This window comes from Stenotrophomonas sp. LC732 (assembly GCF_052446685.1).
GTDB lineage: Bacteria > Pseudomonadota > Gammaproteobacteria > Xanthomonadales > Xanthomonadaceae > Stenotrophomonas > Stenotrophomonas muris.
The window spans coordinates 2,342,838-2,400,289 of sequence record NZ_CP199214.1; the positions used below are offsets into that span (position 1 = coordinate 2,342,838).

The 57,452-nt window shown below is 68.4% G+C and carries 46 protein-coding genes (1 of these 46 only partly in view); 10 read left to right on the forward strand and 36 right to left on the reverse strand.

Annotated elements, in window-relative coordinates; all coding sequences use genetic code 11:
• On the reverse strand, nt 1–417 hold the full coding sequence (locus tag ACT6SE_RS11285) for a host attachment family protein (RefSeq protein ID WP_014647339.1): 417 nt from the start codon (nt 415–417) through the stop codon (nt 1–3).
• Nucleotides 418–986: 569 nt separating this feature from the next.
• Here ACT6SE_RS11285 and proP point away from each other — a divergent pair.
• Nucleotides 987–2,477, forward strand: a complete 1,491-nt coding sequence (gene proP, locus ACT6SE_RS11290) for a glycine betaine/L-proline transporter ProP (protein ID WP_046430926.1) — start codon at nt 987–989, stop codon at nt 2,475–2,477.
• Nucleotides 2,478–2,549: 72 nt separating this feature from the next.
• Here the strand turns inward: proP and ACT6SE_RS11295 are convergent, their stop codons facing one another.
• The 10 genes from ACT6SE_RS11295 to ACT6SE_RS11340 form a co-directional block, all read right to left on the reverse strand.
• Entirely contained in the window at nt 2,550–3,179 is a 630-nt protein-coding gene (locus ACT6SE_RS11295; protein ID WP_014647342.1) for a hypothetical protein, read from the reverse strand.
• A 3-nt stretch (nt 3,180–3,182) separates the two neighbouring features.
• On the reverse strand, nt 3,183–3,524 hold the full coding sequence (locus tag ACT6SE_RS11300; RefSeq protein WP_014037381.1) for a type II toxin-antitoxin system prevent-host-death family antitoxin: 342 nt from the start codon (nt 3,522–3,524) through the stop codon (nt 3,183–3,185).
• A 70-nt stretch (nt 3,525–3,594) separates the two neighbouring features.
• Nucleotides 3,595–5,181 (reverse strand): sensor histidine kinase, encoded by a 1,587-nt coding sequence (locus ACT6SE_RS11305; RefSeq protein WP_046430927.1) that lies wholly within the window; start codon nt 5,179–5,181, stop codon nt 3,595–3,597.
• A 9-nt stretch (nt 5,182–5,190) separates the two neighbouring features.
• Complete coding sequence (locus tag ACT6SE_RS11310; protein WP_014647345.1) at nt 5,191–5,595, reverse strand: response regulator; 405 nt, start codon at nt 5,593–5,595, stop codon at nt 5,191–5,193.
• A gap of 136 nt (nt 5,596–5,731) precedes the next feature.
• Entirely contained in the window at nt 5,732–7,186 is a 1,455-nt protein-coding gene (locus ACT6SE_RS11315) for a porin family protein (protein WP_046430928.1), read from the reverse strand.
• An 89-nt stretch (nt 7,187–7,275) separates the two neighbouring features.
• Nucleotides 7,276–8,040, reverse strand: coding sequence for a Slam-dependent surface lipoprotein (locus ACT6SE_RS11320; protein WP_014647346.1), 765 nt, complete (start codon nt 8,038–8,040; stop codon nt 7,276–7,278).
• 52 nt (nt 8,041–8,092) lie between these two features.
• Nucleotides 8,093–11,209: a TonB-dependent receptor gene (locus ACT6SE_RS11325; RefSeq protein ID WP_049420486.1), complete on the reverse strand. Its 3,117-nt coding sequence runs from the start codon at nt 11,207–11,209 to the stop codon at nt 8,093–8,095.
• 184 nt (nt 11,210–11,393) lie between these two features.
• Entirely contained in the window at nt 11,394–12,350 is a 957-nt protein-coding gene (locus ACT6SE_RS11330) for a FecR family protein (protein WP_046430938.1), read from the reverse strand.
• An 82-nt stretch (nt 12,351–12,432) separates the two neighbouring features.
• Complete coding sequence (locus ACT6SE_RS11335; protein ID WP_014647349.1) at nt 12,433–12,936, reverse strand: RNA polymerase sigma factor; 504 nt, start codon at nt 12,934–12,936, stop codon at nt 12,433–12,435.
• Nucleotides 12,937–13,066: 130 nt separating this feature from the next.
• Nucleotides 13,067–13,993 carry a LysR family transcriptional regulator gene (locus tag ACT6SE_RS11340; RefSeq protein ID WP_032962583.1) on the reverse strand — a complete coding sequence of 309 codons (927 nt, stop codon included), beginning with the start codon at nt 13,991–13,993 and terminating at the stop codon, nt 13,067–13,069.
• A 149-nt stretch (nt 13,994–14,142) separates the two neighbouring features.
• Between ACT6SE_RS11340 and ACT6SE_RS11345 the strand changes: the two genes are divergently transcribed.
• From ACT6SE_RS11345 to ACT6SE_RS11355, 3 genes are all read left to right on the forward strand, one after another.
• Nucleotides 14,143–15,009, forward strand: coding sequence for a pirin family protein (locus tag ACT6SE_RS11345; protein WP_014647351.1), 867 nt, complete (start codon nt 14,143–14,145; stop codon nt 15,007–15,009).
• A 71-nt stretch (nt 15,010–15,080) separates the two neighbouring features.
• Nucleotides 15,081–15,761 carry an isochorismatase family protein gene (locus tag ACT6SE_RS11350; RefSeq protein ID WP_049420084.1) on the forward strand — a complete coding sequence of 227 codons (681 nt, stop codon included), beginning with the start codon at nt 15,081–15,083 and terminating at the stop codon, nt 15,759–15,761.
• A 61-nt stretch (nt 15,762–15,822) separates the two neighbouring features.
• Entirely contained in the window at nt 15,823–16,221 is a 399-nt protein-coding gene (locus ACT6SE_RS11355; RefSeq protein ID WP_046430945.1) for an OsmC family protein, read from the forward strand.
• An 8-nt stretch (nt 16,222–16,229) separates the two neighbouring features.
• Here ACT6SE_RS11355 and ACT6SE_RS11360 read toward each other — a convergent pair whose 3' ends face one another.
• From ACT6SE_RS11360 to ACT6SE_RS11385, 6 genes are all read right to left on the reverse strand, one after another.
• The gene (locus tag ACT6SE_RS11360) at nt 16,230–16,559 is read right to left on the reverse strand and encodes a hypothetical protein (RefSeq protein WP_005409871.1); all 330 of its coding nucleotides are present in this window, start codon (nt 16,557–16,559) and stop codon (nt 16,230–16,232) included.
• A gap of 97 nt (nt 16,560–16,656) precedes the next feature.
• Nucleotides 16,657–18,402, reverse strand: coding sequence for a putative porin (locus ACT6SE_RS11365; RefSeq protein WP_046430947.1), 1,746 nt, complete (start codon nt 18,400–18,402; stop codon nt 16,657–16,659).
• A 42-nt stretch (nt 18,403–18,444) separates the two neighbouring features.
• Nucleotides 18,445–19,110, reverse strand: coding sequence for a TonB C-terminal domain-containing protein (locus ACT6SE_RS11370; protein ID WP_049420085.1), 666 nt, complete (start codon nt 19,108–19,110; stop codon nt 18,445–18,447).
• A gap of 39 nt (nt 19,111–19,149) precedes the next feature.
• Complete coding sequence (locus ACT6SE_RS11375; protein WP_005409874.1) at nt 19,150–19,563, reverse strand: ExbD/TolR family protein; 414 nt, start codon at nt 19,561–19,563, stop codon at nt 19,150–19,152.
• Nucleotides 19,564–19,573: 10 nt separating this feature from the next.
• Nucleotides 19,574–21,358, reverse strand: a complete 1,785-nt coding sequence (locus ACT6SE_RS11380) for a DUF2341 domain-containing protein (protein ID WP_046430955.1) — start codon at nt 21,356–21,358, stop codon at nt 19,574–19,576.
• Nucleotides 21,359–21,396: 38 nt separating this feature from the next.
• Nucleotides 21,397–23,013: a ShlB/FhaC/HecB family hemolysin secretion/activation protein gene (locus tag ACT6SE_RS11385; RefSeq protein ID WP_046430957.1), complete on the reverse strand. Its 1,617-nt coding sequence runs from the start codon at nt 23,011–23,013 to the stop codon at nt 21,397–21,399.
• A gap of 201 nt (nt 23,014–23,214) precedes the next feature.
• Here ACT6SE_RS11385 and ACT6SE_RS11390 point away from each other — a divergent pair, with 201 nt between their 5' ends.
• A complete protein-coding gene (locus ACT6SE_RS11390) occupies nt 23,215–23,550 on the forward strand; it encodes a hypothetical protein (RefSeq protein WP_014647358.1) in 336 nt (111 codons plus the stop codon).
• Between the two features lie 90 nt (nt 23,551–23,640).
• Here ACT6SE_RS11390 and ACT6SE_RS11395 read toward each other — a convergent pair whose 3' ends face one another.
• Nucleotides 23,641–24,117 carry a general secretion pathway protein gene (locus ACT6SE_RS11395; protein ID WP_014647359.1) on the reverse strand — a complete coding sequence of 159 codons (477 nt, stop codon included), beginning with the start codon at nt 24,115–24,117 and terminating at the stop codon, nt 23,641–23,643.
• Nucleotides 24,118–24,220: 103 nt separating this feature from the next.
• Between ACT6SE_RS11395 and gspH the strand changes: the two genes are divergently transcribed.
• From gspH to ACT6SE_RS11410, 3 genes are read left to right on the forward strand one after another with little or no spacing between them, the layout of a single operon-like run.
• On the forward strand, nt 24,221–24,667 hold the full coding sequence (gene gspH, locus ACT6SE_RS11400) for a type II secretion system minor pseudopilin GspH (RefSeq protein WP_046430958.1): 447 nt from the start codon (nt 24,221–24,223) through the stop codon (nt 24,665–24,667).
• Nucleotides 24,668–24,675: 8 nt separating this feature from the next.
• Nucleotides 24,676–25,026 (forward strand): type II secretion system minor pseudopilin GspI, encoded by a 351-nt coding sequence (gspI, locus tag ACT6SE_RS11405; RefSeq protein WP_153643303.1) that lies wholly within the window; start codon nt 24,676–24,678, stop codon nt 25,024–25,026.
• Nucleotides 25,023–25,637: a prepilin-type N-terminal cleavage/methylation domain-containing protein gene (locus ACT6SE_RS11410; RefSeq protein ID WP_046430961.1), complete on the forward strand. Its 615-nt coding sequence runs from the start codon at nt 25,023–25,025 to the stop codon at nt 25,635–25,637. The genes gspI and ACT6SE_RS11410 overlap by 4 nt, the downstream gene beginning before the upstream one ends.
• Before the next feature lie 332 nt (nt 25,638–25,969).
• Here the strand turns inward: ACT6SE_RS11410 and ACT6SE_RS11415 are convergent, their stop codons facing one another.
• From ACT6SE_RS11415 to ACT6SE_RS11485, 15 genes are all read right to left on the reverse strand, one after another.
• Nucleotides 25,970–38,353, reverse strand: coding sequence for a filamentous haemagglutinin family protein (locus ACT6SE_RS11415; RefSeq protein WP_444811159.1), 12,384 nt, complete (start codon nt 38,351–38,353; stop codon nt 25,970–25,972).
• Between the two features lie 199 nt (nt 38,354–38,552).
• Nucleotides 38,553–39,728, reverse strand: a complete 1,176-nt coding sequence (locus ACT6SE_RS11420) for a substrate-binding domain-containing protein (RefSeq protein ID WP_014647364.1) — start codon at nt 39,726–39,728, stop codon at nt 38,553–38,555.
• A gap of 311 nt (nt 39,729–40,039) precedes the next feature.
• Nucleotides 40,040–41,239, reverse strand: a complete 1,200-nt coding sequence (gspF, locus tag ACT6SE_RS11425) for a type II secretion system inner membrane protein GspF (RefSeq protein ID WP_046430964.1) — start codon at nt 41,237–41,239, stop codon at nt 40,040–40,042.
• Nucleotides 41,240–41,246: 7 nt separating this feature from the next.
• Nucleotides 41,247–42,680: a type II secretion system ATPase GspE gene (gene gspE, locus ACT6SE_RS11430; RefSeq protein ID WP_080342757.1), complete on the reverse strand. Its 1,434-nt coding sequence runs from the start codon at nt 42,678–42,680 to the stop codon at nt 41,247–41,249.
• Nucleotides 42,677–45,058, reverse strand: coding sequence for a type II secretion system secretin GspD (gene gspD / locus ACT6SE_RS11435; RefSeq protein WP_088375455.1), 2,382 nt, complete (start codon nt 45,056–45,058; stop codon nt 42,677–42,679). Before gspD ends, gspE begins: the two co-directional genes overlap by 4 nt.
• Entirely contained in the window at nt 45,055–45,582 is a 528-nt protein-coding gene (gspM, locus tag ACT6SE_RS11440) for a type II secretion system protein GspM (protein ID WP_046430968.1), read from the reverse strand. Before gspM ends, gspD begins: the two co-directional genes overlap by 4 nt.
• Nucleotides 45,579–46,742, reverse strand: a complete 1,164-nt coding sequence (gene gspL / locus ACT6SE_RS11445) for a type II secretion system protein GspL (protein ID WP_046430969.1) — start codon at nt 46,740–46,742, stop codon at nt 45,579–45,581. Before gspL ends, gspM begins: the two co-directional genes overlap by 4 nt.
• Nucleotides 46,739–47,644 carry a type II secretion system minor pseudopilin GspK gene (gene gspK, locus ACT6SE_RS11450; RefSeq protein WP_041863511.1) on the reverse strand — a complete coding sequence of 302 codons (906 nt, stop codon included), beginning with the start codon at nt 47,642–47,644 and terminating at the stop codon, nt 46,739–46,741. Before gspK ends, gspL begins: the two co-directional genes overlap by 4 nt.
• 9 nt (nt 47,645–47,653) lie before the next feature.
• The gene (gspG, locus tag ACT6SE_RS11455; RefSeq protein ID WP_046430971.1) at nt 47,654–48,091 is read right to left on the reverse strand and encodes a type II secretion system major pseudopilin GspG; all 438 of its coding nucleotides are present in this window, start codon (nt 48,089–48,091) and stop codon (nt 47,654–47,656) included.
• A gap of 57 nt (nt 48,092–48,148) precedes the next feature.
• Nucleotides 48,149–48,730, reverse strand: coding sequence for a hypothetical protein (locus ACT6SE_RS11460; protein ID WP_046430973.1), 582 nt, complete (start codon nt 48,728–48,730; stop codon nt 48,149–48,151).
• Nucleotides 48,731–48,850: 120 nt separating this feature from the next.
• On the reverse strand, nt 48,851–49,402 hold the full coding sequence (locus tag ACT6SE_RS11465; RefSeq protein WP_046430975.1) for a hypothetical protein: 552 nt from the start codon (nt 49,400–49,402) through the stop codon (nt 48,851–48,853).
• Nucleotides 49,403–49,460: 58 nt separating this feature from the next.
• Nucleotides 49,461–50,441, reverse strand: a complete 981-nt coding sequence (locus ACT6SE_RS11470) for a FecR family protein (protein WP_046430977.1) — start codon at nt 50,439–50,441, stop codon at nt 49,461–49,463.
• Nucleotides 50,442–50,510: 69 nt separating this feature from the next.
• The gene (locus ACT6SE_RS11475; protein ID WP_444811160.1) at nt 50,511–51,041 is read right to left on the reverse strand and encodes an RNA polymerase sigma factor; all 531 of its coding nucleotides are present in this window, start codon (nt 51,039–51,041) and stop codon (nt 50,511–50,513) included.
• Between the two features lie 16 nt (nt 51,042–51,057).
• On the reverse strand, nt 51,058–51,738 hold the full coding sequence (locus tag ACT6SE_RS11480) for a TonB-dependent receptor (protein ID WP_046430979.1): 681 nt from the start codon (nt 51,736–51,738) through the stop codon (nt 51,058–51,060).
• Nucleotides 51,739–52,276: 538 nt separating this feature from the next.
• A complete protein-coding gene (locus ACT6SE_RS11485; RefSeq protein ID WP_005413654.1) occupies nt 52,277–52,741 on the reverse strand; it encodes an Lrp/AsnC family transcriptional regulator in 465 nt (154 codons plus the stop codon).
• Between the two features lie 127 nt (nt 52,742–52,868).
• Here ACT6SE_RS11485 and ACT6SE_RS11490 point away from each other — a divergent pair, with 127 nt between their 5' ends.
• Entirely contained in the window at nt 52,869–53,600 is a 732-nt protein-coding gene (locus tag ACT6SE_RS11490; RefSeq protein ID WP_046430980.1) for an AzlC family ABC transporter permease, read from the forward strand.
• Complete coding sequence (locus ACT6SE_RS11495) at nt 53,597–53,911, forward strand: AzlD family protein (protein ID WP_014647378.1); 315 nt, start codon at nt 53,597–53,599, stop codon at nt 53,909–53,911. Before ACT6SE_RS11490 ends, ACT6SE_RS11495 begins: the two co-directional genes overlap by 4 nt.
• Before the next feature lie 68 nt (nt 53,912–53,979).
• Here the strand turns inward: ACT6SE_RS11495 and glgX are convergent, their stop codons facing one another.
• The 3 genes in view from glgX to treY are tightly spaced (each overlapping or abutting the next) and all read right to left on the reverse strand, a layout consistent with a single transcriptional unit that may run on beyond the window.
• On the reverse strand, nt 53,980–56,100 hold the full coding sequence (gene glgX, locus ACT6SE_RS11500) for a glycogen debranching protein GlgX (protein ID WP_014647379.1): 2,121 nt from the start codon (nt 56,098–56,100) through the stop codon (nt 53,980–53,982).
• Nucleotides 56,087–56,257 (reverse strand): DUF2934 domain-containing protein, encoded by a 171-nt coding sequence (locus ACT6SE_RS11505; protein WP_014647380.1) that lies wholly within the window; start codon nt 56,255–56,257, stop codon nt 56,087–56,089. Before ACT6SE_RS11505 ends, glgX begins: the two co-directional genes overlap by 14 nt.
• Nucleotides 56,226–57,452 carry the end of a malto-oligosyltrehalose synthase gene (gene treY / locus ACT6SE_RS11510; protein ID WP_046430986.1) on the reverse strand. Its footprint extends 1,347 nt past the window's final position, so 1,227 of the gene's 2,574 nt are visible here — the last part of the coding sequence; its start codon lies off the right edge, out of view — the gene reads right to left on this strand; its stop codon occupies nt 56,226–56,228. The genes ACT6SE_RS11505 and treY overlap by 32 nt, the downstream gene beginning before the upstream one ends.

Sequence of the window (57,452 nt, forward strand, 5' to 3'; positions counted from 1 at the left end):
TTACGCCGCCAGCGCTTTCTGGATATCCGCCAGCGGGGCGTTGGTCAGGTCCTTGGCGATATCGCCCAGCAGACGCGCCTGGACCTCCTTGTGCAGCAGCGGGCGGATACGGCCCAGCGTGGTCGGGTCTGCCACCAGCACCAGGTGTGCATAGCGGTTGTTGAGCGCATCTTCGTTCAACTGCTCCGCCACCTGCTTGGCGAACGTCGCCTCGTTGAGCTGCGCAATGGACATGTCCTTCGGCACCGCGCCGGCCGGGCCCTGACCAGAGACGCCCTGCTCGCTGATGTCCTGCAGGCGCAGCTCACCTTCCTGCTTCAACGCCAGCTGATGTTCGCTGCCGACGTTGGTGAACACGCGGGCCGAACCGCCATCGGCGACGATGATCAACGTGCCTTCGGGAATGCGACGGGTCATGCGATGCTCCTTCTCGATTGCGTCCAGCGCTACCGTAGACAGCGTCGCGTGAGCGCTGCGGCCAGAGTTCGTTCAACACTTGTCATTGCATGCCGCGCGGATGAACAGGCGCGATGGAACACAGCGTGCAGATCAGTGCGCTTCGCTGCATGCTCACGCCGATGCCGCTATGATGAACGAATGATCGACACGACCCACTACGTGACGGGCGCACCTGTTACGTGGGAAGCACTGCCGACCGGCGCTTCGCTTGCCACGATGGCTCCCGCCCTGCCGTTCCACCGCCTCGCGCTGGATCCTGGCGGATGACGCCCGCAGGCCCTCGGCCTGCACTCCCCACGCTGCTGTGACCGCCGGCCGCTGATTGCGCGACCGCTGTGATCCCGTTGCTGCGTTTCCGCCGTTGCGGCGGTGCTTTGCCGTGCGCATGGCGTCGTGCCTGCACACATTCCCCGGCCCCCACGCCACTCACCGATGCCCCTGCGCCACCTGCGCCTGCATCGCCGTTTCCGATTTCCGGGACCTACCTCACCGCTCATTTCCCCTCTTCTGCCTACAAGGGAGCCCCCATGCAGGACACCCCCGATGCACATGCCCATTTCGGCTGGTTCAAACGCCGCCGCCACCTGAAGGTCGATGAGATCACCGTCGTCGACAAGCCCATGCTCAAGCGCGCCGTCGGCGCGGCCGCACTCGGCAATGCCATGGAGTGGTTCGACTTCGGTGTCTACGGCTATCTGGCCGTCACCATCGGCCAGGTGTTCTTCCCCTCCAGCAACCCCACCGCCCAGGTGATCGCTGCGTTCGCCACCTTCACCGTGGCGTTCCTGGTGCGGCCACTGGGCGGCCTGGTATTCGGCCCCCTGGGTGATCGCTACGGCCGCCAGAAAGTGCTGGCGTTCACCATGATCCTGATGGCGCTGGGCACGTTTGCCATCGGCCTGATTCCCGCCTACGAGCGCATCGGCATCTGGGCACCGGTGCTGTTGCTGCTGGCGCGCGTGGTGCAGGGCTTCTCCACCGGCGGCGAATACGGGGGCGCGGCCACCTTCATCGCCGAGTATTCCACCGACCGCAACCGCGGCCTGATGGGCAGCTGGCTGGAGTTCGGCACGCTGGGCGGCTACATCGCCGGCGCCGGCACCGTCACCGCGCTGCACATGCTGCTGAGCAGCGAGCAGATGCTGGACTGGGGGTGGCGCATTCCGTTCCTGGTGGCCGGCCCGCTGGGCCTGCTCGGCCTGTACATGCGCATGAAGCTGGAGGAAACCCCGGCGTTCCGCGCCTTCGCCGAGGAAGCCGAGAAGCGTGAGCACGAGCGGCCGGGGCTGGGCGCGCTGTTCCAGGTGCATGGCCGCCAGCTGCTGGTGTGCATGGGCCTGGTGCTGGTGTTCAACGTGACCGATTACATGCTGCTGACCTACATGCCCAGCTACCTCAGCGTCACGATGGGCTATGCCGAGAGCAAGGGCCTGCTGCTGATCATCATCGTGATGCTGGTGATGATGCCGCTGAACATCGTCGGCGGGTTGTTCAGTGACCGGCTGGGCCGGCGCCCGATGATCATCGGTGCGTGCATCGCGCTGCTGGTGCTGGCCATTCCGTGCCTGCTGCTGGTCGGTAGCGGCAACGACGGGCTGATCTTCCTCGGCCTGATGCTGCTGGGGCTGGCGCTGGTGTGCTTCACCAGCTCGATGCCGTCCACGCTGCCGGCGCTGTTCTACACCCCGGTGCGCTACAGCGCGCTGTCGATCGCCTTCAATGTGTCGGTGTCGCTGTTCGGTGGCACCACGCCGCTGGTGACCGCGTGGCTGGTGGAGCGTACCGGCGACCCGCTGGTGCCGGCCTATTACCTGATGGGCGCGGCGGTGATCGGCCTGGTAACCATGCTGTTCGTGAAGGAAACCGCCGGCCTGCCGCTGCGCGGTTCACCGCCAGCGGTTGGCAGCGACAAGGAAGCAGCCGCGCTGTTGAAGAGCGATGTGCCGGTGACGGTGGACCCGACCTTGCCGCCGCTGCCGGACGTTGCCGAGCCCGAGCAGGCGAAGCCGGCGTTGTAGAGCCGAGCCCGTGCTCGGCTGACTTCCAGGGGATCAGCCGAGCATGGGTTCGACTCCGCACCCCGTGCGGCATCAATCACCCGGGGTGTCCAATTCCATCGCGCGCATCACGATGGGCTTGGCCCAGCCCGGCGTGTGCAACAGGTCGGCCACTGCGACCGGGTAATGCAGCTGGCCTGCAGCCATGGCCAATACCGGCAGCGGCACCACGCAGCCGTCGGCATCGGCCGGCGCGCTGTTGTCGTAGACATGCAGCTCGGCCAGGTGCGGCAGCAGCTCCAGCAGATTTGCGCGCGCCGAATCGAAACGCGCGTGGATCTTCTCCACCGGAATATCGTGGCCACCGGCGGCCACCCGCGCGGCCACACGGGCGACGTGCAGCCCGACATCGGCCAGCCCACAGAACCAGATCGCCACCTGGTGCCGCTCGCAGGCCTCACGCAGCAGACGCGGAATGGTGTTGCCACCGAGCGTGGTCTCGAAGGCGAAGTCGGTGCCATCGGCCATGGCCTGGCGCAGGCGGCGGGTGCCTTCCTGCCAGGCCTCGGCATTGGCGTCCGGCAGCGGCCAGCCGGCGTCGACCAGGCGGCGGGTGAACGAGTCCGGGTTGAACCAGCTCAGCCCTTCGGCGTCCAGCCAGGTGCCCAGCAGCGAACTCTTGCCGGCGCCATTGACACCGGCCAACGCCAGGATGCGTCCCATCGATCAGAGCGGACGGCCAAGGGTGACCTTGCGGCCGCGCCGGATCGGCTGGCCCAGCACCTTGCCCAGCCCTTCCCCGCGCTGCAGCCCGGCCAGGGTCTGGTCGAACTCGCTGCGCAGGCGCTGCAGTTCTTCGTTGCGCTCACCGGCATCACCGCCGGCGGCCTTGGCCAGCAGTTCCTGGTAGGTGCGGATGTCCACGATCACCGCTTCCGGGTGGTTGTGGTTGGTGATGACCAGCGCCTGCTTTTCGCGCACGGTGCGCATCAGGCTCGGCCAGCCCCGGGTCTTCACCGACGAGGCCGGGGCCTTCTCGAGGCCAGGCAGATCCAGCGGCAGGGTCATGGCACGGCTCCAGGCGGGGTGGATGAGCGACACTATACCCAATTTGGCCAAATTGGGGATAAATCCCCTTTTACCGCAGGGGCGCGGTGTCCGGAGCGTCGGTCTGCAGCAGGCTGTCGCGTTCGCGCAGCGGGAAGCGGATCCACGCATCCAGCCCCTGTGGGCCAAAGTGCAGCTCGCCGCTGCCAGCCAGCTCGTAGGGCACGCGCTGCTCGATCAGCGCCCGACCCAGGCCGCGCTGGCGTGGCATTTCCCATCCCTCCACGTCGGCATGGCGCTCGCACCAGTGCAGGCCCAGCCACGGTTCTGCGTCCTGCACCTGCAGATGCCAGGACACCTCGATCCGCCCCGCCTCGCGCGCGGCCGCGCCGTAGCGCAGCGCGTTGCTCGCCAGCTCATGGATGGCCAACGACAGCACCTCGGCCGCTTTCGGTGGCAGCAGCACGTCCTCACCGTGCAGTTCGCACAGGCCCGTGCCCGGCATCTGCGCTGACACTTCCTCTTCGATCATCCCGCGCAGGCAGACCCCGGCATTGCCGCCCCGGGTCAGCAGGCTCTGCGTGCGCGCCAGCGACATCAAACGCCCGCACAGCCGCTCGGCGTACTCGTCCACGCTGGCCACGGTGCTGCGCGTCCGCCAGGCAAGGGCATGGATGGTGGACATGATGTTGCGGACCCGGTGCTGCAGTTCGGCCAGCAGCACCGCCTGGCGCTCGGTGGCGCGCTTGAGGTCGTCGATATCCACCGCAATGGCGAACACCCCGGTCACCTCGCCGTCTGCATCGCGCAGCGGCGCAGCGGCGACGCGTGTCCAGCGGGCGCGCCCGTCGTCATGGATGAACTGGAACTCCAGGCCAGGGACCACCGTCTCCCCCCGCAGGGCGCGGGCGATGGCGAAATCATGGGGCTCGATGCGCGAGCCGTCGGGGTGCCATCCCTGCCAGCGGTAGTGGTTGGGACGATCGGTGGACGGCACCTTGCCGGTGGGCAGATAGGTCCGCATCCGGTCGTTGGACAGTTGCAGTCGGCCTTCGGCATCGACAATGCAGACGCCCACCGGCAGCACCTTGAATGCCAGCGCCAGGCGCCGGTCGCTCTCACGGCGCTTCTGCTCCTCGCGCTCGCGGGCCGCCTGCGCGACATGCGCGGCGGTCGTTTCGAACATGGTGACAAGCACGCCGTTGATGCGCCCTTCCTCACCGCGGATGGGGCTGTAGGTGATGGTGAACCAGACATCCTCCAGCCGCCCCCGCCGCGCCAGCGGATAGAGCTTGTCCTCGTAGGTGATGGTCTCGCCCTGCCACACCCGCTGGTAGATCGGGCCGTTGATGTGCCAGACCTCAGGCCAGCACTCGCGGGTGGGCTGGCCAAGCCCGCCCGGATGCTTGTCGGCGAGGATCTCGGCATAGCCATCGTTGTAGAGCTGCACCAGCTGCTCGCCCCACAGCACGATCATCGGGAAGCCGTGGGCCAGCATCAGGTCGACAGTGGCGCGCAGGTGCGGCGGCCATCGCTCGATCGCACCCAGTGGCGTGCCTGACCAGTCGTGGCGGGCAATACGGGCGGCCATGCCGTCATGGCGCGCATGCGCCTGCAGCGGCGGCGGCATGCCTGCCGGGCGCTCAACGGCCGGGAGACCCTGGATGCGGTGTGACATGCCGCGCAATCAGGCGATGCCCGCAGCAGCCTGCGGGCCTGCCACCAGCCGTGCCAGCTGCTGCACCAGTGCCTCGATGTGATAGGGCTTGGTACAGCGGGGCGCGCCAGCGAAGCGGCTGGGCAGATTGTCATCGTAGCCGGAGGTCAACATGAACGGCGTGCCGGCGTCCGCCAAGCGGTCGGCCAAGGGGTAGACCAGTTCACCCCCCAGGTTGATGTCCAGCAGGGCGACATCGATGGGGTTCTCATCGACCAGACGCCCCAGCGCCTGCAGGTCACCGGCCGGTCCCACCACCTGCGCGCCCTTCAGTTCCAGATAGTCCACCAGGAACATCGCGATGGCGAATTCATCTTCCGCCACCAGCACCCGCAGCCCTTTCAGGCCCTCTGGCTTGTTGCCCGCTTCCAGCACGACCCGCGCTCCTCGATACACGCGGCGCACCTCTGCCGCAACGCCTGCAGGATGCGCGAAACGGGCTACAAGGGCGCGTGATGATCGATGAAGATCGCCGCCACGGCCCGTTCACCCGGGCATTGCAGCGGCGCGTTCAGAACGCCCGCTCCCATTTCAGGCTGAGCAGGCTGCGGTCGTGGCTGTACAGCCAGCCGACGTTGCTGTCGATGCGGGCGTAGCGCAGGCCCAGGCTGGGCACCAGCCCGGCCACCGCCAGCCGCTCGCTGCGCACGATGGCGATCAGGTTCTGTTCGTCGTCCTGCCTGCGCGCCTCCAGCAATGGACTCCAGGCGTCGTAGTCGCGGCGGCGCAGCGACACGAACACCGTGGCCGTGGTGCCGCTCCACTGCCGCGCCGCGCCCAGCCGCAAGCCGCGCTGGCGGTAGCCGTTGGCCGGGTCGGCAGCGCTGCTGCCGGTGACATCCAGCCCGGCGAAGACCGTCCAGCGCGGATTGAGCGCACGGAACCAGGTGGCATACACCGATACCAGCTCGCCGTCATAATTGCTGGCCAGGCCCTGCTGGCGATACCGCTGGCGCTTCCAGTCGGCCTCCAGCTTGAGCAGGCTGCGCGCATCCAGGGCGTACTGCCATTCGCCGTGCACGCCACTGCCGCCCTGCAGCGCACGGTTGCCCAGGCCCTGGACGTCATAGCTGGGGGCAAGCAGCACGGTCTGCCGCGCACTGCGCCAGCTGTAACCTGCCTGCACATTGGCATTGAGCTCGTTGTAGGCACGGTGCCCGCGCCATGCCTGACCGAAGGCGAGACCGCGCACGTACAGCCCATGATGCCCGTCGAGGACCCAGCGCCGTTCCAGGCTGGCGTCGTAGTCGAGGCCCCCTGCGCGCTGGGCGTCGGGCAGTTTCCGTTCGATGAGGCAGGCGTCGCCTACGCCGAACAGGCAGGTGCGGCTGGCCGAGCTGCGGTTGATGTTGTCACTCCATGCGGGGCCGGCGGACAGCGCGCCTTTCCAGCGCTGGCGCGCCTGCAGGGCACCCAGGTACCCGTCCACGCGCGCGCGGACGCCGGCCGTGGCCGGATCATCAGCATTGATGCCTGCAGCGATGGCCGTGAACAGCGCGACCGCATCGCGATCACGCTGGTCTTCCGCATAGACACGTGCCAGCTCGAGTCGGGCCGGCAGGAACTCCGGCTGCGCCGCCAGCAGCGCTTCGTACTCCTTCGCCGCGCGACGATGGTCGCCGGCCACGCGGGCCAACGCCCCCTGCGCGTAATGGCGCAGCAGCGGGTCATGCCCCGGCAGTTCGATGTACTCCTCGAGGAACGCCGCGGCGGCCCGCCATTGCTGATGCTGCAGTGACAGGTAGAGGGCCTGGCCGAGATCGTCGACGCTGCGCTCCACGCGCAGCGTCCTGCCGTCGATGGTGATGGTCGGCCGCTCCGACTCGGCCTGTTGCAGGCGCTGCCGGTCCTGCTGCTGGTGGCGCAGTTCGCTGCCCTGTTCAAGCACGCGGCGCAGATCGTCCTGCTGGGCGCGCACATCAGCGGCCGCCAACAGCAGTACGACAAGGAAGGTGGAATGGCGCATGGTCGATCCGTGGTGGTGCATGCAGCGGCCGAAGCAGGGACTGGCGGATCGCGGCTTGTCCCTGCCCTGCCCCGTCAGGGGCGTGGCGATCAGTTCTTGCTGCCGCCGAAGGCGGTGTCGTACTGGCTGTTGCCGGCGAACGTGGCGATACCGGCGAGCGTGGCCGCGTTGGCGCCGAAGAACTGGCCCTGGCTGTTGCCGGTGACCGAGCCGTTGGCCACGGCGGTGCCGGCGAAGGATGCATCGGCGCTGTTGATGTTGGCGCTGATCGCCAGGGTCTGGCCACCACCGGTCAGGCCGCCGGTCAGCTTGCCAGTGCCGAAGTTCGCCGCGAAGGTACCGCTGAGCAGGTTGCTGCCATTGAACCGGTTCAGGCCGGCCACCGCGTAGGTGGCGGTACCGCTGGGCAGGGTGGTGCCGGCGCGGTCACCAGCGAAGTACACCTGGCGGTTGTTGAAGCCACCTGCAGCGCCGTCCTTGGACCATTCGCCGAACCACACATCGCCACTGCCCACCTTGACGAAGTTGAAGTGGCCCATGCCGGAATGGCTGCCCGGCGTACCGGTGATCGGCATGGCCAGGGTACGGACGGTAACGCCGTTGACGGTGGTCGGGGCCGAGTAGGCCGCCAGCCCCTGGAAGTCGACCGGCTTGCCGTTGGAGACGGTGCCGACGCCGATGCCGGCCTTGCCTGCGCTGTGCGGGCCGCCGTTGACTTCGGAGGCACCGACCTTGACGTACAGCTGCGAATCGGTGGCCGGGCTGGCCGCACCGACGATGTCGGCGGCCTGGGCGGCACCGGCCAGGGCGAAGGTGGCGGCCATGGCCAGTACGGAACGGGAGATCATCTTCATGGAACTACTCCTTGGGTTGAGGGAACAACGGGTACAACAACGAGACAGGTCATCAGAAGCGTGCAGTGACACCGAGCTTCAGCGTGCGCCCCGGCGCCGGCAGCGTGGAGCGCGTGGCCGGGTCGACGTAGTAGCGGTTGCCGAGGTTGGTGCCGACCAGCTCGACGCTGGCGTGGTCATTGAAGCGCCAGCGCGCGTAGGCATCGACGGTGGTGATGTTTCCCCAGGTGAACGGCACGTTCTGCCAGATCAGGCCACCGCTGCCGGCGTACAGTCGGTCACGGTAGGCCTGCAGGTCCGGGTTCTGGTGGCGTTGGTAATGCACGATGCGGCTGCCCAGCTCCAGGCGCTCATCGAACAGCCGGGTGCCCAGCGACACGTTCACCGACAACCGGGGAATGGCCTGGGTCAGCAGGTAGCCACTGACGAAGCCGTCCTGCACGCAGTTGGGCACCTTGCCGGCCAGCGCATCGAGCTGCACCGCCATGCTTTCGTCGCAGACCTTGTTTTCCAGCGTACGGGTGATGCCCAGGTCGGTGAAGAAGCGCCGGTTGTCGAACCGCGCCTGCAACTCCAGGCCGCGGATGCGCTGCTTGTCCAGGTTGTCGAACAGGAAATTGCCGTCGCGCTCGATCACGTTGCGGGTCTTGTGCACGTAGTAGGCCAGCTTCACGTCGGCATCGGCGGTGTTGCCGAACAGTGCGGACAGGTTGTGCACATAGCCCACTTCGTAGTTGTAGGCGTGCTCGGGCTTGAGCGGGTACAGCGGGTTCAGGCTGCTGGAGAACGCGATGGTGCTCTCGAACATGCTGGGGAAACGCACCGCCTCGCTGTAACGCACATAGGCGCGCGCATTGGGCGAGAAATGCGCGGTGGCCGAGAAGGTCGGCAGCCAGGCATGGTCGCGCCTGCGCTCGTTGCGGCCGGCCACCGTCTGCGGCCGCCCGCTCTGGATGCTGCACAGGATCTGCGCGCCCTGCACCGGCAACAGCCCGGGAATGGCCGCCACCTGACCATTCAGGCACGGGTTGCTGGCACGGCTGTAGTTGCCGTCCGCATCCGGCAGCCACGGAATGCTGTGCTCCACCGCCACCGGCGTCTCGTACCTGCTGAGCAGGCCCTTCAGCAGATCATCGACGATGAAGCCCATGCCGATGCTGTCCCAGAACGCGCGCTGCGCCTCGATGGCGTCGATCTCGCCCTGCAGGCTGGCCGGGCGTTCGGGCAGTTCGTTGACCCGGTAGCGGGCCTCCTTGGGGAACACAGAGGTGGTCATCAGCTCCGGGTGTTCCTGCAGGAAATCATCGAAGGCCCAATAGCGCGCGTAGCGCACGCCGGCGCTCAGGGAGAGGAAATCCACCGGCCGCCAGTCCAGCACCAGGTAGCCCTCGCCTTCCTGGCGGCGCCCGGCGCGCGGGTACATGCGCCAGCCATCGCTGACACCAAAGTACGGGTCCGCCGAGCGCAGTTTCTCGAACTGCCAGTTGCCGCCCACCGTCAGGTCCAGGGTGGAATGCAACGCGAAGCGGTTGCTCAGGGTCAGGCCGGTGCGGTCGTTGCGGGCATTGGCCAGCGCGGTATTGCGCAGGATCGGGCTGCTGCCGGGGTTCCAGTCGGGGTTGCTGGCAAAATTGGGGAAGCCGCCAGCGGTGTAGGTATCGCTGGTGGTTTCGGTGCGCCACAGGTTGGCACGCAGGTCCAGCCAGCGGCTGCCGGCAGGCTGCCAGTGGTATTCCAGGTTCCAGGCATCGGCATCGACGCGGCTGAGCGGCCACTGGATGCGACCGTAGTCGGGCGCGGACAGGATGCGCGAGGGCATGATCTCGCCGTAGTGGGAGAGCGTACGCCGCCAGGTGGCGCGCAGCTGCTGGTCATCGTTGATCTGCCAGGTCGCCTTCAGCAGCCACGATTCCTGCTCGCTGGAGGTGTTGGGCACCTCGTCGCCGGGCTTGAAGTAGCGCGCCAGCGTGGTGATGTAGTCCAGGCCCTTGTACTCGAACTGCTCGCGCGGGTCCTGGTCGTAGTACGCCGTGCCCTGGGTGCCGGAGAAGTAGTTGCCGCGCTTGCGCCAGGCATACGCGGCCATCAGGTCCACGTGTTCGCCGCGCAGGCCCAGCGCCAGCCGCCAGGCCTGGTCCTCGCCGGCGAACACATTGGCTTCCGAACCGCGCGACTTCACCGGCACCAGCAGCGTGCTGTCGGCATACGGTGCCGAGGGCGAGCCCTGCGGGAACCCGGGCACCGTGCGGTAGTCCTCGCCGGTATGCAGCCGCGGCAGGCGTGGCGCCACCGCATTGCTGCTGCCTTCGATCTTCAGCTCCCCGCCGAAGCGCTCACCCGCTTCCACGATGTCATCGACGTCGATGGTCTTGATCACCAGCGCGCCACCGATCCCGCTGTGCACATCGCGCACCAGCCCCGGCCCCTTGATGACCTGGATGCCACCTATCAGGTTGGGATCGATGTAGTTGCGGTTGCTGACGCCGTTGTAGCCGCGCCAGACCGTAAGTGCCTGCTCGCCGCCGTCGATGCTGACCGGCACCCGCCCCGGCCCCTGGATGCCGCGGATGTTGATGTCCAGCGCGCCACTGTTGCGCGCATCGCCGCTGAACACACCGACCAGATCCTTGACCACGTCGGCCGGATTGGAGCCGCGGTAGCGCTCCACCCGGTCGCGCCCCGAATACGCCGTGGCCATGTCCAGCGCGAACACATCATCGTAGCCGCGCCGATCGCGGGCCTCGCCCCCTTCCGACTGCAGGCGACCGGCCACGTCCAGTGTCTCGGTCACCCGCCCCCCTTCCCCTTCACCCGCCTCCGCTGCGGTACGCAGGCTCCAGGTGCCGTCCATGCCACGCTGCGCGCGCACGCCGCTGCCACGCAGCAGCAGCTGCAGGGCCTGCATCTGGCTGTACTCGCCGCTCACCGCGCTGGAGCGACGGCCTTCCACCAGGTCACTGCGGAACACCACCTGCACATCGGCCTGGCGGCCAAAGGCACGCACGGCGTCGGCCAGGGGTTGTTCCGGAATGGCGTACTGGCGCAGCGGCGCGACGACCGCCGGTTGCGCCTGCCCGGCCGGCACCCAGGCCAACTGCAGCAATGCGGTGGAAACAGCCAGGGCCAGAGCGGTGGCGCGACGATGACAGGCGGATGCCGTGGACGGCATGGACAGGAACTCCTCAAGCGGGGCGGGACCACGGACACGTCCGGTGCCCGGTGGTGTGTCTGGCTTGAGAAGAAACGCTGTTTCGCTCTGGCTATACCTCTATAGACAGCGGGCTGCGACGACTGCCCACGGTTTTTTCATGTTTTTTTTCATGCGACCGGTTCGTCCATGTTCCGAGGGTGCTTCACCACAGCAGCAACGCACCACCGGGCAAGCGCTGCACGCGCAGTCCCGCCTGCGCGGCCACGGCGACGATGGCCGTGTCCGGTTGCTGCAGGTGGAACAGGCCACTGACCCGTACGCGTGCGCCCTGCCCGCCCAGTACCCAGACCGGGCCACGACGGTAGCGCGCCAGGTCGGCGATGGCCTGCGCGGCCGGCCGATCATCGATCACTACCTCGCCACGCCGCCACGGCGCCATGCTCTCCGGATCTTCCAGCTGCACCGGCTGCAGCCAGTGCCCGTCACGGAACGCGCGTGCCTGTCCGGCATGCAGGCGCTGCACGCTGCCATCGCCCGGGCGCACATCGACCACACCCGCGCTGACCTGGGTGGTGACCGTGGTATCCAGCATCGACACGCTGAAGGCAGTGCCGATGTCACGGACCAGGCCGCCCGCTGCCTCGACCTGGAACGGGCGAGCCTCGTGCGCTACCTGGAACCAGGCCTGGCCGCGCAGCAGGCGCAGGTGGCGCTGCCGGTCATCGAACGAAAGTGCCAGCGCGGTGCCGGCATCGAGTACCGCCGTGCTGCCATCGGCCAGCTGCACCACTCGTGGCGCATCGCTGCTGCGCACATCACTGCGCGCCAGCAGCAACGCATGCGGAGCGGCCGCGACCATCAGCACCACGGCCGCAGCCGATGCCAGCAGCCACGGCAGGCGACGGCGCGGTGCGATCGGACGCAGCCCCTGGCGGTCGGCGGTCAGCTCGGGCAGCGCGGCCAGCACCTCGGGCCCAGCAGCGTCCAACCGCTGCCAGAAGGCCTGCTGCTGGCGCCAGGCCAGCGCATGGCGCGGATCGGACTGCAGCCAGCGCTGCAGGGTGCGTTGCTGGCGTTCCGGCAACGGGCCTGCACTGCACCGTATCACCCAGCGCAACGCCTGCCTGGCCTGACGCGGCGAGGGTTCGGACGTGGTCATGGTTGTGGCCTGCCGCACCGCGAATGGGTGCGCTTTCCTGTTGTGACAACGGCGGGCACGATCTGCCCACGGCAATCGCCGCTCATCGGCCCATTCCCCGCTGCTGTTGCTGGATCAGCAGCGCTGCGCGCAGCACATGCTTGCCGACCAGGCTCTTGGAGATCCCCAGGCGCGCGGCAATCTCGCGTTCGCTCAGGCCCAGGTAGCGGTTGAGCACGAAGCACTCGCGTACCTGGGCCGGCAGGGCCAGGATGGTCTGGGTGATCTCGCGCAGCTGCGCCTGGTCCAGCGCCTGCGCCTCGCCGTCGTGGCCTGCCTCGGCCATGCCGGTGGCGTACTCGGCCATCGCGCGCCGCTCGCGGGCGTCGGCCTGGCTGCGGTTGAGCGCGTGGTGGTAGGCCATCCGGTACAGATAACCGCGCGGCTCCAGGATCGGTGGATCGCCGGGCACGCTGCTGGCCTTCAGGTAGAGGTTCTGCAGGGTGTCCTCGGTGCTGGCCGGGTCGAGGTAGCGCGCGACGAAGCGGGACAACGCACGGCGCTCGCGGATCAGCAGCTCGACCAGCGCCAGGGCATTGGGAGACATAGGTGCCAAGGCCGGACCGGGGAATGATGGGCGTGATGGCGACGGTCCGGACGTGGATTGTGGGCTGCGGGGCCGCAGGCGGCAAGCCGCGCCACGAAAGCATCATCGACGCATGGCGTGGATGGAGGATCTACGGTTCCTCCAGCGCCTCGAAGCGTTCGGCGAGGTAGTCGATCAGCGCACGCACCGCAGGCAACAGGCCGCGTCGCGACGGGAACACCGCGTGCACGATGCCGTGCTTGGGCACCCACTCCGGCAGTACCGGCACCAGCGCGCCACTGGCCAGCTCGTCGCTGATCATCATCCGCGGCAGCATCAGCAGGCCCACCCCGGCCACCGCGGCGGTGCGCAACGCGATCATGTCATCGCTGACCAGCCGCGGGCGATGGTGCACGCTGGCCAGCACATCGCCCGGCCCGGTGTATTCCCAGGCATGCTGCTGGCTGGGCGATGCCAGATCCACGGTCGGCATCATCGCCAGGTCGGCCGGCACCTGCGGCGTGCCCAGCCGCTGCAGCAGCGCCGGGCTGGCACTGGTGCACCAGACCCGGCGCGCCAGCACGCGTACCACCAGGTCACTGTCCTCCAGCGGCGGCGGCCGCACGCGGATCGCCACGTCCACACCCTCGCCCACCACATCGACGCGCCGGTTGGTGGCGTCCAGCTGCACCGTCACCTGCGGGTGCAGGGCCAGGAAATCGGCCAGCATAGTGCCAATGCGCGCGTGCAGGATCGCGATCGGGCACGCCAGGCGGATGGTGCCGCGCGGCTCGGCACGTGACATCGCAATGGCTTCCTCGGCCGCTTCGGCTTCGACCAGCATGGCCTTGCAGTGGCGGTAGTAGTCCTGGCCGACCTCGGTGACCGAGAAACGCCGGGTCGAACGCTGGATCAGGCGCACGCCCAACCGTTCCTCCAGCAGCGCGACGCGCCGGCTCAGTTTCGACTTCGGCATCGCCAGCGCCCGGCCGGCCTGCGAGAAGCCGCCATGCTCGACCACCATGGCGAAGTAGAACAGGTCGTTGAGGTCACAACGGCGGATATCTGCGATGAACACGGGGCGATCTCCTGCGGCCACGGCCTGCAGACATTGTTCACCAGATAGGACTATGACGGCAAATATTGGCGTCTACCGGCCTTATTGTCACGGCGATATCGTCTTCGCAACGAAGAACAGCGGCCGGCAGCCCCGGCCAGGAGATCGCCATGAAGCGTGTCACCGGTACCTACAGCGCCCCGCGCCCGCACTGGGTGGGCGACGGATTCCCCGCCCGCTCGATGTTTTCCTACAACACCCACGGCCAGCACCTCAGCCCGTTCCTGCTGCTGGATTATGCCGGCCCGTACACCTTCGCCCCCAGCAATACGCCGCGTGGCGTCGGCCAGCATCCGCATCGCGGATTCGAGACCGTCACCATCGTCTATGAGGGTGAGGTCGCCCACCGCGATTCGACCGGGGCCGGCGGCACCATCGGCCCGGGTGACGTGCAGTGGATGACGGCTGCCTCCGGCATCCTCCACGAGGAATTCCACACGCCGGAATTCAGCAGGCGCGGCGGCACGCTGGACATGGTCCAGCTGTGGGTGAACCTGCCGGCGCGCGACAAGATGGGCGCACCGGGCTACCAGACCCTGCTCGACGCAGAGATTCCCTCGGTGGATCTGCCCGATGGCGCCGGCCGCGTGCGGGTCATCGCCGGCCGCTTCCACGGTCATGCCGGCCCGGCGCGCACCCACACGCCGATGGATGTCTGGGACATCCGCCTGCAGCAGGGCCACCACACCGACCTGCCGGTGGCCGAGGGCCGCACGCTGGCGCTTGTGGTGCTGAAGGGCACGGTGCGGATCAACGGCGGCCAGCCGGTCGGCGAAGCGCAGCTGGTCACCTTCGACCGCAGCGGCGAGGACGTGTTCGTCGACGCCGACAGCGACGCCACCGTACTGCTGCTCAGCGGTGAGCCGATCGACGAGCCGGTGGTGGGCTATGGCCCGTTCGTGATGAACAGCCAGGCCGAGATCGCGCAGGCGGTCAACGATTTCAACAGCGGCCGCTTCGGCCAGATCGCCCACTGATCGTTTCAAGCGGCGGGCGATGGCCCGCCGCACCCTCCGGGCCATCGCCCGCTTTTTCCAGGAGACTGACCATGAGTACCCCCGCCAACTTCAACGGTGCCCGCCCGGTGATCGATCCGGACAACGCCACGATGCTGCTGATCGACCATCAGAGCGGCCTGTTCCAGACCATCGGTGACATGCCGTTCACCCGCGTGCGCGCCCACGCCACCGCGCTGGCCAGGATGGCCACGCTGGCAAAGATGCCGGTGATCACCACTGCCTCTGTTCCGCAGGGCCCGAACGGCCCGCTGATCCCGGAGATCCACGACGCAGCCCCGCATGCCCGGTACGTGGCGCGCAAGGGCGAGATCAACGCATGGGACAATCCGGAATTCGTTGCCGCAGTGAAGGCCACCGGCCGCACGCAGCTGATCATTGCCGGCACCATCACCAGCGTGTGCATGGCCTTCCCGTCCATTGCCGCCGTTGCCGATGGCTATCAGGTGTTCGCGGTCATCGATGCCTCGGGCACCTATTCGAAGATGGCCGAGGAGATCACCCTGGCCCGGGTGGTGCAGGCCGGCGTGGTGCCGATGGACACCGCCGCGGTGGCCTCGGAGATCCAGCGCAGCTGGAACCGCGACGATGCCCAGCAATGGGCCGAGGTCTACACGAAGATCTTCCCGAACTACCAGCTGCTGATCGAAAGCTACCTGAAGGCGCAGGACGTGCAGAAGAACCACGAGCCGCTGGATTCGCAGCGCAGCTGAGCGCGCAAGACGGTACAGTCCAACGCGTCGGGCACCGCTCGACGCTACAGAGGAGATCCCCATGGCCTACGCACGCATTGTTTCGACCGCCGACAATTTCCTGCACCACATCAGCAATGGCAGCTTCGATGTGGATGCGGACGAGCCTGCCTCGTTGGGCGGCCAGGGCAAGGGCTTCGCGCCGTTCGACCTGTACCTGGCCTCGCTGGCGGCGTGCACCGCCATCACCCTGCGCATGTACGCGCAGCGCAAGGGCTGGGACCTGGGCGAGTTCCATGCCGAGCTGCGCTCGGAACGTGATGAGGACGGACGCCTCCACGTGCACCGCGTGCTGCATGCCAGTGCCGAGCTGAGCGATGCGCAGTGGCAGCGATTGCTGGAGGTGGTGGAAAAGACCCCGGTGACCCTGGTGATGCGCGAAGGTGCACGCATCACCAGTGAGCGTGGGGCGGCGGCGTAACAGAAGGCTCAGCGCCGTGAATGCAGCACCGTGCGCTGGCGCATCGCGTTGAATTCCTGCTCCACCTGCTGGATGTCTTCGGCCTGGAACCCGGCGGCATCCAGCAGCTGGTCGGCGGCCGCGGCCGCCAGCGGATCATCGTCACGCTGGCGCCAGCAGCGCGCCGGCAGGAAGTAGCCCACTTCGCTGCGCCCGCGCATGATCACCACCGGCCGGCCCGCGTACAGCAGGAACTCGGCCAGGTGCTGGCGCAGGCCCTCCACGGAAACATAGGCCGGTCCAACACCCAGCATCTGGCTGGACGGTTCGGGACTCTCGAACAGCTTGCGACGGCTCATCCACTCCTCCTTTTGAACAACGCGTGGTCTCCTTTCCCTAGACGGGCGCATCGCTGCGCCCCCGCCACGCACTACGTGATCCGCATCACGCCGTCACTCAGAAGCCGGTATTGAACTCCAGCTGGAACACGTCGATCGACAGCGGCGCACCGGACACTTCCTTGGCCGCCATCCACTTGCCGCTGATCCAGCTGCGCGCATCCAGCGCGTAGGCACCGCCCACGTAGTAGCCGCGGGCGTTGGTGCCGCCGAGGTGGAAGTTCGGATCGTTGTAGGCATCCGGCAGCGCATCGGCCTCGATGTGCTTGTAGCCCAGCAGCGCCTGCCACTGGCCCTTCTCCTTCAGCTCGGTGGCACCGAAGGTGGCCTGCAGCATCCATGCCGTGTCGCCGCTGCGGAAGGTGTCGATGCTGGCGGCACCACCGGCACCGTAGTTGTTGACGATGCCGTTGCTGGCGCGACTGAACATCGCCTGCTTGTCGTAGGCCAGGTTGCGGATGTAGTCGCCTTCAAGGCGCAGGCCGACGTCCTGGGCCAGCTGCGTATCCCAGCGCAGGTTCAGCGTGGCCAGGCGGAATGCCGAGGCCAGGCCGACATACTGCGGGGTGGGCGTATTGGCCGGATCCAGCGGATTGCGCGCGATGTCGCGGATCAGCATCAGGGTGTTGCCCTTCTGCATGAACGCCGGACGCGACCAGTCGGTGTCGCAGCCCACCGCGCCCGCATACAGCGCGCACGGCGAGGACAGGCGGCCGCTGATGTTCTTGAAGTCGTAGTAGCCCAGTGCCGCGCGCAGCGCGTTGTCGTCATTGAAGCGCCAGTTCACGCCCACCTGCGCCCCGGACAGCCACTTGTTCTCGTTCGGGGTCTTGACCCGGCTCTGGCTGGGCGCGCTGTCAGAGGTGTATTCCAGCGGTACCACCGCCAGGTTGCCGAACAGGCCGAGGTCGCCGCCGTCGAAGTCGTACTTCAGGTTGGCGGCCAGGCCATCGAAGTTGAGGTCGTTGGAGAACAGCGTGTCGCTGGTCCAGAACGGATTGCCGAAGCGGCCGCCGCGCACCGTCACCCAGTCGGCCGGGCTGTAGGCCAGCCATGCCTGGTCCAGCCATACATCCTTCTTGCTCAGGCCGCCACCCAGCTGCTCGGTGGTCGACACCGGGCCATTGCTGCTGCCGCTGGCCAGGCGCACACCGGCCGTGGTGTGCTGGCCGATGGTCGCCTCGATGCCCAGGCGGGCGCGGATGCGCCACAGGTTGCGGCGGTCCTGGCGGGTGTTCAGCAGCGGTGGCAGCTGCAGGTTGGTGTTGGTGTTGGTGTCGAAGCCGTTGCCGGAATTGATCGACGACCAGTTGCTCACGATGTCGCTGTTGCGTTCGGAGAAGAAGCGCGATTCGCTGCGCACGCGCATGTCACCGGTGACCTTGATGCGCTTGGTCCACTCAGCCACTTCGTTCGGTGCCGCCCAGCCCTCGGACCTGGCCTGCGCCATCACGTCCTGGCGTACTTCGTCACGGATGCCGTCGCGCACGCTCTGCGGCACGTAGGGTACACGCACGTCGCCGGCTTCCAGGGCGACACCGCCACTGGCGGCCGAGGTCGCGGTGGCTGTACTGCGCTGGGCGGCCGCTGCTTCGGCCTCGGCCTGCACCAGCAATGCCTGGCCGTCTTCTGGTTTCAGTGCGCCGCTGGCGATCAGGCCCTTGATCAGCTTGACCATGGTCGTTTCGGCGGCCATCGCACCGGCCGGGGCGGCCAGGCTGAGCAGCACGGCGCAGCACAGCAGCGCCCGTCGGGCCGGCCGCGGGCGGCGGGAATCGGTTCGTGCGCGGACGTGGTCGTTCATCACGGTTCTCATCGAAAGAAGGGAAATCACGGAGGTCGGGAATCAGGCCCCGGGCCGGCGGCCCTGGATCAGGACGCGGGCGGGGAAATCAAGCGACGGTGGGGGTGCCTGGTCGACCTTGCCGATGCGATGCAGTGCATCGAGCACGGCCGCGTCGGCCTCCTCGTTGCCACTGCCACGCACCAGCTCGACCTTTTCCAGGCGGCCATCGCTGGCCAGCCACACATTCACCTGCAGCTGGAACGCCAGGCGCTTGACCTTGTCGTCGCGCGAGATTGCCTGCTGCACCAGGTAGCCGAGGTAGCGCCCATAGGCGGCATTGCCGGCACCGCCGCGACCGACGCCGGACGAACCGCCACCATTGCCGGACTGGATGCCGAAGTTGTCACCGCCGGCCTGCGCATCGGCGTTCATCGTCACCGGATCGGCATTGTCCGGTGCCGGCGTCGGCTCTTCGGCCGGCGTCGGCTGCTCCAGCGGCTCCGGTTCGGGCATCGTCTCCTCCGGCAGCGTTTCTGGCTCCGGCGGCTTTTCCGGCGGCGGCGGGGGTGGCGGAGGCGCTGGCGGCAGCGCCAGCATCGGCGGCTGCACCACCGGCCGACGGGTGCTGGCGGTGTCCTTGAACAGCATCCACCACACGGCGATGCCGAGCACCAGCAACGCGGCCAGCACCAGCGCGACAGTCACCAGCAGCTGGCGACCGCGCATGCCGGGCTCCGGCCGAGGGGGTTGATGGGCCGTCATGCCTCAGCCCTGCGCCTTGCCGGTGACCAGGCCGACCTGGGCGAGCTCCAGGCGCCGCAGCAGGTCCAGCACCTCGACCACGCGGGCGTACTGCACCTGCGCGTCACCGCGCACGATCACCGGGAAATCCGGCGTGGTCGCGCGCTCGGTGCGCAGGCGGTCTTCCAGCTCCGCCATCGTCACCGGGTAGGCATCCAGAAACACCTGGCCACTGGGGTCGATGGTGATCGCCTTGGTCTTCGGCTTCTCCAGCGCGACGCTGTTGCTGGCCTTCGGCAGGTTGACCTCGATGCCGGGGATGGAAGCGTTGCTGGTCAGGATGAAGATCACCAGCACCACCAGCAGCACATCGACGAAGGGCGTCACGTTGATGCCCTTCTCGCGCTTCTTGATGCCGAACTTCGCCTTCTGGCCCATGGCGCGCCCCTCAGCCCTGGACCGCGGCCGGGCCGCGCCCGTCCTGCTCTTCAGCCAGGCGCGCGGCGAACTCGTCGATGAACACCGCCATGTCCGCGCCGATCGCTTCGGCACGCGCGCCCAGGTAGTTGTAGCCGAACAGCGCCGGGATCGCGACGCCGAGGCCCGCGGCGGTACACAGCAGCGCTGCGGCCATGCCCGGTGCCACCGAGTTGATGTCCACCGCGCCGGCCATCGCCGCAACCACGAACACCAGCATGATGCCGATCACGGTGCCGAACAGGCCCACGTAGGGCGCGCCTTCGATGGTGGTCGACAGCCAATTCATGCGCCGCGCCATCGCTTCCTGCTCGCGCACCATCACTGCATCCATCGAGGCGCGGATCGCCGCGATGGTGGCACCACTGAGGTAACCGCTGTTGCCATCGCGCTGGTGGCGTTGCTGCATTTCATCGATGGCCACCTGGTAGATGCGCCACAACGAGCCATCGTGCATGGCGGTCGGCGCCTTGCCCTGGCGGTCCATGTCGGACAGGGTGCGCAGCGGTACGCCGGACAGCTTGCCGAAGCTCTCGGTGAACACGGCATTGGCCTTGCTGGTACGGCCGAAGTGGCGGCTCTTGGCGATCATGATCGCCCACGACAGCAGCATCATCAGGCCGAGGATGGCGACCACCACCCAGGCATCGAACGGCATCGCCTTGAGGATGAAGGCGAAGTGGCTCTGCCCGGCGGACTGCTCGTCGGCGCCGTAGCTGACCAGGCGCGAGTCGGCGCCCTGAGCGGTGGCGTCGGCCAGCAGCAGCGCGGCCGGGCGTGCCACCCGCGAAATGCGCAACTCGTCCAGGGCACCTTCGAAGTTGGCCAGCGGCTGCGCGGCGCCCGGCGCATCGGCGCCGACCACCGGCGCGGTGGCCAGCGCCGGCAGCGCACCGCTCAGCTGGGCAGCTACGCGCCCATTGAGGTACAGCTGCAACGCGCCCTTCTCTGCCGTCAGTGCAACATGCGCCCACTGCCCTTCCGGAATCGGTTGCGCCGGCGTGCTGCGCTGGCCATTGAGCTGCACGAACGGCACGCGGTTCTCGATGCCCAGCACCAGTTCGGAAGCACCATCACGGCGGGCGTAGATTGCTTGAGCCGCATTGTTGCTGCCCGGCTTGATCCAGGCCGAAACGGTGAGCGGCGCGCCCGCTTCCTGCGCCAGCGACGCGCTGGCCGGCAGCGGCAGCGGGCCGGCGCCCAGCTGCACGCCGCGGCCGATCACCGCGCCTTCCGACGGCGGCACCACCGCACCGGCATTGTTGCCATAGGCGGTGGTGTCGCGTGCCGGCGCATTGGCCTCGGCAAAGTGATAGACCAGCGTGTAGTCCGGATCGAACACCTGCTGGCCGTTGCCGCTGGCCGGGGCTTTTTCATTGCCGTAGTGCATCCAGATGGTCTGCGGCGCGGCGGCACTGACCGCCGGCAGGTCCACCCAGACCAGGGCCAGGCCCAGCGTGGGATCGAACTGCTCGATCTGGTGGGCCAGCACGGTACGGCCATCACCCGAGACGAAGCGAAGGTCGTTGCCCGCATCCTGGGTGCCGTCGAAGCCGAAGTTGCCGGTATGCAGCCGCAGCAGCAGTGGCGTGCGGCCCGGGTCACCGGCCAGGCCCGCGCCCTGCGGGCCGGCGTCGACGGTGATCGGCTTGCGGTATTTCCATTCGGCCTGCCACCAATTGGCATCGGCCGCAGCCGCAGGCAACGCAACCAGCGCGGCCAGCAGCAGCAACACTCGGGAAAGCAAACGGTCCATGCGAAGGGTCTCCGGAGAACGCATGTTCAAGGGAAGGGTCAGTAGCTGGTGCTGATGTTGAAATGCAGGCGCGGGTCGTCCTTGCGCGTGACCGGGCCATCGGCATAAGGCCAGGCGTAGTCCAGGCGCAGTTGCAGGTGTTCACCCAGGCGCAGCTGCGCGCCCAGGCCGACCGAGGCCAGGTTGTACTTGTCACGCTGCTCGGGCAGCGGCTGGCGCAGGCGCAGGTAGGCCGCGTCGGCAAAGCTGTAGACACGCAGATCGGTGCCGCTCCACAGCGACCACGCCGGGGTGCGCCATTCCAGGCTGGCCAGGCCGCCGTAGTCTCCGATCGCCTCGGCCGACAGGTAGCCACGCACGGTGTACATGCCGCCAGCAGCGAACTGCTCGGCCGACACCAATGGCGCATCGGTTACCTGCAGCGAGCCACGCGCATACCACTGCCAGTCGCTGCTGAAGGTGTGGGTGTTGGCCACGTCGGCCTTGAAGGCCACGAAGCTCGGGTCAGCCCAGTAGCGCTTCTGCCCGAACGCGGTGGCGTCGCTGCCGTAACCGAACAGGCGGCGGGTACCGGCCACCAGCTGGGTGTTGATGCTCAGCTGATCCTGCTCGCCCTGGCGCACGCCGACGAAGGCCAGGGTGATCGGCGCATACTTCAACGGTGTCTTCAGGCTGTCCTTGCCCATCTGCGTGTCTTCCTCGGTGTCCTTGAAATCCACACCGAGGATGAGCTGGCGCCACCACTGGCTGCTGCCGGCAAGGCGGTAGTTAAGCTTGAGGCCGATCGAATGGCCGTTGCCGATCACGTTGGTGCCGGTGCCGGTACCGACCTGCCCGCCTGCATTCAACACGCGGCTGTCGGATTTGTAGCCGGAGGCTTCCAGGCTCCACGGCGTGCCTTCGAACGGCATCGTGTACGAGGCCGAGAACACCTTGGCCTGCTTTGTATCTTCCGGCGCCAAGTACACGCCGATGTTGGCGCTGTGCCCGCGCTTCCACAGGTTGTCGTAGGCCAGCGACGCACTCAGGCGCAGTTTCTCGGTGTCGGCACTGTGGTCGTTGTTGAGTGACGCGCTGGCACGCCACGGCGACTTCTCCCCGACCTGCAGGTCCACATCCATCGTGCCCGGTACCTGGCCTTCGCGCACCAGCGGCATCACCTGGCGACGCCCGCCTTCGTTCAGTGCAGTCAGTTCCTTCTGCGCCTGGTCGAAGTCCGGCACCTTGCCCTCGGCCAGTGCCGGTACGCGATCGCGTATGCGGTCAGGCGATTCGTGGCGGGTGCCGACCACGCGCAGCTGGCCGATCGGCGTCTGCTGCACCTTCAGCAGCACCACGCCGCCACTGACCTGCTGCTCGGGGAGTTCGACGTAGACCGACTGGTAGCCCGCCTGCTGGTACAGCGCGTGGACCGCATCGCGCGCCTTCTCGACATCGGCCAGGGTCCTGCCCGGGCCGAGGAACGGCTCTACCGCCCGTTCGATCTGACGCGGATCGAGCACGGTGTTGCCGCGCACGATGTATTCATTGATGTTCACGCTGGGCGCAGGCGCTGCCTCCTGCGCGAACAATGGCAGCGGCATCGCGGCCAGCGCCAGCACCAGCGGATGCAGGCGCAACGGAAAGCGGACGGCTCGGCACGGAACAGGAGTCATCGAAGGCATCGCGTCGTATCGGAGGGAGTGGCCAGGGAGCGGCGCGTGGGTCTACCAACAGGACGTGCACGTCGCGTCAAAACCGCCACCAGTTTTGTGACAGCACTGTCATCTTGTGACAGCGCCAGAGCACTCGCCGGCGTAGACTGCCCTCGCCACACGTCTTCATTGCAGAGCGTCGGTTGTTGCAGGAGATTCGAGATGAGTGAGCCATTGAAGGCGGGCCTTCGCCCTGCCCTCGCCCTTGCCTTGTTGCTGGCGTTGCCATCGGCCTGGGCCGGAGAGGCGAAGAAGCAGGACGGTGCTGCGCCGTGCATCGAAGTACAGGTCAACGGCGAGCGCATCCCCGCGTGGGAATGCCTGCAACGCAGGCTGGCGCCGGCGCCGAAATCGGCGAAGTCAGCGGCGCTGCCGGATGCCGAACGCCTGATGCGGCAGCCCGGCAACCAGCTGATGCAGTACAACCTGGAAGGCACGCGGCAACGCATGGGCGATGCCTTCGGGCGGTCCGTGGTACCGCAGCGTCCGGCGCGATGAACCCATGCAACTGCAGAGCCGAGCCCACGCCCGGCTGCGCCTGCACACCGTTCAACAGCCATGCAGAGGCAGCCGAGCGCGGGCTCGGCTCTACCGAGCGCCGCCCTGCGGAGCGGCCGGCACGATGCCATCGTTCGGCACCGGTGGCAGCGCGGGCACCGGCAGGCTGCGCGATTGCCCAGCCTGGTTCAGTTCCACCGCGTTGGCGCTGATGCTGGCCAGCACCGTACAGGGCCCCAGCCGCTGGCCGGGCGCGTAAGCCTCCGGCGGGCGTCCATCCACCGACAACAGGGCCAGGGGCGCGTGGTCACCCGCCATCACACCCAGCACGACCACCTCGGTCTGCACCGCACCGGGCGAGAGCAGCCGCACCAGCGGCAGACTGGCCACCGCATCGAACAGCGGCCGGGCCGGCGCATCGGCATGCGCTTCGCTGGCCGCCGCCGCAGGCGCCACCGCAGACAGGGTGACGCTCCAATAGGCCACCACCGCCAGCAGCAGGGTGGCCGCCAGCAGGGTCAACATCCGATTGCGATCCCAGCGCCTGCCATCCATGTTCCGCACCATCGCCACGTTCGTGTCCGCCCACGCTAGCAGCCGCCGCTGACGCTTTTGTTTCATCATACGGGCCTACGCTGGCAGGCATCGACCTGGACAGGAGGCAACGTCGATGCAGCACGTGCCGCGTGGTTTCACCCTGCTGGAACTGATGGTGGTGCTGGTGATCATCGGCATCTGCACGGCGGGCATCGGCCTGGGCCTGGGCGGCCTGCTCGACCCCGCGCGCCAGCTGCGGCAGGAGGCCGAACGACTGGCGCAGCGCCTGCAGGTGGCGCGCGACGAGGCCCGCATCGATGGCCGCCCCCTGCGCTGGCAGGCCGACGCCGCCGGCTACCGGTTCAGCAGGCGCGAAGGCACCCGCTGGGTGGACGTGCAACGCGACGACCTGCTGCGCCCACAGTCATGGCAACCGGCCGGCATCGTGGTGCAGCCGGCCACCCCGGTTGAACTGAGCCCGGAGTGGATCGGCGTGGCATGGGAACTGACGTTGTCGTTGCAGGGCCGCCAGCTGCGTCTTCGTGACGATGGCAGCGGACAGTTGCAGGTCGTGCAGTGAAGCGGAACATGCGCGGATTCACCTTGATCGAAGTGCTGATCGCACTGGCGATCGTTTCGATTGCGCTGGCTGCGGTCATGCGCTCGGTCGCGGTGGCCACCGACGATCAGTCACGCCTGCGCGACCGTCGCCTGGCGCTGCTGTGCGCGCAGGACCGCTGGCAGGAGCTGCGCCTGGCCGGGCAGCCGCCGCAGGATGCACGACTGCGCTGCGTGCAGGGGCGAAGCAGTTTCCTGGTGCTGCAGCATATCGGCACGGGGAGTGACGGACAGCCGCAACTGGAACTCAGCGTGGCTGCCGAAGATGCACCGCGGCAGTCGCTGGCGCGGATGCAGCTGCCGTGGACCGCGGCGCAATGAAGCGTACCGCAGCAGGCTTCACCCTTATCGAGGTGATGATCGCGATCACCATCATGGGCGTGCTGGCGCTGATCTGCTGGCGAGCGCTCGACAGCGTGGCCAGCAGCGACCAGCGCCTGCGCCGGGCCGATGCCGAGACCACGACGGCACTGCGCGTGCTGCAGCAGTTCCAGCGCGATATCGAGATGCGTGCCGACGATGCGCTGATGAACGGCGCGGTGCGCCCGGCGGATCGTCCGCAGCGACTGTTGCCGCCTTCGCTGGTGAGCGAACGGCACCCGGATGGCAGCTTTGCGCTGGAAATCACCCGCAGCGTCGACAGTGATGGGCTGCGCTGGCAGCGGGTGCGCTGGTGGCGGCAAGGCAACACGCTGTGGCGCGCCAGCGGTACGGCGACGGACCGCTATCCCCTGCCCGCGCCGGTTCCTTCGGAAGGCATTGCAGTGGCAAAGGATGTGCAGCGGTTCGAGGTGCGCGCCTGGCAGCCCGGGGCCGGCTGGGCGATGCTGCCGAGCGAGGGCGAGGTGCTGCCGGCCACCGGGCTGGAACTGCGGCTGGGCCTTCGTGACGGGCGTGGACCGCTGGGCTACCGGCGCGTGCTGGAGCTTTAGGATTCCTCCCAGGCAAAGCACCCACGCATGGCGTGGATCTACTGCCGAGCGGCTTCTACTGCCCGGCCTGCCCTGGTGGGTGCCGACCGTTGGTCGGCACTGAGGCTGGCCCAGCCATCCACGCATGCCGTGGACCTACTGCCGAGCCCGCCGCCGGGTGCTCTCCTGCACCCGGCGGCGCCGTGTCGGTGGTCCTCACCGCTGATGGCCGCTTCCGTTCCGTGGCGGCTGGCCCGATGCTGTTCGTTCTTTCGGCCCGGTCGCATCCACGCATGGCGTGGATCTACTGCCGACCTTGGTGGGCAGCAACGTGTGCCGACCAAGGACGGCACCTATCGGCGCTGCGTGCCCTCGTCGCGACTTGCCTGCGGGAACTGGAAGGCACTGTTGGCGTCATAACCGCTGTTGGCAGTGTTGCCACGCGCCGGCGGATTGATGGCGCTGGTACCACTGCCGAAGCCCAGAATCTGCACGCTGATCACCGACGGCTGGTTGCGCCGTGCCTCGTCCTGGCTCTTGCGCATCACATCCTGTGCCGCCTGGCTGGCGCTGTTGGCTGCCGCACTGGCCGAGGCCAGCGCATTGACGTTCACCGATGCCAGCACCGGCAGGCCCTTGCTCTCGCCCTGCACCTGGATGTTGGCCGCGTTGAGCACCTGCAGTGCGGCCAGGTTGATGCTGCCCGAGACGCGGATACCGGCCTCGCCCGCATCGATGGTGCCAAGCGGTGCGATCAGGTCGACGTCGCCCGGCGGTACTTCGGCAATGGGGTTCAACGTCGCGATGCCGGCACCGCTGGCCGGGGCCTGCGGCGACAGGATCACATTGCCCCAGCCGTCATAGACGCGACGCGGTGGCGTGTACAGCAGCGTCGTCTGCGAACCACGACCGGCATTGATGTCACCCTGCTCCGACCAGGCCAGGATGTCGCCGCCGAAGGTGGTCATCACCCGCGACAGGCCCAGCAGCACGCTGTCCTGGCTGAACAGCCGGATATCGCCTTGCCCCTGGGTGACAAGGCCGGCGCTGGCAGGTGGCACCACGCCCTGCACACCGATCACGATCTGCCCACCCGGTGCCATCAGCTCGATGTTGCCGCCCGCCTCGGTACGCACGCCGGAACCACCGTACATCACGATATCGCCGGTACGGCCGATCGTCGCACCGGCCGCATTCCTGTCCGGCATCAGCGTGGCGATGGCTTCGCGCCCACGCAGGTAGGAGCCGAAGCGGGGCCCTTCTGCATCGGTATATTCCCGTCCACCTTCGCGCAACTCGGCGTAATAGACCTGGCGCAGGAAGATGCGCTGCTGTTCCTGCGGCAGCGCATCGAACGCCGCCAGCGCCCCGTCGCCGTCGGCCGCCACGCCGAAGCGCTGCTGCAGCCACTGCTTCAGCTCCTGGTTGTAGACCTTGACTGCCTTGCCCGGCTGCGATGCAAGCGATTGCGCGGGATCGGCAAGGTTGGCAGGGTGCAGATAACGGGCACGCAGGGCCGCGAAGTCGATCTGCTGGTTGCCGGCCGTCAGCGCGATGCTGGCGCCGGGACGGGTGTCGCCCTGCACGATGCCACCGAGGCTGGCGATGCTGCCCGCATCCTCCTGGCGCAGCTGGCGGCCGGCACTGATCTCGACGTTGCCAGGGCCGGCAATGGTCGCATTCAGATGCACGATGTCGCGGCCCGCCGTCGCCACCGTGATGTCGCTGGGTGCGGTGTTCAACGCGGTCATCGACACCCCGAGGATGTCCCGGCCTGCCCGCAGTTGCACGGCGCCGGCGGCCTCGAACCAGTTCAGCTGCGTGCGCTGCCCCGCGTTGACATTCAGCGTGCGCTGGGCGCCGGTGGCCAGACCCATGATGTCGCCCTGCACCGCGTAGAAGCGGCTCGGCGCCAGTGCCGCAGACACAGTGGACAGCGGCGTATTCGGACCGAATGCGAACAGTGGAAGCGACCCCGCCGGCGATGCCGTGTTGCCGTCGACGGACAGGTTGTGCCGCGAGCGGGTCACATTGCCTGCGGAATCCCCCTGCTCGGCCATGAATGCCGGGTCGAAGGGTCCCGGCAGGCGCGCGTCACTGGCCGAGCGCGCGATCTGGGTCGCGCCAGGCTGGGCGAAGATGCCTCCGCCGGCCAGGACGTCCAGCCGTCCTGTCGCCGAGGGTGCCAGCAGAATCACATCCTGCGTCCCCGGCGTGGTGCTGATCCGGTCCAGCTTGATGTCACCCTGCGCAGCAATGGCGCTGAAGCGCGAAGGATAGAGCCAGTAATTCAGCAGATCATCGCCGCCACGCACAACAAGCTGGACCTGCTCCCGCCACAGATTGCTGCCCGTCACGTTTTCCGGCCCGGCGAGGCCTGGCGCGAGGTCACCACCGGCACTGAACAGATCCACGGCCGTGTTGGCGGTCCACAGGGAAAACCACGTACTGCCTGCAGCGCGCGCGCCGTCATCCTGCAGCACCGCGCTGTAGTTGGCCAGCGGAACCCGGCCGGCATCGGCGACGCCGCCGAGCACCACATCGCCCCGCGCCTGCAGCTGCGCGGCGGCGTCGCCCAGCACCAGCACCGGCCCGCCCATCGCGCGGGCGGCGTCAGGCGCAAACAGGTCTGCCGCCCGCTGCTTACCCAGCGTCGCGTAGCTTTCCAGGGTGACGCCCATTGCACCGATGCGCCCCGCATCGAGCTGCAGGCTCCCACGCAGGTTGCTGAAGGTACCGTTGAGGTCGAGATTCTGTCCCGCCCTGGAGGGGTTGAGGCTGGAGATCGTCGCCTGCAGGTTCGGATTCAGCGCGCCACCGATACGCAGCTGCAGGTCGCCGCCGCCGGTCAGGTGCAGCTGGCCATCGCTGACCCGGCCGGTCGATCCCACCGCAGCAATGATCGCACCCGAGCGCGGTGCGATCGTCGAGACCAACGCGTCACCTATCGCATCGCGCACGCCGGCGTCACGCCCGGCCTCCAGCGTCAGGTTGCCCCCGCCCAATGTGCCGAAGCCGGTGAAACCAACCATCCGTGGAGAGGCGCCAGCGGCAGCGGACACGTTGGTGTAGGCGCCAAAGTTCACCCACCAGCTGGTCGGCACCGGCTCCACCCCAGTGGTGCCGCCGGTACCCTGCCGCCACAGCCAGTTGCCGACCGCGGCACTGGAGTACAGCGCCCAGTCGCGATCGCTGCTGCCCGACTCTGCGCGCGCGGTCCAGGCGTCGCCGACGATATCGCGCCCGGCTTCGACGCGCAGGTTGCCACCATGATCCGGATACCAGGCCTGGTAGCCTGCCATCGCGGCGTCATAGCTGCCCGGCACCAGGTTCGGTCCCAGCACTGCGGTGTTCCAAGGGGCCGCTGCACGGGGCGAATTGAAGGCAGCGTCGCGGCCCCCACCCAGCGCGGCGGGAGTGCCGGCGGTGTAGACGCCAAAGCCTGACTTCATCACGACGTCACCGGCCGCGAGCAGTTCCATGTCACCCTTGCCGGTGCGCAGTACGCTCCACGCCGGCGTGCCTGCGCGCTTGCCGTAAGTGGTCACTTCGGTCTGCGTGCCGCCGCCGGCGCAGTAGGTGGGCGCGGTGCTGCAGAACTCGTCTTCGGTCATGCCAAACATCGCGGCGAAGTCCTTCGCAGGAGTGCCTGCGTAGGACTCGTCGCCCCAGTAATCCAGCGAGCCCTGCGCGGCCACCTGGCGGGGTGCCGGGCCGCAGTAGTCGGCCGACATCGCGCAGAACTCGTCTTCGGTGAAGCCGAACATGTCGGCCAGCTCCGCGATCGGACGGCCTGCATAGGAGGTGTCGCCGATCCAGTCCAACGATGCCTGCTCGGTCAACGCGCGATCCCCCACCCAGATGATTTCCGTCTTGACCGTGCCGATCGAGCCCTGGTGGGTATCGGCCAGCACCACGCTGCCATCGCTGCCCCAGCGCCGGCTGCGTGGGTCGGCTGCCCCGGCATCGGCGCCGGCAACAACGGTCAGGTCCCAGGAGGTGGTGCCCTCGGCCAGCATCGGCGCCAGCGCCCAGTTGCGCCCCTGGTTGCCGCCGGCATCGGCCGGCCTCAGATTCACCGACGCGTCGCCGGGCAGCTCCACCTTGGTCAACGACGGGATGTACGCGCCCACCTTGAGCGCGACTTCGCGTGCCAGGCGCAGCGCAACCGGCAGCACCGCGCCGGCGGGCCACTCCTGTGCCGCCATCTGTACCGCACTGCGCAGGCGGAAGCCGGCTCCCAGCCGCGCACCGGCCGCCAGCATCAGCGGCTCCTGCAGCACGGTGCCCGCGGCCAGCGTCTGCCCGGAGTCGGTGGTCACCGCCGCACCCAGCACCGTGCCTGCAGGCAGCCGCAGGTTCTGCGAGATCACCATCGGCGCGGGCAGCACGGTACCGACCGGAAGCGTTACCGATTCGACCGGCACGTCATAGTTCAGGCGGGTGCCGGCCTGGAACTCGGTGCCGGGCTGCAGCTTCACTCCGTCCACCGGCACCACCAGCCCACCGCCAAAGGGGGTGTGCCCCGCGCTGCCATTGCGGCCCTCGTACAGCTGCCAGCCGCCCTCATCCGGCGTGGACGGCGGCGCTGCGAACCCATCGTTGATGCTGCCGTAGACTTTGATGTTGCCTTCGGCGCGCAGCACCAGCGAGGCCGATTCGCCGAAGCCACGCCGCGATGGATCGGCGCGGTTGGCATCGGGGCCGTAACGGTAGCCGGACAGATCGATGTCGCCGGCGATGGTCAGGTCGCCGTCCGGGTTGGCGTCGCTGCGCCGCGCCAGCACCTGCACGCCGGGACGAAGGCGGACATCGCCCAGCGCCCGCGTGCGCTGCTGCAGATCGGCGTTGCCCAGCGCACCATCGATCCAGGCCACGCTGTGCGGATCGACTACCTGGTCCAGCCACTGCTGGGTGACCAGCTGCGCGCGGTTGCCGCGCACGTCAGCGGTGGTTGCCAGGGGCGCATCGTCGTAGCGGCGAACACCATTGAGCTGGATGTCGGCCGCGCCATCGATGCGCAGGCCGGTGGCCGCGGCAATCGCCGCGTCGTTGCTGCCCAGCCGCGGCACATCGATCTTCAGCGTGCCGCGCGGGGTGCCATCGTTCTGGCCAGGACGTCCACCAACGGCAACGTCGCTGCCCGCACGCAGGTCCAGCTGCGCCGCGCTGCCCAGGCCGACGGCACCCTCGGCGCTGCCCAGCGTGATGGTGGCCCGGTTGGGACTGTCGATGATCTTGCCATGGCTGTCCACGCGCAGGCCGGTACCGTGCGCGTCCAGCGTGCCGTCCACCTGCAACTGATCGCGGGCGTACAGGCGGATGCTGCCGACCTGCTCGCCGCTGGCATCGATGCGGCCGGCCACGGTCAGGCTGCCCGCATCGACGCTGATATCGACCCGGCGCGCCTTCACTTCGTCGCCGATCCGCAGATCGCCCTCACCGATCTGGAAGCTGCGACCGCCGACGACGCCGCCGGCAGTCAATCGCTGGTTGAGGCCGGCGAAGTCCTGCAGCTGGCGTGCCCGCACCACCAGTTCGCCACCGTCATAGGGCACCAGCGTGCCACCGGCATCGTAACGACCAGTGGCGGCACCCTGCAGAACACCGGCCAGATCGGCTCGGCCGGCCATTGCGGTGACCGTCAGGCGTCCGCCGCGGTTGTTGCGTGCGGAAACATCGATGCGGGAGGCCGCATCGGCGCGGATGTCACCCGTGTCGCTGGACAGCAGGACATCGCCGCCCCAGCTGAACTTGTCCACGTCGTACAGCGAGACCTTGCGCCCGGCCAGGTCCAGCGCGGCCCGGCTGCCAAGCGTGATGCCCTCGCGCGCGTTCGCCAACAGCCGTCCGGACGCCAGCGCGATCGTGCTGTCCAGCGCGATCCGGTTGGCGTCGATGCTCAACTCACTGCCCAGTGCATCGCCACCCGTCTTGCCGGCGCCACCCTGCAGGCGGAAGTCGCCGCCGGTGCGCACGCGCAGCTGCGCGGCGGGATCGGCAGCCAATAGCGGTGTATCGATACCGAGGTTGCCTCCGCTGTACTGCCACCCCTTGTCGGCCAGATAGTCGCCACGCTGCTGGAATACGTCCAGCGTGCCCTGCGCGGAGAACGACAGCTGCTCCGAAGCACTCCGGTTCAGCGCATTGAAGCCGAGCACCTGCCGGTTCGCAGGTACTTCAGAGCTGGGACGGCTGAATGGCGCCCGCCCCAGCTGCAGCTGCCGGGTGACGATGTCCAGTTGCCCGGCCCCGAGCCGGTCCACCATCGGATCGGCCGGCGGCACCGTCGCGTCGCTGCCCGGCACCTGGCCCGCCGCCAATGAGCCGTCCCAGACCAGCGTGTCCACCAGGATGCGCGCGCGGTCGGTCGCCGCACCGTAGCCGCGGATGGCCTGCGCACCGAGCACAAGCGTCTGCAGGCCACTGCGGCCGGTGGCACTGTCGCGCGCATCCAGGTCGACGCTGCCGAACACGTTGACAGACTCCCGCGCGACCAGGCTCAGCGTGTCCAGCGCCGGCGCGCCGGTCGCATCATTGCCGCGCAGCAGTTGTTGCAGCACGGACTGGTTCATGGTCATGCCACTGGGCAGCGCCCCGGCCGCAGCGGCCTGGGCGATCGCTTCGGCACTGCCGAGGTTCAGCGCCGCCATGCTCAGGCCGAGCTGGCGGGTGCCATAGCTGGCCGAGTCGCGCATCTGCAGCGCGCCATCGGTCGCTACCGCGATGCTGCCATCGGAAACCAGCCGCGTCTGGCCGTCGCACGCCGCCTGGCATCCGCCGATGTCGATCGCCACCGGACCGGCCTCCACCCCGGTGGTGCCGGTGATCAGGTTCAGGCGCTGGTTGGACACCGCCAGCAGGCCGCCGGAGACCTGGTAAGGCAGGGTCGCGCTGGCATTCGCGTTGGCGGATGCGAACGGCAGTGTATCGAGGGTCGCACCGGCCTCGACCAGCACGCCGCTGCCACCGGAGGCCGCTGCCACCAGCACTTCCGGTGCGTTCAAGGTGACGCCGGAACGGATCGCCACGCTGCGCGCCTGGCCGGTCACCGCAACCTGCGAGGCCTCCTGGTTGAACTGCCCGCCGATCATCATCCGCGCCGGCAGGAAGGCATTGAGCGCGTCGTCGCTGAAGGTGGCGCCGCGATCACGCGCCTGCGATGGCGCGCTGCCATCGACGATCTCCAGCGAACCGACCGCCGGGCTCGCCAACGTGGCTGCCAGCGTGCCACCACGCCCCTTGTCGGTGGCAGCCGCGAACCGCGCGGTGCCGGCGAAGTGGATGGCAGGCGTGTCTGCACGACCTGCACCTTCGCCCAGCGCAAGGGTCAACCCGAGCGCATCGATGGTCTGCCAGCCACGCGACTCGCCGCGGCGGTCAGCTACCGATTGCGCGAAGCTGTTGTAGGAGGTTTCGTTGTAGCCCGAGTGCCGGCGTACCACGGCCGCGGGAGTCAGCAGGATGTCGGTGAGCAACGGTGAGATTGCCGCGCCCAGCGCCGTGCGCTGCTGCCCGGACACACGCCAGGTGCCGGTGCCGGTCGCAATCGGTTGCACGATGCCGGAGGTGCCGGTGGCGCCCAGCTCCACCCGGAATGCGCCGGGCTGCAGCGCATAGCTTGCCGGCATCAGCGTGTAGGTGCCGGCCGCCAGGCCGGGCACGCCAGCCGGCACGGTGATCTGCTGGCCCACCGCCGGAGCTGCGAACCCTTCTTCGCCACTGGGGGCGAACGCCCCGGCGCGTCCCGGTACGATCGCGTACACCGGGTTGCCCGACGCACTGAACCCGTAGCGCGGGTTGGCGTCGGCCAACGCCGTACGCAGGACGTCGACAGAGCCACCGCGTCCTGACACGAAGGCGGCGCCGGTCAACTCACCACCGCCGGACATGTCCAGCAGGGCCCCCGGCGCCACCTCGATCTCGTTGGCCTTCAGTGTCACCCCCATCGAGGAGATGCCGGCCGGCGTCAGCGAACCCAGGCTGCGCGTACCGACCCGCCAGTCAACACCATCGACGGTGCCACCATAGGGCAGCGACAAGCCGGCGCCGCTGGTCGAAGTTACGCTGCCTGGCAGCAGTTCCACCCGGCTGCCGACGGTTCCGTTCTGTATCAGGCCACCCAGCTGCAGCGTGCCCATCGGCGCCTGTACGTTGCCGCCCTGCTGCACCGTGGCGGCCACCAGGCGAAGCGTACCCAGCGCCGATTCCGGCGCCGGCTTCGTGGCCGCACCGGTGCCGTGGATGCGCAGCACGGCATCCGGATCGGACCAGTAATCAGCGGTCTGCACGGTCTGCGCCGACGCGCCGGCCACCAGCGTGCCGACCGCGCCTGTGGTGGGATACAGGCGCGCAGCGGTCACGTCCATCGAACCAGCCGTCATCAACGCGCTGGTGTTGCCACTGCTGGCAATGCCGTTGGTCAGGCGCACGTCACTGCGGCTTTCCAGCGCCACATGCTTGAAACCCGGCAGCCAGGTGACGTCGCGGATGTCGATCAGCCCGGCGTGCACCGCCAGCGCGTGATCTTCCGGCCCGGACGAAGCGACCGCGGCGGTGCCCTGCAGGTTCTCGCCCGGCATCTGGCGCCAGCGTGCCTGCGCCAGGCGAACGTAGGGCGCACTCAGTCGCAGCCCCGACGATGGCCCGGCATCCACGGCCATGCCCAGGCTCGAAGTACCCTGGCCGTGGATGCGCAGGCTCTGGGCCAGGCGCAGGTCGACGTCGCCGACCGCGCGGATGTCACCGAACACGGACAGATTGTCGAAACCGCCAGCCTGCAGCTGCTCGACCGACAACGCGGCGTGGCCATACTCCAATGTGGCCGGCAGTGGCTGCCCCGGTGCGCTGTGCTGGCTGAGGGTGATCGCACGTGACCGCAGTACCTCCTCGCTGGCGCCACGTGCATGGATGCTGCCGCCAAAGGCCAGCCCCAGGGTGCCGCCGCGTGCGCCGGCACCGCCGGCGGCCGCATCCATCCCGCCGTCCAGGTACAGCGCATTGGCCGAGCGCAGCACGATCTGCCCGCCATCGCTGTCCACGCGCACGCGGCCCTGGCCGTCGACGTCCAGCTCGGCCGACGCGCCCCGCGCCTGCAGGCGCGCACCGCGTTCGACCACCACGAAGGCTTCCGGTGGTCGGTTGTCGACGAACGCTGTGGTCTCCCAGTCCAGCGCCCCGCCAATCTCGATGCGTCCACCCGCGCGCACCTGCCCGCGCAGACGGCCGCTGGAATCGGGCAGCGAAATCGCGTCTGCATCGGCATCCAGCAGCGCGCCTTCGGCGAAACGCCAGGTGCGTTCGGTGCGCTGCCCGGCGTACAGCGCGTTCTCCGGGCGCACATCGTCGATCAGGATGCGTCCGCCCTTCGCGCGCAGCGTGCCTTCAACATCGATGTTGCCCGCACCAAGCAGCGAGATCGTCTGCCCTGGATCGACCGCCACCAGTGCATCCTTGCCGACCCGCAGGTCACCGCCCACGCTGTTGCGCTCCGAACGCAGGCTGACGCTCGCACCCGCGCGCTGGCTGACGCGCCCGCTCGACGGATCGGCGCTGTACAGCGGCGCGTCCCACGCCGCCAGTGCGGACGCCCGGTCGGTCGCCATCCGCGCGTCCTGGGTCAGGCGCAGGCCTGGCAGGACAGCGACCAGCCGCGCGCCATCGGCCACCTCCACGCCTTGGTGGCCATTGATGTCGTACTGCGCGAAGCCACTGCCGAACAGGCCGGGGTCCAGTCGCAGCGACGCGCCCGCCAGGTCCGCATCGCCCACCCGCACCTGGCCACCGGTCCCCAGCGAGAAAGAACCACCGCCCTGTCCTCGACCACTGAACCGGCTTCCCTCACCCAGTTGCACCCGGCCACTGCCGTCGGTCGTCACCGTACTGCTGTTCGCCTGCAGGCTGACGCTGCCGCCTTTGCCGATATGGGCCTTGCCGCGCAGGTCCAGCGCAGCACCGGCCTCGACGTCAACCGTTGCCTTGGCGCCCACGGCCACGTCATGACTGTTGCCCAGGCTCAGGCGGCCGCCATCCGTCCAGGCACCGCTCGCGTCGCGCGGCATCGCCAGTGACGCATTGCTCCACTCACCGGAGAGATCGATCCGCGTGCCGTCGGCAATGACGGTGCGGGCGCGACCATCGTGCAGCAGCGCCGTCGGCCGGCCCTGGACATCCAGCAGGTTGCCCGCCGACAACTGGCCGCCGGCAATGCCGATGTCGCCTGCCAGCTCCACCTCGCTGCCGGTCAGGTTGAGCTGCCCGCCGGCCTGAAGCCGAAGACTGCCGTCGATACGGATGCGATCGGCGGTCGCCAGGTCGATCCGCCCCCACTGCTGGGCACTCAGCTCTGCGATATCCAGCCACACCGTGTCACGCCGCTCCTCGTTGACCGGAGCCGCCAGCGACCACGCCGTCTTCGTCGGAGCCTTGTCACCCAGGCGCACATCCGAGCCGAACACACCACTGCGGCCCTGGCCGTCGTAGCGCCCCAGGTACAACTGTGCATTGCGCGCGACCGCCGTCTGCGCCTGTGCATAGCCATCCAGCGCGGCATCCGGCCTGCGGTTCTGCTGCGCGCCCTGGAAGGTGGCAGTCTCAACCTTTCCATCCAACACCGCGGTCGGTGCGGAGACGATCAGCCGTCCTGCATCGCGGCCGACCGTGTACCCGTTATCGACCCGCCGCGCCGCGAATACGATCGGATCACGGAAGGTCTCGGTGATGCCCCAGCGTTCCTGCTTCACTTCATGGCCGCTGTACAGGCCATCGAACAGCATCTCCGCTGGCGCCTCATCAAGACGGTAGACCTGGCCATCAACGCCGCGCACCCAGCTCTGCCGGACCACGCCGCTCTGCACATCCAGGCTGCCGCCGGCAAGGTTGATGCGTGAGCCACCCTGCGTGATCACTTCCCTGCCGCCCAGCAGGACGGTGCCTCCCTGCGCAGCCCATTCGCCGATCGAGTGACCCTGGTTGTCGAGGTAGCCCCCCACTTCCAGCAAGCCGCCTGCGGCGTACCAGCGCTCACCCTCGTAGCCCCCGGTAACGGCCGGAACGTGGACCAGCCTGCGGCGGTCGACCCAGACTTCGCTGCTGGTCAGCTTGCCGCTGTCGCGGTTGTCCAGGGCATCGCGCAGTTCGTTGCCCTGCACCTTGACCTGGACATTGTTGCTCTCCATCGACACCTGCACGCCCACTGCGCCGGACACGTCCACGCGCGCGGCATCGTCCACGTAGCTACGGGCCGCCGCATCGGCGATGATCTGGCCGCCCGTGGCAACCGTCAGCGAATCCGCGCTGAAATGGATGTTGCCACCCGAGACGATCTCCACCCGCGACTGGTCCCGGCGATCATTGTGCTGGGACAGATTGTCGAAGGTTGCCGAACGCGCGCCAGCGCGGATCGCGTCCTGCTCGGCCGATTCCTTGATTAGAGCGTCGCGCTGCGTATCCAGCACCGTGGTCTTGCCATCGTCCTCGATCAGCACCGCCGTGGTGGCTCCGTCAGCAAGCGTGACGCTGCTGCCTGCATCACTGGCCGAGGCCAGAAGATGCACGGTGCCGCGCTGTGCAAGCGTGGTGCTGGCCACGGCCACACCGGCCTGCTCGACGCTGCGTCCGGCCAGGGTCACGTCACCCTCGAGTGCGCGCAGCAGGCCGGTATTGCGCACGCTGCCAGCCGTGCTGCCAGCGATGAAGCGCGGCGCGATTTCATTGCCGCGGGTGGTGGCACTGGTGTTGGTGGCCGTACCCACGCCGCGCCGGATCACGAAACTGTCACCTGCTGCGAGCTGCACCTGGCCCTTGCGCGCTTCGATCTGGCCAGCGTTGTCCACGCTGTGCCCGGCCAGCAGCGCGTAGCCACCGCCGCGCGTCGCACTGGTCGGCTCATGGGTCGCGATGCGCGCGCCCCGCTCCACCATCACCTTGCCGAATGCATCGCTGAGCGCGCTGCTGCTGGCGTCGGGGCTGTACAGGCCGTTGTCGCGGAACTGCGCATCGCTGATCCGTGCTGCAGCCGCCAGCAGATTGCGTACATTGACCTGGCTGTTGTTGCCGAACACCACGCCGTTGCGGTTGGCCACGAACACCGTGCCACTGGCCTTCAGCTGGCCCAGGATCTGGCTGGGCCGCGCCTGCGGATCGTTGACGCGGTTCAGTACGGCCCAGTCAGGGTTCTGCAGGAAATTCAGCGTGGTGTTGCCGCCGATGTTGAAGGTCTCCCAGTTCAGGATCGCCTTGTCCGCGGTCTGCTCTACCGTGACCTGCACCCTCCCGTCGCTGCCCTGCGACTGGATCGCGTCGCGCGCATTGAGCCAGCCACGGGTCAGCGGGTTCTGGTCGACGCTCAGGCCGTCCTTGCCGAGGCCATCGGCGACGATGAAGCCAGCCTCGCGGCGCGCCTGCCGGGCCTGTTCCTGCAGGCGCTGCTGCAGGGCAATCGCCTGCGCCGCAGTGCCAAGATTGTCGATCGACTGCTGCAGCTTCTGCCGTGCCGCATCCTGCTGCTGGGCCGGCAACTGGAACTGGATCGGCACGCCGTTGGGCATCCGGCCACTCTGTGCCGCGCTGCCCTGGGCCGCACCCCGTTCGGCGAACCAGCCCGGAGTGAACGCCTGCTGCGCCTGGCTGGCCGGGGCTACCATGCTCCCCAGTGCGACCGCGATGGCCCACGCCATCGGATGATTGCGGCGCATCGACGCGGTCGGATGAACAGCGGACGGGAGCGGGTGCGACATCGGAACCTCATCAACCTGGTGGGCCGCAGCTGCGGCGACGATCGGGGAGGCACACGCAACGCATGCCCTGCCACTGATAGACGGTTCACGCGAGACGAAGCCGACAGCCAAACGCTGCAACAGCGGCACCGTCGCGGAAATGGCGACGCCGGCCCAGAGGCCGGCGTCGGGTCAAGCAGGATTCAACCCGTGCTGCGGATTACAGCGGACGGCCGATGCCGGCGCAGGTGCTGGGGTTGTTCAGGCCGGCAGTGCTGCTGGCTAGCACGAAACGGTTGCGGATCGCATCGCGCCAGGCCTTGGTCAGCGGGATGAAGCCGTGGTCGGTGATCGACTTCTCATACGCGACGGTGTAGGTCGCCGGATAGTGGCGCGCCAGGAAGCCGCGCAGGCTGGTGGCGACGCTCGAATCCTTGTAGCACTGGCCGATCACCAGGTTGGTGTAGCCGGCGATCGGATAGCCGGCCGACGGGTTGCCGAACACCGGCACCCAGTTGGCGGGGTTCTCTGCATCGGTGCCGGTCGGCGGAGCGACGGTGTCCAGGGTGGCCTGCACGCTCACCTGGTCCGGCGAGAAGCCCTTGACCTTGGCGACCTTGGTCGCATCGGTCAGGTTCGGGATCACGTCCGGGCCAACGTAGCCGATGCGGCCTTCAGCCGCGTAGACAGTGTTGTACAGCGAGGTGCCGCCGGTGGCCGGGGCGGCCACCAGGAACGCCGGCAGGTTGCCGTTGGCATCGCGCTTGTACAGGTCGGCGAAGGTCGACTTGATGGCGAACTTGCCGCCCACCAGCTTCGAGGTGTCAGCATTCTCAGCGGCACAGGCCGCGGTCAGGAAGCGGCTGAACATTTCGCTGGTGCCGCTGCTTTCCGCGCGATACACCACCTGGATCGGGCCGCTGCGGTTGGCATCGATGGTCGACCAGTCGCTGATCGCGCCCGAGAACACGCCGCAGATCTGCGCCACGCTCAGGTTCACCGCCGAACCGGCCTTGTTGAACGGGATGGTGACCGAGGTGGCCACCGACGGCACCTGGATCAGCGCGCCGTAGCGGTTGGCATTGGTCGGCTGGTTGAAGTTGGTGGTGTAGGTGTTCAGCTCGGTGCCGCTCAGTACCGAATCGCTGCCGGCGAAGTGCACGGTGCCGGTGGTCGAGAACAGCAGCGAGTTGTTTTCCAGGAAGGCCTTCTTGCCGGTGCCCGAACCGGTCACGGCGTAGCTGAAGTTCGCCGGCAGGATGCTGTCGGACGAACCCTTGTAGAGGTCGGCCGGCAACGAGGCACCGCCGCCGGTCACGGTCTGCGCCGAGGCGGCGCCCACGGTAGCGAGCAGCGCGGTGGCAACCAGCGCGGCCAGGGTCTTGCACTTGTTCATGATCTTCTCCTGAATGGTTTACTGCGAAGGGAAACACCAAGGGAGGAACGGTCACTACACGCCTGCTGCCGCCGAGGGCCTCCCAGCCCGCTCTGCGGCGACGTGTCCATGCTGGTCCGCGCCGATGACAGGCCGCTTAAGAAACCTGTGGAAGATCGGAAAAAGGTGTGGAGGATTGTGTGGAGAATCGAAGACGGCGACCGGGTAGAGTCGACTGTGCGTCGACTGGTGCACGGAGCGCTGGTCCTGTCGAAGTGTGCTTGGGAAGCAGTCGACTGACAGTCGACTCCACCCGTGATGCGCGTTGCGCATCACTGCACCAGCTGGTTCATTTCCATGATCGGCATCAGCACCGCCAGCACGATCGTCAACACCACGCCGCCCATCACCAGGATCATGGTCGGTTCCAGCAGTGCGGTCAGCGCCATCGCGCGACGCTCGATCTCGCGCGAGATCGTCTGCGCGGCGCGTTCGAGCAGTGGCGCCAGCGAACCGGTCTTCTCGCCGCTGGCCACCAGATGCACCAGGATCGGCGGATAGACCTTCTGTACCTTCAACGCAGCACCCAGTGCCGCACCTTCGCGAACGCGAGCAGCCACATCATCGGCACAGCGCGCCAGCAACGCATTGCCAAGCGTCTGCCGCGCCGCTTCAAGCGCACGCAGCAGCGGGACACCGGCGTCCAGCAGGATCGCCAGCGTCGAGGCAAAGCGCGCACTGTTCACACCCAGCACGAAGCGCCCGACCATCGGCACCCGCAGCAGCATCGCGTCCCAGCGCAGGCGCAGTTCCGGCCGCCGCAATGCCAGCCGCCAGGCCACCACCAGCGCAGCCATGCCCAGCCCTGCCCACGCACCCCAGCTGCGTACGAACGCGCTGGCGGCCAGCATCACCTGGGTCAGCATCGGCAGCGTCTGCCGTGCCTGAACGAACGCGGTCACCACCTGCGGCACCACGTAGCTGAGCAGGAAGATCACGATCGCCACCGACACCAGGCTGATCGCCGCCGGGTAGATGAAGGCGGTCAGTACCTTGGCCTGCAGCGCATTGCGTTCTTCGATGTAGTCGGCCAGGCGCTCCATCACCCGTGCCAGATCGCCGGAATCCTCACCTGCACCCACCAGCGCCCGATAGATCGGCGGGAAATCGCGCGGCCGCGCGGCCAGGGCCACGGTCAGGCGCTGGCCGGCACGCACGTCGGCGCGTACTGCGGTGAGCGCCTGGGCCACGTGCGGGCGTTCGGCCTGCTCGATCACCGCACTCAAGGCGCCTTCCAACGGCAGGCTGGCGGCCAGCAGGCTGGCCAGCTGGCGCGTGGCCCAGGCCAGCTCGCTGGCAGACAGCCGCCGGGCAGCCCAGCCACTGCCGGCACTGCGCGCCACGCTGACCTGCACGGGTGTCAGCCCACGACCGCGCAGCACCTGTCGCGCACCGCGCGGGCTGTCAGCGTCCAGCTGGCCCTTCTCGATGCGGCCCTGCGCGTTGGCGGCCTGGTAGTCGAACAGCGCCATGCAAGCCTCAGTCGTCGCCGGTGACGCGCAGGATCTCTTCCAGCGTGGTCACCCCGCTGTCGACCCAACGCTGGCCGTCCTGACGCAAGGTCCGCATGCCGGCACGCCGCGCCGCCTCGCGCAGTGCAGGTTCACCCTGCCCTTCATGGATCAGCGTACGCACGCGATCGTCCACCACGAACAACTCGTGGATGCCGGTACGCCCCCGGTAGCCGCTGTTGGCACAAGCCGCGCAACCCACCGCGCGCCATACGGTACGGCCGTCCCCATCCACTTCGGCACGCCGGCATTGGGTGCACAGCCGCCGCACCAGCCGCTGCGCCAGCACGCCGCGCAGCGACGAGGCCAGCAGGAACGGTTCCACCCCCATGTCGGCCAGGCGCGTCACTGCCGAAATCGCGTCGTTGGTATGCAGGGACGCCAGCACGCCATGGCCGGTCAGCGACGACTGCACCGCAATCTGTGCGGTCTCCAGGTCGCGGATCTCGCCGATCATGATGGTGTCCGGGTCCTGGCGCAGGATCGCGCGCAGCGCGGTGCCGAAGCTCATGCCGATGCGCGCGTTCACCTGGATCTGGCCGATGCCGGCGAAGTCGTACTCCACCGGGTCCTCCACGGTGAGGATGTTGCTGGTGCTGCTGTCGAGCTGGCCCAACGCGGCGTACAGCGAGGTGGTCTTGCCACTACCGGTCGGGCCGGTGACCAGCACGATGCCATGCGGCTGCCGGATCAATCCAGTGAACGTGGCCAGGGTGTCATCGGCCATGCCAAGGCGCTGCAGCTGCAGACGGCCGGCATCCTTCTCCAGCAGTCGCAGCACGGCGCGCTCGCCATGCCCGGTCGGCACCGTGGAGACTCGGATATCCAGCGGACGCCCACCCACGCGGATCGCGATGCGCCCGTCCTGCGGCAGGCGCTTCTCGGCGATGTCCAGGTGGGCCATGATCTTGATGCGCGATACCAGCGCTGCGTGCAGTGCGCGCCGTGGCTGCACCATGTCGCGCAGCGTGCCGTCCACCCGGTAGCGCACCACCGAATGGGTCTCGAACGGCTCGATGTGCAGATCGCTGGCGCCATCGCGTGCGGCCTGCGCCAGCAGCGCGTTGATCATGCGGATCACCGGCGCATCATCCTGCGCGTCCAGCAGATCGGTGACTTCCGGCATGTCCTGCATCAGCCGGTCCAGATCGACTTCGCTCTCGGCGGCACCGACCACGGCAGCGGCGTCGCCGCCGTCACGGTACTGCTCAGCCAACCGCTGCTGCCACATCGCGGCATCCAGTGCCTGGAAGGGCAACGGTCCATGCCGGCGGCGCAGTTCGGCCACGGCCCACGCTGCGGTATCGACGGTACCCAGCAGCACAGGCTCACCGCCAACCTCGGACAGCATCACCCCATGGCTGCGCACCCAGGCGTACGGCAGTGGCGCGGCGGCGCTCACGGTCCGATCACCAGTTCCGGCGTGTAGCCCAGCCCGCGCAGTTGCTGCAGTGCCGGGTCCAGCGTCGCCGGGTCGCGCGGCAGCCGCACCCGCAGGCGCTGGCCACTCTCGCCCGGCGTCGCCTCGGCATAGGCCTGCAGGCCCAGCGCCCGCACCTGCGCCACGCCCTGGCGGGCACGGGTCGGGTCCAGCCCCTGTGCGAACTGCACCAGCTGCGCATCGCCGTCACCGGCCGGATACAACACTGCCAGGCTGGTGTTCTGCAGCGGCTGGCCCTGGCCATCGCGCGCATTGCCCTGGCCGAGTACAGAAAGGTCCTGCGGCGGCAGCTGCGGTGCCGACAGCGCCGGCAATGCCCAGCTCTGCACCGGTTGCGCGCCAGCCTGCGCGTTGCGCATGTAGTCATAGCGGTCGCGGGTCAGGCGCTGGCCGGCGGCCGGGTCACGCACCACGTGCGGACGCAGGAACACCATCAGGTTGGTCTTGGCGCGCTTGCGTGTGTCGCTGCGGAACAAGGCACCCAGCACCGGAATCTTCCCCAGCCCCGGCACCGCGTCACGGCCATGGCTGACGCTGTCTTCCAGCAGGCCACCCAGCACCATGATCTGGCCATCGTCCAGCAGCACGCTGGTATCCAGTGCGCGCTTGTTGGTGATGATGCCGGCCGTGCTGTTCGCGCTCTGCGCATCGATGCTGCTGACTTCCTGGTAGATGTCCAGCTTCACCGTGCCGCCCTCGGAAATCTGCGGGCGTACCCGCAGCTTCAGGCCCACGTCCTCGCGCACGATGGTCTGGAATGGATTGTTGCTGCCGCCGCCACCGTCGGTCACGTAGCGGCCGCTCACAAACGGCACGGTCTGCCCGACCATGATGCTGGCCGCCTCGTTGTCCAGCGTCATCAGGTTCGGCGTGGACAGGATGTTGGCACCGCCCTTGCTCTGCAGCGCGTTGGCCAGCACCTTCATGTTGAGGATCTGGCCGACGCCGGGCAGGTTGATCGTGCCGTCGATCACCCCGATCTTCAGGCCATCCTTGGGCAGCACGTCCAGGGTGGTGCGCGCGGTGGTGTTCAGCCCGCTGCCACCGCTGGTGCCGCCAAAGTGGGTGCCGCCGAAGGTGCGGCCATTGCCCAGCATCCACTGCACGCCCAGTTCGGCCGCGTCGGTCTGGTTGACCTCCACGATCAGGCTTTCCACCAGCACCTGTGCACGGCGCTGGTCAAGCTGGTCGATCACCCGGCGCAGGTTGCGGTACACCGGTTCCGGCGCCGAGATCAACAGCGTGTTGGTGGCCACGTCCGCCTGCACCGAAATGCCGTTCTGGCTGAAGCCGGTGCTCCCGGCGTCGATCGGGTCGCGGCGGTTCGGATCCAGCCGCTGCGATTCCAGCGCATTGCTGCCGGTCCTGGCCTGTTGTGGCTGCGACGGCTGCGCCGGTGCGGAACGGCTTGCATCGCCAGGCAGTGGCGTGATGCCTTCATTGCTGCCCACTGCCGGCGCATCGCTCTGCCCCGCAACCACGCCGCGCAGCACGCCGGCGAGCTGATTGGCCTGGGCATTGCGCAGGTAGACCACATGCAGGTTGCCGGACTCGTCCTGCGCGCGGTCCAGCTTCTCCACCAGCTGCCGGGCCAGACGGGTGCGCCCGGGACTGCTGGAACGCAGCAGCACGCTGTTGCTGCGCGGGTCGGCCATCACCACCACCTTCTGGCTGGGCTCTGCGCCCTGCGCATCCAGCAGCGGCGCGACCATCGCCGCGACGTCTACGGCGATGCCCTGCTGCAGCTTCACCACATCGGTGTCCATGCCGGCCGGCGTGTCGACGCTGGCGATCACCCGCGCGATGCGCTCCAGGTTGTCGGCATAGTCGGTGATCACCAGAGTGTTGTTGCCCGGGTTCGCCGTGATCGGATTGTCCGGGCTGATCATCGGCCGCAGCACCGCCACCAGCGCGGCGGCGTTCTCGTAGCGCAGCGGAAAGGTGCGCGTGGCGACCTCGCCTCCTGCACCGCCACTGCCCACCCGGCCACCGAGCAGCTTGGCGTCGGCCTGCGGCACCACCCGGCTGACGCCGCCATTCTCGACCACGGCGAAGCCGCGCATGCGCAGCGCGCCCAGCAGCAGCTGATAGGCCTGGGTACGGCTGACCGGGCCATCGGAGACCACCGTCATCTTGCCGGTCACCCGTGGGTCGACCAGGAACTGGCGGCCGGTGAACCGTGCCGCCATCCGCAGCACGCCACCGATATCGGTATCCACCAGGTTCAGCTGCACCGGCTCATCGCGTGTGTCCTGCGCTGCCACCGGCGCCGGCACGTGGGCCATGCCCACGATCAGGGCCAATGCAGTACTGCAGGCAAGGCTGCGCATCGCCCTCATGGATGGGCACCCGCAGTGGCCACCATCACGATGTTTCCGGAAATCCGTGCCGCCGGCATGTTCGCGTCCCCTGTGCGTGTCAGTTGCAGCTGCTGCAGCTCGATGGCCGGGTCGGCCAGCAGCGGCAGCAGCCAGTTCCATAGCGCATCGGCGGGCACCGCCTGCACCTGCAGGTGCCAGCGCCCGTCACGCGCTTCGATATGCAGGCCGTCGGCAAGGCCGGCGGTCTTGATTCCATCGCGCAGCCCAGGAAGTGTCGGATGCTGGCCCTGCGCCAGCTGCTGGCGCTCACGGACGCGCAGCAGCGGTGCCAGTGCGCGCGACTGCGCCTGCCGCCGCGGTAGCTCGGCCTGCCAGTGCGTGCGCTGCTTCAGCAGTGGCTCCAGCCACAACGACCACAGGCCCGCCACCAGCAGCGCCACCACCATCACCCACAGCATCCGCCGGTCGCGCGGTGGCAGGCGTTGCCAGCGCTGCTGCAGGCCGGCCAGCCCCCCGCCCAGCCGCAGGGTGCGGGCCGTCACTGTCCCGCTCCGCTCACCCGCAGGCGCCCACCGGCGTCGCGCGCCAGCAGCAGGCCCTGCACCTGCAGCGCCTGCTGCCAGTGCTCAAGCCGCTGCGGATCGTCGGCCAATGCCTGGGCATCGGCATCCAGCTCCATGTCGAGCTGGCCGGGCTGGTAATGCAGGCTGCGCACCTGCCCGGCCAGTTCCGGAACCGCCAGCAGCGTGCTGGCTACCTGCCGTTGCAACGGCGGCAACGGTGGCGCTGGTGGCGGCACCGCCAGAGCACGCCTTGCCTGCAGCACCGGATCCACCACATCGGTGATCTCCGGGAAGCGTGCGCTGAACTGCCGCGCCATGTCCTGTTGCAGCGCCTCGCCCTCGATCCGCCAACGCCAGACCTGCAGCTGCAGGCCGAGCGCGGCCAGCAGCACTGCCGCCAACGCGAGGCCGATTGCCAGGCGTGGCGCTTGCCGACCCGCACCGGGCAGCGGCAGTGACCACCCCGGCAGAGGTCCACATGCCTGCCGTTCCTTCATGACGGCGGTGGCCGGCAGGCTGTCCGGCCACGCCGGCGGTACGCTGCCGATCCATTGCACGGCCTGCACGCCGGCCTGTCGCAGGCGCACGGCCAGCGCCTGCATGACTGCACACGCATCACGTCCGCCATACCACTGGACGAACCCCCGATCGCGCCCGCTTCGCACCAGCAGGTGCTCGCCGCTGACCTGCAGCGTGGCCTGTCCGTCCTGCCAGGGCAGCAGCAGGGGCGTCGGATGGAGTGCCTGCAGCTGCAGTCCGCACGAAGCCAGCAACTGCTGCGCCTGCAGGACCGCCTGCTGGCCGAGCCAGGCCACCGGAACCGTGCCGTCAGCCGCCTGCGCACCGTGGGCCAGCGCGACGTCCTGCAGGTCATCCAGCAACATCGCCTCCACCTCACCCTGCAACGCCAACTGCAGGCGGCGCCCGGACAACGGTGGCAGCTGCAGTTCCAGCAGGATCAGGTCGCTCGGATCGAGGCAGGCATGCACCGCAGCCCGCGGATGCCGCAGACCCAGCGCCGCCAGCGTGGCGCAACCGTGGGCCAGCACCTCGCCCTTGTGCAGCTGCGCCCAGTCCACCGCGCTGTCGGCGTGCAGACCCTCAAGCGTCGGCAGGCGCACCCGAAGCTGCGCGTTCATGCGCCGATCCTCGTCCACACGCGTTGCACACGCACGCCGTCGTCGCGGTACTCGCGCCAGAGCAGCGCGCGGAAATCAACCGCGCTGCCGTCAGCCTGCACCCGGCCGACAGCCAGGAACCACTCGCTATGGATACCCAAGGGAAGTACCGCCATCTGTTCGTTGCTCAGTTGGAGTCGGTTGGCGATGTCGCCGCGATTGAGCAGCCAATGGCCAGCGTCGCGCTCACCGAGCAGCGCCTGCAGGCGTGCCGGCTCGACCGCAGGCGTCACCGCCTGCAGAACGCGCAGGTCGCTGGTGTTGGCGTTGACCAGGGTCTGTGCCGGCAACACCACGGTGCGTCGCGCCAGCGCCTGCAATGCCACCGGATCGGCGCCCGGCAGCGCCTGTTCGATCAGTGATTCGCGCGGCAGCGGTGCCTGCGCCTGCATGTCGCCATCGCGCATGCGCGCCTGGATGTGGTCCGCGGCGGATGCGCAGGCGCCCTGGCCCAGCCCCTGCCCGGCACACAACGCGATGAACGCGCGCCGCGCCTCGGGGTCCGGCCTGCCATGCGCAAGCAGATTGCGCAGGTTGAACATCGACTGCGCATCGACCAGCTGCAGCTGCACCGGCAACGGCGCCTGCAGCTCCAATGGGCGCGCCCAGCGCCCGCTGCGCACCGTGGTCAGCTGTTCCTTTGCATCCTCACGCAGCTGCTGCGCCGCACGTTCCAGCGTTGCGTCCACGGCCATGCGTACCTGTGCGCGCAGCTGGTCACCACGCAGCCCGCGCAGCTGGGCCGACTGCCGGGTGAGCAGTGCAGTGGCAATCACTGCCACCAGTGCCACCACCAGCAGGGCGACGATCACCGCCATGCCACGTTGACGGACACTCGAAACAGACCGCATCCGGGCTGACATCGGCCTGCCTCACAGCTGCCACGAGCCGATGTCCGCGTTCCCGGCGTCGCCACCGGGCCTGCTGTCCGCACCCAGCGAGAACACATCGATGTCGCCATGTGTGCCAGGCACCTGATATTGGTACGGATGGCCCCACGGGTCATTCGGCAGGCGATCCAGATAGGGCGTGACCGGCATCGCGCCACTGCCCTGCGGCGGCTTCACCAGCGCCTGCAGGCCCTGCTCGGCGCTGGGATAGCGACCATTGTCCAGCTTGAACAACTTCAGCGCCTGCATCAGCGCCGCGATGTCCTGGCGCGCCGCCACCACGCGCGCCTGGTCGGGACGGTCCATCAAGCGCGGCACGATCAATGCCGCGAGAATGCCGATGATCACCACCACCACCATGATCTCGATCAGGCTGAAACCCTGCTGCCGAGCCCTGCGACCACCCACCTGCCTTGCCATTGTTCCGCCCTCGTCATCCTGGAAGAGACCGCTGCGCCATGGTCAGCGGTGCATGTGTCAGTACGATAAACATCCGCCGGCAATTCGCTGCGCATGTGCCTGGGCGGGCGCCGGCGCAGCCGGTCCGCGTGCCGCCTCGAGCAGGTGTGGCGGCACACTGGCCAGCGTTTCGTCGATGCAGCCGCGCAGCAGCGGAAGCGCGCACGCCTGCAACAGGCGCACGCACTGCATCGGCGACCACGCGGTGCCATGGTCGAGGCCGATGAACGTGCGGTAGGCCTGGTGATAGCGCAGATCGTCGTACACGCGCTGCGCACTGTTGAGATCACGCACGACCACCAGCAGGGCCGCACGTTGCAGCAGCCGCGCATCGCCTGCGTCAAGCGGCAGCGCGTTCATGGCTGCTTCGGACCACGGCCGCAGCTGCAGATCAAGGGCGTGCCGCAGCGCCGCCAATGGATGCGCGCTGCTGTCCAGTGCCGCCCAGCGCGCGGCATCGGCCCAGGCATCACTGGACAGCACCCAGACCCACGAGTGTCCGTAGCGTTGCACATTCAAGGGCGTGTGCCGCGCCTGCTCCAGTGACCGGCTCAGGTGGCGATCCAGCTCCAGCATGCTGATCCTGCGACTGTCTGCCATCTTCGTCGCCCGTGCTCCGCGACGCGTGGTGCGTCGTACTCTGGAGAAGACGTCAGCAAGGCAGGTGAAGCGACAGCGCGAATGCCGCTCTGTGCGCTGGGTGGTGCTTCATCGGCAACGTCATCGCAGCGTCATCCGCCTGCAGGCTTCGCGCTGCAGGCGCGGTGCGTCACCCCCGCAGCGGCGGGCCAGTACCGCCACGTCGCTGCGCGCGGCGAACGCGACCAGCGCGTCTGTCATGTCCACGTCATCGCACCACGACGCCATCGCAATGCGCACCGCGGGCAGCTGCCAGCCGTCCATCAGCCCGCGGGTGCCCGCCACGAACCAGTGCCACAGCCGATGGTGCAGCACCTGCTCGTGCAGCAGCGCGAGATCCCTGATGCCATGCATGTCCATCAGCAGCAGTGCGCGTGCCAGCGCCGCAGGCGGCAACACACCGGTTTCAGCCAGCGGCAGCACCTGCTGCTGCAGGCGCAACAGCATCGCCAGCGGGTGCGACTGCGGATCGAAGTCCAGCAGCACGGCCTGTTGCTGCCACTGTGCGTCCGATACCACGCATACCCATGGCGAGCCGTAGCGGTGCACCATCAACGGCCGTCGCTGGGTGGTTTCCAGCAACGCCGACAGATTGCGGCGCAGATCCAGCACACCGATGGTCTCGTTGCGCATCCTTGGCGTCTCCTTGCTTGCAACAGCCCTGCGCGGCGCGCACGGCCAGCGTCTTCACCTAACCAAGGACGGCAATGCCACCTGGAAAGCGACGCAGATCCAGCGACATCGTCAGTCGCAGCTGCTCCAGCGCCGCATCCGGATCATCGATGCGGAAGCGGCCGCTGACCGGGGCGCGCGCCAATGCCGATTCACCCAGCAGCACCTTGCCGCGGCGGTAGCGGTTGATCTCCTCCACCACCTCGCGCAGCGGCGCCCGGCGGAACACCAGCATGCCTTCGGTCCAGGCACTCACTTCCGAGGCCACGGCTTCGGCCACCACGCCACTGAGGCGCTCGTCGTACCGGGTCTGCTGGCCCGCCTGCAGCTGCAGGCGGCCCTGCGGGTGCTCGATCCGGGCGCTGCCCTGCAGGCAGGTCACCCGTACCTGGCCGTGGGTGTTGCGCACGTCCAGGCGCACCGCAGCTTCATCGGCAATCACGCAGCCTGCCCCTGCGAACAGGGCCAGGCGCAGGCCGGCCCGGGTCTCGATCGCGGCCTGGCCCTGCACCAGCTCGAAGCCTTCGCCCTCCGTGTCCGCACGGCGGCGCAGGCTGCTCTGCGTATCCAGCTCGATCTTCAGCTGTGGCGAAGGTGCGATCTGCAGCCGTTCACCGGTACCGGTGTGGAAGTCGGCCGTCATCGCCGTCACCGAGGGCCACAGCCCCAGCGGCGGACGGATCGCCGCCACCACTGCCAGGCTGGCCGGGGCGGCAATCGCGGCACCCAGGAAGGCACGCCGGCTCCAGCGCTGGGTCGGCGTCGGCACGACCGGTTGGCGTGCAGCGGCAGGCAGCTGCTCGCCGGCCAGGCGTACCTGCTCCCATTGCCGGCGCGCACGGCCGAATGCTTCGCGATGACGGGGATCAGCCTCGCACCACGCGCGGAAGCTGCGCCCGTCGGCCGCAGTAGCCTCGCCCGAGGTCAGCCGCACCACCCACGCGTGCGCCTGGCGCTCGACGGCATCCAGCGGGCGTTGCGGGTGATCGTCAGGATCCATGGGGGCTCATGCCGGACCCGCACGCTGCGGGGTTCTGCTCGGCGTCAAAGTGTAGACGGATGCCGCCGCTCAGAACCGCACCTGGCGCCCCTGCCCGCTGCGCTCGGCCAGGTAGTCCTGGGCCGCCTTCAGCTCACGCTGCACCAGCCGCAGCGACACGCCGAGGTGATCGGCGACGTCACGCTGCTGCAGGCCATCGACGCGGATTGCCAGCAGGATGCGGCGACGCCGCTCGGGCATGCGCTGCAGCAGGCCCACCATGTCCTCCAGCGCGAAGTCCAGTTCGGCCGCCTGCGCCGGCCCCGGTGCCGGGTCGGCCATGTCCATCAGCGTCTCCACCTCTTCCAGGCTCAGCAGGCGATGGTCGGCACGTTGGCGGTCGATCACGGTATTCATCGCCATGCGCAGCAGGTAGGCCGCAGGGTTCTGCACGGCGTCCAGGCGGTCACGGCGCGCGCTCAGGCGCATCCAGGTGTCCTGCAGCGCGTCACCGGCCAGTTCATCCGATCCCAGCTTGCGCACCAACCGGCGCTTCAGCTCGTCGTAGGCCCCCAGAAGGTGGTCCATCAGGTCAACTGCGCCAGCCGTACCGTTGCTCATGTTCGAATCCTTGAAGTCATGGAAGGGGCGCGCGCCCGCCACAGTCGTGGTCGGTGCCGGAAGGACGGATCTGCAGGGTCACCGGCTGCGCCAGCGCGGCGGCCTCGGTCGCCAGCACCAGGCCCTGCAGCGCCTGCAGCAGGCGTGCATCGCGGCGGGCACTACCACTGCCGGACAGCAGCTCGGGCTCGCTCACCCGGCCCGCGCCGTCGATGCGGAAGCGCAGCGTCGCGGCGTAGCGGCCGGGCGCGATCTCCGGGTCGTCACAGAACGCCGCACGCAGCCGCTGCTGCAGCCCGCCATAGCGACGCCGACGTTCGGCCTCGGGAAGTTCGGCGCCAACACCGGGTTCGGCGGCCGAGGACGTGCCCCGGCGCAGCACCACGCGCTGCGCGCCGATCACCTCGACCTCGATGCCGGAGTCCTGCAACAGCACCTGCAAGGCAGGCAGCGGCTCCAGGCTGGCGCGCAGCGCATGGCTGCTGCGGCCCGCGGCCAGGTCGCCCGGGTACATCACCGACCACCCACTGATGACGCTGAAGCGCTCGACCGCCTGTTCCAGCGGTTGCGCAGGGATGTCGTAGGCATGAACTCCGTCCTGCCCGGCAGCGGCAGAGGACAGCAGCAGCCACGCGACGATGGCCACCTTCCAAGTTCTGACCGCATGGTGTCCATTCAGCCCCCTGACGTAGAACACATGACCCTCGGCAGCGACAGCAGCTGCAGTGGACGCGCACCAGGACCAGCACCCCGGCCCGCGCGCGACCCGCAAGCGGGCTCAAACCGTAGCGGGGCCACATGTCATTGCGATGACCGCCGCCTACAGCCGACGTGAAGCCAGTCACCCATCAGGAATCAATAAATCGAACGGACCACCTCATCCACGCCTGGGGTCAGAGCCCGTTGCGCAGCAACGGGATCCGACCCCGTGCCGGCCCAAACGTGTCGACCAAGGTCGACACCCACCAAGAGCAGTTCATGCCGTTCCGGCAGATTGCGGGGAACTGTCGAAGGCGGGGTGGGTCTGGTTGCAGGGGCGTCCGCGGCATGAATGCCGCGGCCAAGCCCCCATGGAAGGGTTTACGGCGTCCCCTGCAACCGGACCCACCCCGCCATCCAACGGAATGCACGCTGTTGCTTCGGCTGTTGCTTCGGCTGTTGCTTCTGGGGTTGCCGGCCAGCGGCCGGCACTACCTGCGGGTGCCGGGCGCCACCCGGGCGGAAACCCCCGCCCTTCACAGCGGCAGCTGGGTCGTCTGCTTGATCCGCTGCATCGGAATCTCGGTCTTGGTGTTCTGCACCCCGGCGATCCGGTTCAGGTGCTGCATCTGGAACTGCCGGTAGGCATCAAGGTCGGCCACCGCCACCCGCAGCAGGAAATCGCAGTCACCGGCCATCAGATGGCATTCAAGCACTTCCGGGAACGACTTGATGCTGTTGATGAAGTGATTGGTGGTGTCCTCGTCCTGCCCGCGCAGCCACACGCGGACGAATACCGTGAAGCCACGGCCCACCTTGGCCTCGTTCAACAAGGCCACGTAGCGGTCGATGTAGCCGCCTTCCTCCAGCAGCCGCACCCGACGCAGGCAGGCCGACGGCGACAGCCCGACCAGCCGGGCAAGCTCCAGGTTCTGCAGGCGGCCGTCGCGCTGCAGGGCGTCGAGGATACGCCGATCGAGGTTGTCGAGCTGATACTGCATGGGATTTCGCCCTTGTCACTTTTGGCCGCATGAAATATCAATCATCCAGAATCCAGTGGCATCAACGCAACCCAATTTCGCGATCGGACCGCTAGCATGGGCCACCCCCAACTCGTTGTGCCGTTCCATGGACGCCCGTACCACCCTCCCCCTGCCCGACACCTGCGATACCGCGCCGCGTGCCGAATTCCTGCGCGGCCTGCGCGCCGCCGTGCCGGTGATGATCGGTTTCATTCCCTTCGCCCTGGTGCTCGGCGCGCAGGCCGCCCAGAAAGGCCTGAGCGTACTGGAAGTGCCACTGATGACGGGCCTCAACTTCGCTGGCGGCTCGGAGTTCGCCGCCGTCGAACTGTGGACCTCGCCACCGCACATCGCGCTGATCGTGGCGATCACCGCACTGGTCAACAGCCGCCATCTGCTGATGGGCGCCAGCCTGGCCCCACTGCTGCAGCACCTGCCGCGCCGCCGGGTGCTGCCGGCCCTGTTCTTCATGTGCGACGAAAGCTGGGCGATGGGCGTGGCCGATGCGCGCCGCCGTGCGCTCGGCTTCAGCCTGGCCTATTACCTGGGCGTCTCCGCGGGCCTCTACACCGTCTGGGTGGCCTGCACCGCGCTGGGTGCGATCGTCGGGCCGCTGCTGGGCGACATCCACGCCTACGGCTTCGACATGGCCTTCCCCGCCGTGTTCCTGGTGCTGCTGCGCGGCATGTGGCAGGGCATGAAGGCCGCGCGCCCGTGGCTGGTCAGCCTGGTCGTGGCCGCCGCCACCTATCTGCTGATCCCGGGTGCGTGGTACGTGGCCAGCGGCGCATTGGCCGGCCTGGCCGCCGCCTGGCTGCTGGCGGAGGACGCAGCATGATCTTCAACGGCCTGATCCACTGGTCCTCGGTGCTGACCATCGTGCTGATGGCCGCCGCCACCTACCTGACCCGCATCGTCGGCTTCCTCGCGCTGCGCAACCGCACGCTGGGCAAGCGCGCGGTGACGGTGATGGAAGCCGCGCCGGGCTGCGTGCTGATCTCGGTGATCGCTCCGGATTTCGTCGCCGACAAGCCCGCCGACCTGGCCGCGCTGGCGATCACCCTGCTGGCCGCCACGCGGCTGTCGATGCTGCCGACGGTGCTGATCGGCGTGGCCTCGGCCGGGCTGCTGCGCTACCTGATGGGCTGACTGCGGTGCGCCGGGCAAAGGCCCGGCGCTGGCCAGTCATCGCAGCACCGCCTGTACGCGCGCTGCCGTCAGGCGCTGCTGCTGGCCGCAAGCAGGCACAGGCTGCGCGGCGGCAGGGTCCAGGCACCTGCTTCATCCGGCTCCAACGGCGTTTCGTCGGTCTGCAGCAGTACGCGCCGGAACGACAAGGCTTCATCCGACACACTGAACCGCTGCGGCTGGTCTCCGGCGTTCAACAGCAGGGCCAGGCTGACATGCCGCCCGGGCTCGCGCAGGCCGCTGTCCGGGCTGCGGCCGTCCAGCACGATCAGCAGCGCACGCAGCCCTGCGTCATGCCAGTCCGCTTCCTCCATGCTGCGGCCGTCAGGATGCCGCCAGTCGATATCGCGCAGGCCCAGCGCTTCATCGTATTCGCCGCGCAGGAACCGGTTCCTGCGCAGCAGGCCATAGCGTCGGCGCAGCGACAGCGCCCGGCGTACGAACGCCACCTGCGCCTGTGCAGCCGGCGATGCCGCACGCTCCCAGTCGATCCAGCTCAGCGGGTTGTCCTGGCAGTAGGCGTTGTTGTTGCCCTGCTGCGAATGGCCGAACTCATCGCCGGCCAGCAGCATCGGCGTGCCCTGCGCGAACAGCAGCGTGGCCAGCAGGTTGCGCATCTGCCGCGCACGCAACGAGAGGATCGCCGCATCATCGGTGTCGCCCTCCACACCGTGGTTGCTGGAGAGGTTGTGCGAGTGGCCATCGCGGTTGTCTTCGCCGTTGGCCTCGTTGTGGCGATCGTTGTAGCTCACCAGATCGTGCAGGGTGAACCCATCGTGCGCCGTCACCAGGTTGATGCTGGCCGAGGGCCGCCTGCCATGATGTTCGAACAGGTCGGCCGAGCCGGTGAAGCGCGTGGCGAATTCCGGCAACTGGCCGCCATCGCCGCGCCAGAGCGCGCGCACCGTATCGCGGAAGCGGTCGTTCCATTCCGCCCAGCCCGGCGGGAACTGGCCCAGTTGATAGCCGCCCGGGCCGATGTCCCATGGCTCGGCAATCAGCTTCACCTGGCTCAGGATCGGGTCCTGGCGTACCGCATCAAGGAAACTGCCCGAGGCATCGAAGCCATGCCGCTCGCGGCCAAGGATGGTGGCCAGGTCGAAACGGAACCCATCCACCCGCATCTCGGTCACCCAGTAGCGCAGCGAGTCCATCACCATGCGCAGCGCGCCGGCATTGGTCAGGTCGAACGTGTTGCCGGTGCCGGTATCGTTGATGTAATAGCGGCGATCATCGGCCAGGCGGTAGTAGCTGGCATTGTCGATGCCCTTGAAGGACAGCGTAGGGCCCAGCTCATTGCCTTCGGCGGTGTGGTTGTAGACCACGTCCAGGATCACTTCGATGCCGGCACTGTGCAGCCGCGCGACCATCTGCTTGAACTCGGCCACGGTGCCCAGCGAGAGGTAGCGTGGCTGCGGCGCGAAGAAGCCGATGGTGTTGTACCCCCAGTAGTTGCGCAGCCCGCGCTCGAGCAGCTGCTGGTCATCCACGTAGGCATGCACCGGCAGCAGCTCGATGGCGGTCACCCCCAGATGGCTGAGGTGGTCGACCACCGCGTCGTGGCGCAGGGCAGAGAAAGTGCCGCGCTCGGCCTGCGGAACATCGGGGTGCTGCATGGTCAGTCCGCGCACGTGCGCTTCGTAGATCACGGTCCGGTCCCAGGGCGTTGCGGGTGCACGTTCGACACCCCAGCTGAAGGCCGGATCGATCACCGCGCAGCGTGGCATGTAGCTGGCGCTGTCGCGGCGGTCGAAACTGAGATCGCCATCGCGGTGGCCCAGGGTGTAGCCGAACAGGTGCGGCGCCCACTTCAGCTCGCCGACGATCTGCTTGGCGTAGGGGTCCAGCAACAGTTTGTTGGGATTGAAGCGATGCCCCTCCTCCGGCGCATACGGGCCGTGCACCCGATAGCCATAGCGTTGCCCGGGCCGCACGTCCGGCAGGTAGCCGTGCCAGATCTCGTTGGTGTACTCAGGCAGGACGATGCGCTCGACTTCACGGTTGCGCGCATCGAACAGGCACAGCTCCACCCGGGTGGCATGCCGCGAGTACAGCGCAAAGTTCACGCCCAGCCCGTCCCACGTCGCGCCCAGCGGGAACGGCCGGCCTTCGCGCACGCGCGAGGTCTGCGTCCACTTACGGCTGGCCATCGGTGCCCTCCTCGCCGCGCGCCGCGGCAATCTCGGCCTCCACCAGGCGCTCGGCCATGTGCCAGTGCCGCTGCTGCTGATCGTCCGGGCGCCCCTCCGCTTCCCAGATCTGGTGGGCCAATGCCTCAATCCGCTGCCGTCGTTCCCTGCTGTCCATCCCTACCTGTCTCCTCGTTGATCCATATCGCCAGCGGGCTGCCAGCCAGAAGCCTGCCCACGTCCGCGGTTGCGTTGAAATGTTCGATGCGCCCGTCCAGGAGGTTGCGCATGGGGCCTGTCGGCACACCGTGCAGTGCTACGCCGGTGCCGACGTCGTGCGCGGCGTGCAGGCTGGGCCCAGGCACGGCGGCGGGCGAACCCCGCCGCACGATCACCAGCAGCACCTGCGCCTGATGCCTGCGCGTGAACGCCAGCCACGGCGAGCGCGCAGGCGCGGACAGCGGCTGCAGCTGGCCATGCAGGAACAGGTGCGGGTGCCTGCGGCGGCACTCCAGCAATTGCCGCAGCAGGAATGCCTTGATGCCACCGTCCCGCCAGTCTTCCAGCAGCGCGGGCCACCCGCGCGTATCGCGCAGCCACGCCTGCCGCGCTGGATAGTCCACGGCACGCCGGTTGTCCGGGTCCACCAGGCTCAGGTCCCAGCCTTCCCCTCCCTGGTAAAGGTCGGGCACGCCGGGCAGGCAGTGCTGCAGGCACAGCTGCGCCAGGCCGTTGCAGGCGCCGGCCGGCGCGATGCGCGCCACGAACGTCGCCAGCGCCTCGCGCACCGGCTGCAAGGGCGCTGCGTCCAGCAGCGCGTGCAGCCACTGCGCGGCGGCCTCCTCCACGGCCACATCCGGGTCTGACCAGCTGCTGACCCGCTTGCCCTCGCGCAATGCCTTGGTCAGCCATTGCACCATCCTCGAGGCGAAGTCGGCGCCAGGGGCACCGTGCATCGGCCATGCGGCCACGAGCGCCTGCCACAGTGCGTAGGCCTCGGCACCCGGCAACGGCACCGGCGCGCCGGCGCGGGCCGACATCCGGTTCCAGCGCCGCACAGCGTCCCGCCATTCGAACGTGCAGGTACTGAGAACCGCCAGCCGTGCCCGGCTGTCGGCGCCGCGCTTGTGATCGTGGGTCGCAAGCGCAAGCAACGCCCTGGGATGGCGACGCAGGCGCGCGGCGGCGTGTTCCAGCAGCGCGCGGCCCTCCATGCCCAGCCGCTGCGGATCACTGCCAACGTCGTTGCGCGAGAGCAGCCTGAAATAGCGATAGAACCCGGTGTCTTCCACCGACTTGGCATTCAACGGCGCGGCCAGTTGACCGAAACGCGCACGCAGCACGCGCTCGGCCTGCGCCTCGCCGGCAAGCGC

What these genes read in the sequence shown, in the direction of transcription:
- ACT6SE_RS11285 (WP_014647339.1), bottom strand. Translation starts at nt 417, where the DNA reads ATGACCCGTCGCATTCCCGAAGGCACGTTGATCATCGTCGCCGATGGC.
- proP (WP_046430926.1), top strand. Translation starts at nt 987, where the DNA reads ATGCAGGACACCCCCGATGCACATGCCCATTTCGGCTGGTTCAAACGC.
- ACT6SE_RS11295 (WP_014647342.1), bottom strand. Translation starts at nt 3,179, where the DNA reads ATGGGACGCATCCTGGCGTTGGCCGGTGTCAATGGCGCCGGCAAGAGT.
- ACT6SE_RS11300 (WP_014037381.1), bottom strand. Translation starts at nt 3,524, where the DNA reads ATGACCCTGCCGCTGGATCTGCCTGGCCTCGAGAAGGCCCCGGCCTCG.
- ACT6SE_RS11305 (WP_046430927.1), bottom strand. Translation starts at nt 5,181, where the DNA reads ATGTCACACCGCATCCAGGGTCTCCCGGCCGTTGAGCGCCCGGCAGGC.
- ACT6SE_RS11315 (WP_046430928.1), bottom strand. Translation starts at nt 7,186, where the DNA reads ATGCGCCATTCCACCTTCCTTGTCGTACTGCTGTTGGCGGCCGCTGAT.
- ACT6SE_RS11320 (WP_014647346.1), bottom strand. Translation starts at nt 8,040, where the DNA reads ATGAAGATGATCTCCCGTTCCGTACTGGCCATGGCCGCCACCTTCGCC.
- ACT6SE_RS11325 (WP_049420486.1), bottom strand. Translation starts at nt 11,209, where the DNA reads ATGCCGTCCACGGCATCCGCCTGTCATCGTCGCGCCACCGCTCTGGCC.
- ACT6SE_RS11330 (WP_046430938.1), bottom strand. Translation starts at nt 12,350, where the DNA reads ATGACCACGTCCGAACCCTCGCCGCGTCAGGCCAGGCAGGCGTTGCGC.
- ACT6SE_RS11335 (WP_014647349.1), bottom strand. Translation starts at nt 12,936, where the DNA reads ATGTCTCCCAATGCCCTGGCGCTGGTCGAGCTGCTGATCCGCGAGCGC.
- ACT6SE_RS11345 (WP_014647351.1), top strand. Translation starts at nt 14,143, where the DNA reads ATGAAGCGTGTCACCGGTACCTACAGCGCCCCGCGCCCGCACTGGGTG.
- ACT6SE_RS11350 (WP_049420084.1), top strand. Translation starts at nt 15,081, where the DNA reads ATGAGTACCCCCGCCAACTTCAACGGTGCCCGCCCGGTGATCGATCCG.
- ACT6SE_RS11355 (WP_046430945.1), top strand. Translation starts at nt 15,823, where the DNA reads ATGGCCTACGCACGCATTGTTTCGACCGCCGACAATTTCCTGCACCAC.
- ACT6SE_RS11360 (WP_005409871.1), bottom strand. Translation starts at nt 16,559, where the DNA reads ATGAGCCGTCGCAAGCTGTTCGAGAGTCCCGAACCGTCCAGCCAGATG.
- ACT6SE_RS11365 (WP_046430947.1), bottom strand. Translation starts at nt 18,402, where the DNA reads ATGAACGACCACGTCCGCGCACGAACCGATTCCCGCCGCCCGCGGCCG.
- ACT6SE_RS11370 (WP_049420085.1), bottom strand. Translation starts at nt 19,110, where the DNA reads ATGCGCGGTCGCCAGCTGCTGGTGACTGTCGCGCTGGTGCTGGCCGCG.
- ACT6SE_RS11375 (WP_005409874.1), bottom strand. Translation starts at nt 19,563, where the DNA reads ATGGGCCAGAAGGCGAAGTTCGGCATCAAGAAGCGCGAGAAGGGCATC.
- ACT6SE_RS11380 (WP_046430955.1), bottom strand. Translation starts at nt 21,358, where the DNA reads ATGGACCGTTTGCTTTCCCGAGTGTTGCTGCTGCTGGCCGCGCTGGTT.
- ACT6SE_RS11385 (WP_046430957.1), bottom strand. Translation starts at nt 23,013, where the DNA reads ATGACTCCTGTTCCGTGCCGAGCCGTCCGCTTTCCGTTGCGCCTGCAT.
- ACT6SE_RS11390 (WP_014647358.1), top strand. Translation starts at nt 23,215, where the DNA reads ATGAGTGAGCCATTGAAGGCGGGCCTTCGCCCTGCCCTCGCCCTTGCC.
- ACT6SE_RS11395 (WP_014647359.1), bottom strand. Translation starts at nt 24,117, where the DNA reads ATGGTGCGGAACATGGATGGCAGGCGCTGGGATCGCAATCGGATGTTG.
- gspH (WP_046430958.1), top strand. Translation starts at nt 24,221, where the DNA reads ATGCAGCACGTGCCGCGTGGTTTCACCCTGCTGGAACTGATGGTGGTG.
- gspI (WP_153643303.1), top strand. Translation starts at nt 24,676, where the DNA reads ATGCGCGGATTCACCTTGATCGAAGTGCTGATCGCACTGGCGATCGTT.
- ACT6SE_RS11410 (WP_046430961.1), top strand. Translation starts at nt 25,023, where the DNA reads ATGAAGCGTACCGCAGCAGGCTTCACCCTTATCGAGGTGATGATCGCG.
- ACT6SE_RS11415 (WP_444811159.1), bottom strand. Translation starts at nt 38,353, where the DNA reads ATGTCGCACCCGCTCCCGTCCGCTGTTCATCCGACCGCGTCGATGCGC.
- ACT6SE_RS11420 (WP_014647364.1), bottom strand. Translation starts at nt 39,728, where the DNA reads ATGAACAAGTGCAAGACCCTGGCCGCGCTGGTTGCCACCGCGCTGCTC.
- gspF (WP_046430964.1), bottom strand. Translation starts at nt 41,239, where the DNA reads ATGGCGCTGTTCGACTACCAGGCCGCCAACGCGCAGGGCCGCATCGAG.
- gspD (WP_088375455.1), bottom strand. Translation starts at nt 45,058, where the DNA reads ATGAGGGCGATGCGCAGCCTTGCCTGCAGTACTGCATTGGCCCTGATC.
- gspL (WP_046430969.1), bottom strand. Translation starts at nt 46,742, where the DNA reads ATGAACGCGCAGCTTCGGGTGCGCCTGCCGACGCTTGAGGGTCTGCAC.
- gspK (WP_041863511.1), bottom strand. Translation starts at nt 47,644, where the DNA reads ATGTCAGCCCGGATGCGGTCTGTTTCGAGTGTCCGTCAACGTGGCATG.
- gspG (WP_046430971.1), bottom strand. Translation starts at nt 48,091, where the DNA reads ATGGCAAGGCAGGTGGGTGGTCGCAGGGCTCGGCAGCAGGGTTTCAGC.
- ACT6SE_RS11460 (WP_046430973.1), bottom strand. Translation starts at nt 48,730, where the DNA reads ATGGCAGACAGTCGCAGGATCAGCATGCTGGAGCTGGATCGCCACCTG.
- ACT6SE_RS11465 (WP_046430975.1), bottom strand. Translation starts at nt 49,402, where the DNA reads ATGCGCAACGAGACCATCGGTGTGCTGGATCTGCGCCGCAATCTGTCG.
- ACT6SE_RS11470 (WP_046430977.1), bottom strand. Translation starts at nt 50,441, where the DNA reads ATGGATCCTGACGATCACCCGCAACGCCCGCTGGATGCCGTCGAGCGC.
- ACT6SE_RS11475 (WP_444811160.1), bottom strand. Translation starts at nt 51,041, where the DNA reads ATGAGCAACGGTACGGCTGGCGCAGTTGACCTGATGGACCACCTTCTG.
- ACT6SE_RS11485 (WP_005413654.1), bottom strand. Translation starts at nt 52,741, where the DNA reads ATGCAGTATCAGCTCGACAACCTCGATCGGCGTATCCTCGACGCCCTG.
- ACT6SE_RS11490 (WP_046430980.1), top strand. Translation starts at nt 52,869, where the DNA reads ATGGACGCCCGTACCACCCTCCCCCTGCCCGACACCTGCGATACCGCG.
- ACT6SE_RS11495 (WP_014647378.1), top strand. Translation starts at nt 53,597, where the DNA reads ATGATCTTCAACGGCCTGATCCACTGGTCCTCGGTGCTGACCATCGTG.
- glgX (WP_014647379.1), bottom strand. Translation starts at nt 56,100, where the DNA reads ATGGCCAGCCGTAAGTGGACGCAGACCTCGCGCGTGCGCGAAGGCCGG.
- ACT6SE_RS11505 (WP_014647380.1), bottom strand. Translation starts at nt 56,257, where the DNA reads ATGGACAGCAGGGAACGACGGCAGCGGATTGAGGCATTGGCCCACCAG.